49 protein-coding genes and 1 pseudogene (1 of these 50 running past the window's edge) are annotated in these 57,671 nt (G+C 70.7%); 34 read left to right on the top strand and 16 right to left on the bottom strand.

What is annotated here, in order from left to right:
• The 3 genes in view from ACI2LY_RS08505 to ACI2LY_RS08495 are tightly spaced (each overlapping or abutting the next) and all read right to left on the bottom strand, a layout consistent with a single transcriptional unit that may run on beyond the window.
• Positions 1–695 carry the 5' portion of a hypothetical protein gene (locus ACI2LY_RS08505; RefSeq protein WP_404706544.1) on the bottom strand. Its footprint begins 973 nt before the window's first position, so only the first 695 of its 1,668 coding nucleotides appear in the window; the start codon lies at positions 693–695; its stop codon lies off the left edge, out of view.
• Positions 692–2,206: a hypothetical protein gene (locus ACI2LY_RS08500; RefSeq protein WP_404706543.1), complete on the bottom strand. Its 1,515-nt coding sequence runs from the start codon at positions 2,204–2,206 to the stop codon at positions 692–694. The genes ACI2LY_RS08505 and ACI2LY_RS08500 overlap by 4 nt, the downstream gene beginning before the upstream one ends.
• Positions 2,203–2,874, bottom strand: a complete 672-nt coding sequence (locus ACI2LY_RS08495) for a hypothetical protein (RefSeq protein WP_404706542.1) — start codon at positions 2,872–2,874, stop codon at positions 2,203–2,205. The genes ACI2LY_RS08500 and ACI2LY_RS08495 overlap by 4 nt, the downstream gene beginning before the upstream one ends.
• Positions 2,875–3,089: 215 nt before the next feature.
• On the opposite strand from ACI2LY_RS08495, the gene ACI2LY_RS08490 reads away from it, so the two are divergent.
• A complete protein-coding gene (locus tag ACI2LY_RS08490) occupies positions 3,090–4,454 on the top strand; it encodes a transcriptional regulator (protein WP_404706541.1) in 1,365 nt (454 codons plus the stop codon).
• A 387-nt stretch (positions 4,455–4,841) separates the two neighbouring features.
• Here ACI2LY_RS08490 and ACI2LY_RS08485 read toward each other — a convergent pair.
• A pseudogene (locus ACI2LY_RS08485) lies at positions 4,842–4,907 on the bottom strand (ATP-binding protein); the annotation flags it as partial.
• A 168-nt stretch (positions 4,908–5,075) separates the two neighbouring features.
• Here ACI2LY_RS08485 and ACI2LY_RS08480 point away from each other — a divergent pair.
• The 5 genes from ACI2LY_RS08480 to ACI2LY_RS08460 all read left to right on the top strand — a co-directional run bounded on the left by ACI2LY_RS08480 (position 5,076) and on the right by ACI2LY_RS08460 (position 9,379).
• Positions 5,076–5,906 (top strand): helix-turn-helix transcriptional regulator, encoded by an 831-nt coding sequence (locus ACI2LY_RS08480; RefSeq protein WP_404706540.1) that lies wholly within the window; start codon positions 5,076–5,078, stop codon positions 5,904–5,906.
• Positions 5,903–6,100, top strand: a complete 198-nt coding sequence (locus tag ACI2LY_RS08475; protein WP_404706539.1) for a DUF397 domain-containing protein — start codon at positions 5,903–5,905, stop codon at positions 6,098–6,100. The genes ACI2LY_RS08480 and ACI2LY_RS08475 overlap by 4 nt, the downstream gene beginning before the upstream one ends.
• Before the next feature lie 84 nt (positions 6,101–6,184).
• Positions 6,185–7,033 carry a GNAT family N-acetyltransferase gene (locus tag ACI2LY_RS08470; RefSeq protein ID WP_404706538.1) on the top strand — a complete coding sequence of 283 codons (849 nt, stop codon included), beginning with the start codon at positions 6,185–6,187 and terminating at the stop codon, positions 7,031–7,033.
• 36 nt (positions 7,034–7,069) lie between these two features.
• On the top strand, positions 7,070–7,600 hold the full coding sequence (locus tag ACI2LY_RS08465; protein WP_404706537.1) for a GNAT family N-acetyltransferase: 531 nt from the start codon (positions 7,070–7,072) through the stop codon (positions 7,598–7,600).
• A 75-nt stretch (positions 7,601–7,675) separates the two neighbouring features.
• Entirely contained in the window at positions 7,676–9,379 is a 1,704-nt protein-coding gene (locus ACI2LY_RS08460; protein WP_404706536.1) for a proline--tRNA ligase, read from the top strand.
• A gap of 51 nt (positions 9,380–9,430) precedes the next feature.
• Here ACI2LY_RS08460 and ACI2LY_RS08455 read toward each other — a convergent pair whose 3' ends face one another.
• From ACI2LY_RS08455 to ACI2LY_RS08445, 3 genes are all read right to left on the bottom strand, one after another.
• A complete protein-coding gene (locus tag ACI2LY_RS08455) occupies positions 9,431–10,348 on the bottom strand; it encodes an aminoglycoside phosphotransferase family protein (protein ID WP_404706535.1) in 918 nt (305 codons plus the stop codon).
• A 97-nt stretch (positions 10,349–10,445) separates the two neighbouring features.
• Complete coding sequence (locus tag ACI2LY_RS08450; protein WP_404706534.1) at positions 10,446–10,955, bottom strand: ferritin-like domain-containing protein; 510 nt, start codon at positions 10,953–10,955, stop codon at positions 10,446–10,448.
• The gene (locus ACI2LY_RS08445) at positions 10,952–11,470 is read right to left on the bottom strand and encodes a hypothetical protein (RefSeq protein ID WP_404706533.1); all 519 of its coding nucleotides are present in this window, start codon (positions 11,468–11,470) and stop codon (positions 10,952–10,954) included. The genes ACI2LY_RS08450 and ACI2LY_RS08445 overlap by 4 nt, the downstream gene beginning before the upstream one ends.
• Positions 11,471–11,745: 275 nt before the next feature.
• On the opposite strand from ACI2LY_RS08445, the gene rimP reads away from it, so the two are divergent.
• The 9 genes from rimP to ACI2LY_RS08400 all read left to right on the top strand — a co-directional run bounded on the left by rimP (position 11,746) and on the right by ACI2LY_RS08400 (position 23,592).
• Positions 11,746–12,264: a ribosome maturation factor RimP gene (rimP, locus tag ACI2LY_RS08440; RefSeq protein ID WP_404706532.1), complete on the top strand. Its 519-nt coding sequence runs from the start codon at positions 11,746–11,748 to the stop codon at positions 12,262–12,264.
• A gap of 2 nt (positions 12,265–12,266) precedes the next feature.
• Positions 12,267–13,253: a transcription termination factor NusA gene (nusA, locus tag ACI2LY_RS08435; protein ID WP_404706531.1), complete on the top strand. Its 987-nt coding sequence runs from the start codon at positions 12,267–12,269 to the stop codon at positions 13,251–13,253.
• Between the two features lie 84 nt (positions 13,254–13,337).
• A complete protein-coding gene (locus tag ACI2LY_RS08430) occupies positions 13,338–13,634 on the top strand; it encodes a YlxR family protein (RefSeq protein ID WP_404706530.1) in 297 nt (98 codons plus the stop codon).
• A gap of 145 nt (positions 13,635–13,779) precedes the next feature.
• Positions 13,780–16,887, top strand: coding sequence for a translation initiation factor IF-2 (infB, locus tag ACI2LY_RS08425; RefSeq protein ID WP_404706529.1), 3,108 nt, complete (start codon positions 13,780–13,782; stop codon positions 16,885–16,887).
• 270 nt (positions 16,888–17,157) lie between these two features.
• A complete protein-coding gene (locus ACI2LY_RS08420) occupies positions 17,158–17,451 on the top strand; it encodes a DUF503 domain-containing protein (RefSeq protein WP_030817206.1) in 294 nt (97 codons plus the stop codon).
• Between the two features lie 52 nt (positions 17,452–17,503).
• Positions 17,504–17,956, top strand: a complete 453-nt coding sequence (gene rbfA, locus ACI2LY_RS08415) for a 30S ribosome-binding factor RbfA (protein WP_361652229.1) — start codon at positions 17,504–17,506, stop codon at positions 17,954–17,956.
• Positions 17,953–18,858, top strand: a complete 906-nt coding sequence (gene truB, locus ACI2LY_RS08410; protein ID WP_404706528.1) for a tRNA pseudouridine(55) synthase TruB — start codon at positions 17,953–17,955, stop codon at positions 18,856–18,858. Before rbfA ends, truB begins: the two co-directional genes overlap by 4 nt.
• Positions 18,859–19,103: 245 nt before the next feature.
• Complete coding sequence (locus tag ACI2LY_RS08405; protein WP_404706527.1) at positions 19,104–22,520, top strand: trypsin-like peptidase domain-containing protein; 3,417 nt, start codon at positions 19,104–19,106, stop codon at positions 22,518–22,520.
• Positions 22,521–22,644: 124 nt separating this feature from the next.
• Positions 22,645–23,592, top strand: coding sequence for a bifunctional riboflavin kinase/FAD synthetase (locus tag ACI2LY_RS08400; RefSeq protein WP_404706526.1), 948 nt, complete (start codon positions 22,645–22,647; stop codon positions 23,590–23,592).
• Positions 23,593–23,656: 64 nt separating this feature from the next.
• Here the strand turns inward: ACI2LY_RS08400 and ACI2LY_RS08395 are convergent, their stop codons facing one another.
• The 3 genes from ACI2LY_RS08395 to eccE all read right to left on the bottom strand — a co-directional run bounded on the left by ACI2LY_RS08395 (position 23,657) and on the right by eccE (position 28,833).
• Positions 23,657–26,494: an SCO5717 family growth-regulating ATPase gene (locus tag ACI2LY_RS08395; RefSeq protein WP_404706525.1), complete on the bottom strand. Its 2,838-nt coding sequence runs from the start codon at positions 26,492–26,494 to the stop codon at positions 23,657–23,659.
• 216 nt (positions 26,495–26,710) lie between these two features.
• The gene (locus ACI2LY_RS08390) at positions 26,711–27,475 is read right to left on the bottom strand and encodes a hypothetical protein (protein ID WP_404706524.1); all 765 of its coding nucleotides are present in this window, start codon (positions 27,473–27,475) and stop codon (positions 26,711–26,713) included.
• Positions 27,475–28,833, bottom strand: coding sequence for a type VII secretion protein EccE (gene eccE / locus ACI2LY_RS08385; protein WP_404706523.1), 1,359 nt, complete (start codon positions 28,831–28,833; stop codon positions 27,475–27,477). The genes ACI2LY_RS08390 and eccE overlap by 1 nt, the downstream gene beginning before the upstream one ends.
• Before the next feature lie 207 nt (positions 28,834–29,040).
• On the opposite strand from eccE, the gene eccB reads away from it, so the two are divergent.
• Both eccB and mycP read left to right on the top strand, forming a co-directional pair.
• Positions 29,041–30,564: a type VII secretion protein EccB gene (gene eccB / locus ACI2LY_RS08380; RefSeq protein WP_404706522.1), complete on the top strand. Its 1,524-nt coding sequence runs from the start codon at positions 29,041–29,043 to the stop codon at positions 30,562–30,564.
• A gap of 45 nt (positions 30,565–30,609) precedes the next feature.
• Complete coding sequence (gene mycP / locus ACI2LY_RS08375) at positions 30,610–31,842, top strand: type VII secretion-associated serine protease mycosin (RefSeq protein ID WP_404707286.1); 1,233 nt, start codon at positions 30,610–30,612, stop codon at positions 31,840–31,842.
• Between the two features lie 23 nt (positions 31,843–31,865).
• Here the strand turns inward: mycP and ACI2LY_RS08370 are convergent, their stop codons facing one another.
• Positions 31,866–32,225, bottom strand: a complete 360-nt coding sequence (locus ACI2LY_RS08370; protein WP_404706521.1) for a DUF4333 domain-containing protein — start codon at positions 32,223–32,225, stop codon at positions 31,866–31,868.
• A 256-nt stretch (positions 32,226–32,481) separates the two neighbouring features.
• On the opposite strand from ACI2LY_RS08370, the gene ACI2LY_RS08365 reads away from it, so the two are divergent.
• Genes ACI2LY_RS08365 through ACI2LY_RS08355 form a run of 3 tightly spaced genes read left to right on the top strand, consistent with a single transcriptional unit; the run spans position 32,482 to position 34,630 of the window.
• The gene (locus ACI2LY_RS08365; protein WP_404706520.1) at positions 32,482–32,787 is read left to right on the top strand and encodes a hypothetical protein; all 306 of its coding nucleotides are present in this window, start codon (positions 32,482–32,484) and stop codon (positions 32,785–32,787) included.
• Positions 32,788–32,816: 29 nt separating this feature from the next.
• Positions 32,817–34,079, top strand: coding sequence for a putative T7SS-secreted protein (locus tag ACI2LY_RS08360; protein WP_404706519.1), 1,263 nt, complete (start codon positions 32,817–32,819; stop codon positions 34,077–34,079).
• Between the two features lie 35 nt (positions 34,080–34,114).
• A complete protein-coding gene (locus ACI2LY_RS08355) occupies positions 34,115–34,630 on the top strand; it encodes a hypothetical protein (RefSeq protein WP_404706518.1) in 516 nt (171 codons plus the stop codon).
• Positions 34,631–34,708: 78 nt separating this feature from the next.
• On the opposite strand, the gene ACI2LY_RS08350 is transcribed toward ACI2LY_RS08355, so the two are convergent.
• Positions 34,709–35,419 (bottom strand): hypothetical protein, encoded by a 711-nt coding sequence (locus ACI2LY_RS08350; protein ID WP_404706517.1) that lies wholly within the window; start codon positions 35,417–35,419, stop codon positions 34,709–34,711.
• 497 nt (positions 35,420–35,916) lie between these two features.
• On the opposite strand from ACI2LY_RS08350, the gene ACI2LY_RS08345 reads away from it, so the two are divergent.
• The 5 genes from ACI2LY_RS08345 to ACI2LY_RS08325 all read left to right on the top strand — a co-directional run bounded on the left by ACI2LY_RS08345 (position 35,917) and on the right by ACI2LY_RS08325 (position 40,292).
• On the top strand, positions 35,917–36,366 hold the full coding sequence (locus tag ACI2LY_RS08345) for a hypothetical protein (protein WP_404706516.1): 450 nt from the start codon (positions 35,917–35,919) through the stop codon (positions 36,364–36,366).
• Between the two features lie 2 nt (positions 36,367–36,368).
• Positions 36,369–38,132 carry a hypothetical protein gene (locus tag ACI2LY_RS08340; RefSeq protein WP_404706515.1) on the top strand — a complete coding sequence of 588 codons (1,764 nt, stop codon included), beginning with the start codon at positions 36,369–36,371 and terminating at the stop codon, positions 38,130–38,132.
• Positions 38,133–38,222: 90 nt separating this feature from the next.
• On the top strand, positions 38,223–39,446 hold the full coding sequence (locus ACI2LY_RS08335; RefSeq protein WP_404706514.1) for a S8 family serine peptidase: 1,224 nt from the start codon (positions 38,223–38,225) through the stop codon (positions 39,444–39,446).
• Positions 39,447–39,581: 135 nt separating this feature from the next.
• Complete coding sequence (locus ACI2LY_RS08330; protein ID WP_404706513.1) at positions 39,582–39,929, top strand: WXG100 family type VII secretion target; 348 nt, start codon at positions 39,582–39,584, stop codon at positions 39,927–39,929.
• A 63-nt stretch (positions 39,930–39,992) separates the two neighbouring features.
• Positions 39,993–40,292, top strand: a complete 300-nt coding sequence (locus ACI2LY_RS08325) for a WXG100 family type VII secretion target (RefSeq protein WP_404706512.1) — start codon at positions 39,993–39,995, stop codon at positions 40,290–40,292.
• Between the two features lie 103 nt (positions 40,293–40,395).
• On the opposite strand, the gene eccCa is transcribed toward ACI2LY_RS08325, so the two are convergent.
• Positions 40,396–44,361, bottom strand: coding sequence for a type VII secretion protein EccCa (gene eccCa, locus ACI2LY_RS08320; protein WP_404706511.1), 3,966 nt, complete (start codon positions 44,359–44,361; stop codon positions 40,396–40,398).
• 194 nt (positions 44,362–44,555) lie between these two features.
• Between eccCa and eccD the strand changes: the two genes are divergently transcribed.
• Positions 44,556–46,058, top strand: coding sequence for a type VII secretion integral membrane protein EccD (gene eccD, locus ACI2LY_RS08315; RefSeq protein ID WP_404706510.1), 1,503 nt, complete (start codon positions 44,556–44,558; stop codon positions 46,056–46,058).
• A gap of 74 nt (positions 46,059–46,132) precedes the next feature.
• Here eccD and ACI2LY_RS08310 read toward each other — a convergent pair whose 3' ends face one another.
• Positions 46,133–46,429: a DUF397 domain-containing protein gene (locus tag ACI2LY_RS08310; protein ID WP_404706509.1), complete on the bottom strand. Its 297-nt coding sequence runs from the start codon at positions 46,427–46,429 to the stop codon at positions 46,133–46,135.
• A 294-nt stretch (positions 46,430–46,723) separates the two neighbouring features.
• Between ACI2LY_RS08310 and rpsO the strand changes: the two genes are divergently transcribed.
• The 5 genes from rpsO (at position 46,724) to ACI2LY_RS08285 (ending at position 52,183) form a co-directional block, all read left to right on the top strand.
• Positions 46,724–47,011 (top strand): 30S ribosomal protein S15, encoded by a 288-nt coding sequence (rpsO, locus tag ACI2LY_RS08305; protein WP_030816847.1) that lies wholly within the window; start codon positions 46,724–46,726, stop codon positions 47,009–47,011.
• A 319-nt stretch (positions 47,012–47,330) separates the two neighbouring features.
• Positions 47,331–49,550, top strand: coding sequence for a polyribonucleotide nucleotidyltransferase (locus ACI2LY_RS08300; protein WP_388994561.1), 2,220 nt, complete (start codon positions 47,331–47,333; stop codon positions 49,548–49,550).
• Positions 49,547–50,926 carry a M16 family metallopeptidase gene (locus ACI2LY_RS08295; RefSeq protein ID WP_404706508.1) on the top strand — a complete coding sequence of 460 codons (1,380 nt, stop codon included), beginning with the start codon at positions 49,547–49,549 and terminating at the stop codon, positions 50,924–50,926. Before ACI2LY_RS08300 ends, ACI2LY_RS08295 begins: the two co-directional genes overlap by 4 nt.
• Before the next feature lie 38 nt (positions 50,927–50,964).
• Positions 50,965–51,717 (top strand): 4-hydroxy-tetrahydrodipicolinate reductase, encoded by a 753-nt coding sequence (dapB, locus tag ACI2LY_RS08290; RefSeq protein WP_404706507.1) that lies wholly within the window; start codon positions 50,965–50,967, stop codon positions 51,715–51,717.
• A gap of 13 nt (positions 51,718–51,730) precedes the next feature.
• On the top strand, positions 51,731–52,183 hold the full coding sequence (locus ACI2LY_RS08285) for a hypothetical protein (protein ID WP_404706506.1): 453 nt from the start codon (positions 51,731–51,733) through the stop codon (positions 52,181–52,183).
• Positions 52,184–52,250: 67 nt separating this feature from the next.
• Here ACI2LY_RS08285 and ACI2LY_RS08280 read toward each other — a convergent pair whose 3' ends face one another.
• Both ACI2LY_RS08280 and ACI2LY_RS08275 read right to left on the bottom strand, forming a co-directional pair.
• On the bottom strand, positions 52,251–52,805 hold the full coding sequence (locus tag ACI2LY_RS08280) for a hypothetical protein (RefSeq protein ID WP_404706505.1): 555 nt from the start codon (positions 52,803–52,805) through the stop codon (positions 52,251–52,253).
• 103 nt (positions 52,806–52,908) lie between these two features.
• Complete coding sequence (locus ACI2LY_RS08275; protein WP_404706504.1) at positions 52,909–53,145, bottom strand: hypothetical protein; 237 nt, start codon at positions 53,143–53,145, stop codon at positions 52,909–52,911.
• A 179-nt stretch (positions 53,146–53,324) separates the two neighbouring features.
• On the opposite strand from ACI2LY_RS08275, the gene thyX reads away from it, so the two are divergent.
• The 3 genes from thyX (at position 53,325) to ACI2LY_RS08260 (ending at position 57,025) form a co-directional block, all read left to right on the top strand.
• Entirely contained in the window at positions 53,325–54,053 is a 729-nt protein-coding gene (gene thyX, locus ACI2LY_RS08270; protein WP_388994544.1) for an FAD-dependent thymidylate synthase, read from the top strand.
• A 231-nt stretch (positions 54,054–54,284) separates the two neighbouring features.
• The gene (gene dapA / locus ACI2LY_RS08265) at positions 54,285–55,184 is read left to right on the top strand and encodes a 4-hydroxy-tetrahydrodipicolinate synthase (RefSeq protein ID WP_404706503.1); all 900 of its coding nucleotides are present in this window, start codon (positions 54,285–54,287) and stop codon (positions 55,182–55,184) included.
• 155 nt (positions 55,185–55,339) lie between these two features.
• Positions 55,340–57,025, top strand: coding sequence for a ribonuclease J (locus tag ACI2LY_RS08260; protein WP_404706502.1), 1,686 nt, complete (start codon positions 55,340–55,342; stop codon positions 57,023–57,025).
• The last annotated feature ends 646 nt before the right edge of the window (positions 57,026–57,671 follow it).

The raw sequence follows: 57,671 nt of genomic DNA, 5'->3' as shown, positions 1-57,671 counted from the left end.
CGGTCGCGGGAGATGAGCAGGTGGGGGCCGGATACGAGGACGTGGTGGCCGTCGACGCGGATGTCGGTCAGCTCGCCGAGGCCGACGAGCGGGGCGAAGCGCAGCTCGCACGCGGCGGTGGCGGCGCCGTGCCCGAGCGCCTCCAGCAGCGGCCGGTAGGTGCGCAGGGCGGCGGCCAGGTCCTCGACGTACTCGCGTCGTTCGGTGCCGGAGCGGCCGGTGAAGCCCAGGGTGTAGGGGGTGACGGAGAAGCGGACGCCGTCGAAGACGTCGGTGAACTCGTCCACCAGGTGCTGGTGCATGCCGGTCAACGGTGCGGAGTGGCGGGAGTAGCCGACGGTGGAGACCCGCAGCTTCACGCCGAGGACGTCGCGGGCGAGCTGGGCGTACAGGTCGAGGTGCGGGTAGGAGCCGATGTCGTTGTCCAGGTAGGGGAAGAGGACGCCGGGGCGGTGGATGCGGCCCGAGGCCAGCGTCAGGCCGCGCTCGGCGGCGACCTGGGCGATGGCGGTGAACAGCCCGCTCATTCCTTCCTCGGTCAGGCCCCAGGTGTCGCGGCCGGCGCCCTGGGAGCACATGGCGCAGCCCTGGAAGCAGCCGACCTGCGGCGCCAGATACTGCACGCGGGTGAAGGCGTCGTCGGGCAGCGTCCGTAACTGCTCCAGCAGCCCGGGCGCGGTGTCGGTGGTGGTCATGGGCGGGTCACCTCGCGGGGTGTGGGAGTGGCGGGGGTCAGGTGGTTGGTGAGGGCGTCCAGCACGCTGGTGCCGAAGGCGGACAGCCGGTGCGGGGCGGCGAACGGCCCGGGACCGGTGGTGACCGCTTCGGCGGTGCCGAGTTCGGCGCCGGGCAGGCACACCACCTCCTCGGCGGGGAGGCTGGCCAGCAGCACCTCGCCGAGGTCGGCGTCGGCGTGGCCCGGATGGGTGCCGGGCCTCACCCAGGCAAGGCGCCCGGCAGGGTCGGGCCGGTAGACGCCGGGGCCGCGCAGCCCGGACAGGCGCACCGGCCCGTCGCCGCGGTGGCGGAGCTTGAGGTAGAACGGCCCGCCCGCACGGCCGCAGCTTGGGGCGGTTCCGCCCGAAGCGGCTTGGACGGTGGCGTGGTTGAAGGTGTCGGCCTCCGGGAGCCAGCGGGGTTCGCCGCCGAGCAGCACGGTCAGGTGGGCGGCGAGGAACGGCGGCAGTCCGCGGAGCTGCTGATTGACCCCCGAGACCTCGGTGGTGCCCTGGTTGCGGACGTTGATCTCGTTGAACAGCGGCTGCCCGTCGGGGGTGAGGATCGCGTCCAGCCCGAACAGCCCGGCCAGGCGGCGGGTGCGCCACAGGTGGACGCCTATCCGGACGGCGGCGTCGACCAGCTCGGCGGCGGCCTGGCGGGGCCACGGCCGCGACCAGTCGTTGCCCGCGCTCTTGCCCGGCCCGATCCCCGCCTCGGCCACACCGACCGCCTTGTGCGAGGGACGGTCCACGTACACCGCGACCGAGCCGTCCCCGCACGGCACCGACAGCACGGTGCAGTTGGAGGACCAGCCGGGGATGAACGCGCCGACCTTGTACGGGCCGTTCATGGCGGCCGCTCGCTCAAGGTCGGCGGGGGTGTCCACGAAATGGGTGCCGCGGCCGCCGGAGTCCGTCCCGGCCTGCACGACCAGCCTGCGCGCCCCGACGTGCCGCTGAAGGTCGGCCAGGCCCGGTAGGCGGCCCTCGACGCGGATGCACGGGATGCGCATCCGGTCCGGCACCCCGGCCGCGCGGAGCAGGGCGTCGAAGCTTGCCTTGTCCTCGATGTCGGCGCGCAGGCGGCCGTCGATCGCGGCGACCGTGCCGCCGGGCCCGGCCCAGCGGCGCAGCCTGGCGGTGGTGTACCAGGCGGCGATCACCGGCGGGTGCGGCAGCGCGGCCAGCGCCCGGGCGGCCTCCGCGTCCACGGCGTCGGCCCAGGCGTGGCGCTGCGCGGACCCGCGCACACCGGTACGGTCCTCGGCCGCCAGCACCGCCCGTGCGACGGCCTCGCCCCATCCGGGGTAGCAGCCGACCGCCAGCGCGGGCCGGGCGGCCGCGAGCGGGGCGGGCCCGGTGTACAGGGTGCGCATCGAGGCGCCGAACCGCTCCACAGAGACCAGCGGCCGCCCGTCGAGCGCCGCGGCCAGCTCCCGGCTCGCCTCTTCGGCCAGCGCGGCGTCGGGCATGGTCAGGGCGCTCATGCCACCCGCTCCAGCCTGCCGGAGCCGCCCGTCGTGGCCGGAGCCGGGACCGGGGCGGGGGTGAGGAGGGTGTCGGCGATGGCGGCCGCCATCGCCTCGGGGCGGTGCTGGGAGGTGTCGAAGACGAGCAGCCGGTCGTGGCGGCGGCCCATCCCCCGGATGAGCATCGCGGTGAAGGTGTCCGCGAACGCCGGGTCCCGCACGCCGCGGATGTCCACGGCGTCGGGCATCTGCCGCCGTCCCAGGCGAGCGGCACGGGCGTCGGTGGGGGCGTGGAGGTAGACGGCGACGTCGAACGGGGCGAACACGCGCGGGCAGCGCAGCGCCAGCACGGCCGCCAGGTAGGGGCCGCCGGCCATGCCGAAGGCGGTCGTGCGGTCGACGTAGCCGTCCTGGATGAGCACGGTGCCCGGCGGCGTCGGCGGGGCGAGGCGCACCAGCAGCGAGTCCACGAGGTACCCGGCGCTCAGGTAGGCGGTGGTCACCAGTGTGCTGTCGGGCTGCCGTACGAGCGGCAGCTTCTTCAGCAGCCGACGGAACGGGTGGCGGGTCGCGAGGAACCCGCGGTGGGGCAGCGCGGCCTGGCCGCGGCGCTCCAGTTCGGCCTTCAGGGCGTGGGTGAGGGTGGTCTTGCCGGACAGGTCCAGGCCGTCGATGGGGACGCGCATCCCGTACCTCCGAGAATCCGAGGGGGTGTGCCCGCCACTGGCCGGGCGGGCACCGCCTACCGTCGGCCCGCCGCACCACCCTGGTGAAGACGCCGCCCGTTGCCGCGCATTGCCGCCCGGTTGCCGCCCGTTGCTTCCCACCGCCGCCCTCTTCCCGCAGGACGGGCCGGGCCCGGAGACTGAAGGGATCTGGACTGGGGGAGGTCGAGTCACCTGTGATCACCGGCACCGCCATGCACACCCATCCGCTCACGACGCTGATAGCCCGCAGCGGCCTCACCGCGGCCGGCTACCTCAAGCGCGTCGCGGACCGGCACAAGGCCCTCGGCTACGGCGCGATGGCCCACCGCAAGGAGAAGGCCACCCGGTGGACCCGCGAGGGCGTCACCCCCGAACGGACCGCGCTCCTGGCCATCGCCAGCCTCCACGGCCTCAGCGCGGCCGACGTCGACCGCCACGGCTGGCCCGGCTTCCTGCTGCTGGCCCTCGATGACGACCAGGCCGTACTGGAGTCGCCCTGGACGGCGGCGGGTACGGTGAACTCACTGACGCACGTGGGAGGTCCCGTGGACCGTGACCGTCGCGGCTTTCTCATCGCTTCCACCAGCACGCTGGCCGCGGCCGTCGCGCAGTGGATGACCGCCGAGCCCGCCCTCGCGGTCACCGACACCGGCCGGAGGATCGGCGCCGAAGCCGCCGACCTCTTCGACGTCCGCCTGGACGCCCTGCGCCACCTCGACGACACCGTGGGCGCCGGGCAGGTCTACGACGCGGCCATCGTGGAACTGCGCCTGATCACCGCCCTGCTCAAGGACGGCTCCTACAGCCAGCTCACCGGCCGCCGCCTGTTCGCCGCCGCCGCCGAAGCCTCCCGACTGGCCAGCTGGTGCTCCTACGACGAGGGACGCCTCGCCGCCGCCGAGAGGCACTTCGTGACCTCCCTGCGCGCCGCCGCCTCCGCGCATGACCCCACCCTCGGCGCGGTCACCCTCGCTTTCTGGGCCAACCTCCGCTACAGCTCGGGCGATCCCCACGGCGCCCTTCACCTCACCGACGGAGCCCTCGCCGACCGCCGAAAGATCTCCTCCCCCCGCGTGCTGGCCATGCTCCACGCCCGCGCCGCCCGCGCCCACTCCAAGGCCGGTGAGTCCGCAGCCGCCTGGCGGCAGATCGACGCCGCCTTCGACGCCTACGCCACCGCCGACGTGCCCGAGGCCGACCTGACCGCGATGTACTGGATCAACCACGGCGAACTCCACCAGGTCGCCGCCAGCTCCGCCCTGACACTGGGCGAACCCAAACGCGCCCTCGAACACTTCGCCGCCGCCGTGGACCACACCGACCCCTACGACACCGACCGGGAAGTCCGTGGCGCCGTCATCTACCAGGCCCGCCAGGCCGAAGCCCACGTCGCCCTCGGCGACATCGACGCCGCCCTCGGCATCGGCCACGACGTCATCACCGCCATGGGCGGCGTCGACTCCGCCCGCACCACCACCACGCTCACCGAACTGCGCGGCCACCTCGCCGACCACCGCCACATCCCCGCCGTGGCCGACTTCCTCGACTACGCCGCCTGACCCACGACGAAGCAGGGGCCTTCCCAACCGGGACGGCCCCTGCTCTGTTCCAGCACTACTTCCGCTTGCCGCGCTCCGGCGCCGGAGCGGGCTCCCGATGTGCGGCGACGCCGCCCCCGGCGGGCGCCCCGGTCTTGGCCGCGGCCGCCTTAGTAGGGTCCACGCTCGGTGACGTCGACCGGGCCGACGCCACATTCACCGCCGTCCTCACCGGCGCCCCTACCGGGCGGCTCAACGCGTCACCGGTCGCCTGCACCAGGCACGTCCCCAGCGGACCTGGACACCAGCAGGCCCGCCTCCCGATCACGGCCGGGCAGCGCCTCGCGCACCCACCGCACGTATCGCTCGTTGTCATGCGGTGAGATCGCCAACTGCAGCGACACCACCATCCAGCCGGAGCGGGACCAGCCGCCGGGCGAGCCTTGCGCCACGCGGGGTGGAGGTGAAGCGCATGGCGAATTCCTGGGTGGAAGTTTCTGATTTCACGCCGTTACGGTCCCGCACGCTCAGTAGCGTTGAACAGCGGCCGCACCCGGACCACCAGGCGTTGTACAAGGGCAGGGTGCCGCTGTACACGAGCGCCCCGTGACCGAGGGTGGCGCGCGGGCATTGGGGGTAGGCATGAGCGAGGAATCAGAGGAAGGCCAGGAAACGCCGGGCGCGGGGATTCCGCTCGTCTTCGGACGGTTGCTGAAGCGGCTGCGCGTCCAAGCGGGCGTCGATCGGGCCGAGTTGGGGCGTCGTACCGGTTACTCGGCTGCCACCATCGCGTCGTACGAGGTCGGCAGGCGCATCCCCAACGCGAAGTTCATCCGGCAGGCGGATGGGGTGCTGGACGTGGGCGGGATGCTGGTCGACTTCATCGAGGACATGGAGAGGGCGCAGTATCCGGCGTTCTTCCAGGACGCGGCGAGGCTGGAGAGGGAGGCAGTCGGGTGGCATGTGTACGACGCGCTCGTGGTCAACGGCCTTTTACAGACGGAGGAGTACGCGCGGGCCGTCTTCACGATGTGGCGACCTCCGCTGGACGACGAGACCATTGAGCAGCGGGTCGTCGCGCGACTGGCCCGACAGGAGGTCTTCGAGCGGAAACCTGCGCCCACCATCAGCTTCGTGATGGAGGAAGCGCTTCTACGTAAGGGCTGGGGCGGATCAACGGTAATGCGTGGCCAGTTGGAGCAGATCCTGCTCATCGGGCAGCGGCGTAATGTGGAGATCCAAGTCATGCCGAACGAGTGCGAAGAACACGCCGGGCTCGGAGGTACGTTCACCTTGATCAACACGGCCAAGGGGCGCAGGATCGGCTACGGTGACGCGCACAAGGGCAGCCGCCTCTACACCGACGACCAGACGGTCAGGGAGATGGAGGAGCGCTACGGCATCCTGCGTGCTCAGGCCCTGACACCGCGCAAGTCGCTGGAACTCGTAGAGAAGTTGCTGGGAGAGACATGAACGTCGAAATGCCGTCCGACCTGACGTGGTTCAAGAGCAGCTACAGCAGCGGCGACGGCGGCCAGTGCGTCGAGGTGGCCACCTGCCCCTCGACCATCCACGTCCGTGACTCCAAGCAGACCCCCACCACCGCCCCCACCCTCTCCGTGCCCACCACCGCGTGGCACGCGTTTCTGGGGCTTGTGCGGGGGTGAGAGGGGTACGGCGGGCAAGCCCCCGGAGGGACGCGCGGTTATAGTGCCAGGACCAGCGCAGACCCCAGGGTGAGGCCCCCGCACGTGTTGACCCAGACCACCTCACGGGTGCTCGAACCGAGCGACCTCGACGCGGCGCTCGCGGTTCTCGACCGCGAGCCCGTCGCCAACGCCTTCGTCGCCGCCCGCGTCCAGGTGGCGGGCCTCGATCCCTGGCGTCTCGGCGGCGAGATGTGGGGCTGGTACGAGGACGGCATGCTCACGTCGCTGTGCTACGCGGGCGCCAACCTCGTCCCCGTCTGCGCCACCCCCCGTGCCGTGCGCGCCTTCGCCGACCGGGCCCGCCGGGGCGGCCGTCGCTGCTCCTCGATCGTCGGCTCCGCCGAGGCCACCGCGCAGCTGTGGCGCCTGCTGGAACCGCACTGGGGGCCCGCCCGCGAGGTCCGTGCCCACCAGCCGCTCATGGTCACCGACCACATGCCCGCCGACATCACCCCGGACCCCTACGTCCGGCGCGTCCGCAAGGACGAGATGGACACGATCATGCCCGCGTGCGTGGCGATGTTCACCGAGGAGGTCGGCGTCTCCCCGATGGCGGGCGACGGCGGGCTCCTCTACCAGGCGCGGGTCGCCGAGCTGGTCGGCGCGGGCCGCTCCTTCGCCCGCATCGACGGTCACGGCAATGTCGTCTTCAAGGCCGAGATCGGCGCCGCCACCGCCCAGGCGTGCCAGATCCAGGGCGTCTGGGTCGCCCCCGAGTACCGGGGCAAGGGCCTCGCCGCCCCCGGCATGGCCGCCGTACTGCGCTACGCCCTCGCCGACATCGCCCCCGTGGCCAGCCTCTACGTCAACGACTTCAACACCGCCGCGCGTGCCACGTACCGCAGGGTGGGGTTCCAGGAGGTCGGCCAGTTCATGAGCATTCTCTTCTGAAGCGGACCCGCCGAGCGTGCCCTGTACGCTCCCCGCATGGACCTCGTGATCGGCACCCTGGACCTCGAAGCGCACGTCGACGAGGCCCTCGCGGTGCAGGCCCTGGCCTTCGGGCTCGGTCCGGACGAGGTCGCCGTACGCCGTCAGATCGTCCAGCGCCACATGCGCATGCCCGGCGCCCGCGCCCTCGGCGCCACCAGCCGGGGTGCGCTGATCGGCTTCGTGTACGGCATGCCCAACTCCCGCGCCCACTGGTGGTCCACCATCGTGGAGCCCTACCTCCGCGCCCAGGGCAACGACGGCTGGCTCGACGACTCCTTCGTCATCACCGAGCTGCACGTCCACCCCGGCCACCAGAACCGGGGCATCGGCCGCCGCCTGATCACCCGCATCACCGACAGCGCCGCCGAACCCCGCTCGATCCTCTCCGCCATCGACGTCGACAGCCCCGCGCGCGGCCTCTACCACGCCCTCGGCTACACCGACCTCGCCCGCCAGGTCCACTTCCCGAGCGCCCCCAAGCCGTACGCCGTGATGGGCGCCCCGCTCCCGCTGCGCCGCCGATAACCGATTTCCGCCCGCGCCCGAGCCCCGGCTAACCTCCTAGCCATCACCTACATTTCCGGCAGGAGTACGAGAACAATGGCGAACGTACCGGTCCAGCGCATGTCCAAGTTGTTGGCGAAGACGCTGCGCGACGACCCGGCCGACGCCGAGGTCCTCAGCCACAAGCTCCTCGTCCGCGCCGGTTACGTCCGCCGCACCGCCGCCGGTATCTGGTCCTGGCTGCCGCTGGGCACCAAGGTCCTCGCCAACGTCGAGCGGATCGTGCGCGAGGAGATGGACGCCATCGGCGCCCAGGAGGTCGTCCTCCCCGTCCTGCTGCCCCGCGAGCCCTACGAGGCCACCGGCCGCTGGGACGAGTACGGCGCCGAGCTGTTCCGCCTCCAGGACCGCAAGGGCGGCGACTACCTCCTCGGCCCCACCCACGAGGAGATCTTCACCCTGCTGGTGAAGGACCAGGCGTCCTCCTACAAGGACCTGCCGGTGATCCTGTACCAGATCCAGTCCAAGTTCCGGGACGAGGCGCGCCCCCGCGCGGGCATCCTGCGCGGCCGCGAGTTCCTCATGAAGGACTCGTACTCCTTCGACACCGAGAACGAGGGCCTGGCCTCCTCCTACGCCCTGCACCGCGCCGCCTACCAGCGGATCTACGAGCGCCTCGGCCTCGACTACCGCATCGTCGCGGCCACCGCCGGCGCCATGGGCGGCTCCCAGTCCGAGGAGTTCCTCGCCCCCGCCGAGGCCGGTGAGGACACCTTCGCCGACTGCCCCAACTGCGACTTTGCCGCCAACACCGAGGCCGTCTACTACGAGGCCGTTCCCGTCGACGGCTCGGCCGTGCCCGCGCTGGAGGAGATCCCCACCCCGGACACCCCGACCATCGAGACCCTCGCCGCCTCCCTCGGCGTCCCCGCCTCCGCCACCCTGAAGAACCTGCTGGTCAAGGTGGACGGCGAGATCGTCGCCGTGGGCGTCCCCGGTGACCGCGAGGTCGACCTGGGCAAGGTCGAGGAGCACTTCGCCCCGGCCGCCGTCGAGCTGGTCACCGCCGAGGACTTCGTCGGCCGCCCCGACCTGGTGCGCGGCTACGTCGGCCCGCAGGGCCTGGGCGAGAAGGTCAAGTACATCGCCGACCCCCGCGTGGCCCCCGGCACCGACTGGATCACCGGCGCCAACAAGGAGCACACGCACGCCAAGAACGTCGTCGCGGGCCGTGACTTCGAGGTCGACGAGTACGTCGACGTCGTCGTGGTCCAGGACGGCGACCCGTGCCCCAAGTGCGGTGCCGGGCTGAAGCTGGACCGCGCCATCGAGATCGGCCACATCTTCCAGCTCGGCCGCAAGTACGCCGACGCCCTCAAGCTCGACGTGCTCGGCCAGAACGGCAAGCCCGTCCGCGTCACCATGGGCTCCTACGGCATCGGCGTCTCCCGCGCCGTCGCCGCCCTCGCCGAGCAGACCGCCGACGAGCACGGCCTGTGCTGGCCCAAGGAGATCGCCCCGGCCGACGTCCACGTGGTCGCCGCGGGCAAGGCGCTCCAGACCGAGCTGGCCCTGGACGTCGCCGAGAAGCTGTCCGCCGCGGGCGTCCGCGTCCTGGTCGACGACCGGGCCGGGGTGTCGCCGGGCGTGAAGTTCACCGACGCCGAGCTGATCGGTGTCCCGCAGATCCTGGTCGCCGGACGCCGCTCCGCCGACGGTGTGCTGGAGCTGAAGGACCGCAAGACCGGTGAGCGCGAGGAGCTGACGGTCGAGGAGGCCATCGCCCGCCTCACCGCCTGAGTGGATACATAAGAAGGCCCGGCCGCCCGGCCGGGCCTTCTTCCATGTCCGCTACAGCCAGGTGGCGAACTCCAGCAGCAGATCCGCGTCCTGCTCCCGGCCCACGCGGCGGGCCCGTACCCCGGACTCCACCGCCCGGAACAGCGTCCAGCCGCGCAGCCGCTCCTGGTCCACCTCCAGCGACTCCGCGAGCCGCTTGATCCGGCGCCGGGTCACCGAGGCACCGGACGGCACCGCGATCAGGTCCTCCACCCGGTCCCGGACCAGCCGCGCCAGATCGAAGGCGGACTCACCGACCACCGGGTCCGGGCCCACCGCCAGCCACGGCAGCCGCTCCCCGCCGAGCACCTTGCTCTGCCGGAACGTGCCGTGCAGCAGCCAGTGGTCCGGCGCGTCGGCCAGCAGTTCCTCGCGCACCGCCAGCGCCGCGTCCACCAGGGGCGCCGACTCGGGGTCCTTCAGGGCACTCGCGGCCATCGCCTCGGCCTGCCGCCCGGTGCGCTCCGCGACCGTCTCGAACCGGTGCGCGCCCTCGCCCGTCGGCGGCTCCACCCACAGGCGGCGCAGGGTCCCGGCCGCCTCCAGCAGTGCCTTGGCCTCCGGCAGCGAGCGCACCGACACGTCCGGCTGCAGCCGCTCCAGCAGCAGCGCGCCCTCCGCCACGTCCTCGGGCCCGCCGTCCAGCAGCTGTACGGCACCCAGGCCGCCCCAGTGCGCCAGCGCCGCCCGCTCGCTCTCCGGCCGAGCCCGCGCGGGCGCCAGCTTCAGCACGGCCGGGCCGCCGTCCGCGCGCCGCACCAGCAGCACCAGACTGCTCCGGCCGCCCGGCACCTGCACCCGGTCCACGGTCAACTCGCGTGCCGAGACAGCCCGTTCGGCCGCCTCGGGCAGCCTGGCCAGCCAGTCGTCACCGGGCGGCGCGGTCTCCCGGCTCGCCCGGACCAGTCGCCGAGGCGGTTCGAAAGCCATGCGCGAGTCGGTCCCCTTCTCCTGTGTCCGCCTGTTGTTCCCTACGCACCCCCACAACCGAAGGCCCAGGGAAGGCTACGCCTTCCACGTACCCGGTTCAGGCCGTCGGAGACGCGGAAGGGGCGGAGTCCGACGCTCCCGCGCGGCCCGTCGTGTCGTCGGTGCGTTCCGCGAGGCCGGGGAAGGCAGGGGACTGGCCGCTCCAGCGGACCGCGCGCACCGCCGCCTCGCGCAGGGCGACGGTCGCCGTGGTGCGGCGGTGGCCGGTGGAGGCGCGCACCAGGTCGGCGTAGACACCGGCGAGACGTTCCTCCAGCTCGGCGGCGAGACGCAGCGCGGCGGGGGAGTCCGCCACCGTGAACGGCAGCGCGTACGCCGGGCTCGCCGCCACCGGCTCACCGCCCAGGTCCCGGACCGACCGGGCCAGGGTGTCGCGAGCCGCGCGGTGGGCGTCGTACGCGGAACGCGCCTCGCCCTGCCGGGGCGTGCCGATCCGGCCGCCGACGACCCCGTAGCCGTACACCGCCGCGTGCTCCGCCGCCAACGCGGCCTGCAGAGCCGTCAGTTCGGCCTGCTTGGTCTTGTCCGTCGTGTTGCCGTCGCTCACTTCGCCGCCTCCGTCAGCAGATACGCGTGCGCGGACCCGGCCGCCGACACCGACGCCAGCAGCCGTGCCAGCTCGCCCGGCACCTCCAGCAGTGCTCCCGCACGCCGGTCCGCCACGGTCCGCTCGGCGGACGCCAGCGAGGTCAGCGCCTCCTTCTGGTCGGCGGGGGCGGTGGGGGCCGGGGAGGGCGACGGCTTCGCCTTCTTACCGTTCTTCGCCTTGCTGTCGTCCGTGCCGCCGAAGGCGTCCCGGTGCGCGGCCACCGCCGACCGCAGCGGAGCGAGCCGGTCAGCGAGCGCCGGATGCGCGTCGAGCACCGCGTCGTAGCGCGCGAGCAGGTCAGCGCTGTCCCGCGCCGCACGCGCGCGTGCGCGGGTGGCGGCCGACGCCGCGCGCTCGGCGGGACCGGAGCCGGACGAGCAGCCCGCCAGCAGAGCGCCGAAACCGGCGAGCGAGGCGAGCAGGGTTCTTCTTCGCGGCCCCGAACGGGCGCGCGGCGGTGGGGAGTACGGCACGGCAGACGTCCTCGGGGACTCGTACGGGGAGGGGCGGGAAGGGGCACCGGAAAGCGACGCCCGTTCGAACGGACGGCACGCCCGTGATCACCGTACCCGCGCACCCCGCCCGCACCGCTCACCGGCACCGCCCCACACCCCCGGGCGGCCACCGGAAGGACGCGGTCGGCCCAGGGCCGCCCAGGGTGGACGGCAACACCCATTGCGACCGGATACCCTTTGACCAGACACGCGACCCATCCCACAACAGCACACGCGGCCGAGGAGTCACCCGGATGAGCACCACCCAGAGCGAGAGGCTGCGAGAGCTGCTCGAACCTCTCGTCACCTCCCAGGGGCTGGATCTCGAGGAGATCGCCATCGACTCCGTCGGACGCAAGCGGGTGCTGCGCGTGGTCGTCGACTCCGACACCGGAGCGGACCTGGACCAGATCGCCGATGTGAGCCGCGCGCTCTCGGCGAAGCTCGACGACACCGACGCGATGGGCGACCAGACGTACGACCTGGAGGTCGGCACCCCCGGCGCCGAGCGCCTCCTCACCGAACCCCGTCACTACCGGCGCGCCGTGGACCGGCTGGTCAAGTTCCAGCTGGCCGACGGCGAGGAGCTGGTCGCGCGCATCCTGGGCGTCGACGACGAGGGTCTGGACCTGGAGGTCCCCGGGGTGAAGGGCCGCAAGGCCAAGGACCGCCGCCTCGGTTTCCCGGAGATCGCCAAGGCGCGGGTGCAGGTCGAGTTCAACCGCAAAGACAAGACGGATAAGACGGACATGAAGGAAGAGGAGGAGGCGTAGCCGTGGATATCGACATGAGCGCCCTGCGGGGCTTGGTCAGGGAGAAGGAGATCTCCTTCGACCTGCTGGTCGAGGCGATCGAGTCGGCCCTCCTCATCGCGTACCACCGCACCGAGGGCAGCCGCCGCCACGCGCGCGTGGAGCTGAACCGCCAGAGCGGTCACGTGACCGTGTGGGCGAAGGAGGACCCGGAGGACGTCGAGGAGGGGCAGGAGCGCCGCGAGTTCGACGACACCCCCTCCGGCTTCGGCCGGATCGCCGCCACCACCGCCAAGCAGGTCATCCTGCAGCGGCTGCGCGACGCCGAGGACGACGCCACGCTCGGCGAGTACGCCGGACGCGAGGGCGACATCGTCACCGGCGTGGTCCAGCAGGGCCGCGACCCGAAGAACGTGCTCGTCGACATCGGCAAGCTGGAGGCCATCCTGCCGGTGCAGGAACAGGTCCCCGGCGAGACCTACCAGCACGGCATGCGGCTGCGTTCCTACGTGGTCCGCGTCGCCAAGGGCGTGCGCGGCCCCTCGGTCACCCTGTCCCGCACCCACCCCAGCCTGGTGAAGAAGCTCTTCGCCCTGGAGGTGCCGGAGATCGCGGACGGCTCGGTCGAGATCGCCGCCATCGCCCGCGAGGCCGGCCACCGCACCAAGATCGCCGTACGGTCCACCCGTTCGGGCCTGAACGCCAAGGGCGCCTGCATCGGCCCGATGGGCGGCCGGGTGCGCAACGTGATGGGCGAGCTGAACGGCGAGAAGATCGACATCGTCGACTGGTCGGACGACCCGGCCGAGATGGTGGCGAACGCCCTGTCACCCGCTCGGGTGAGCAAGGTCGAGGTCGTCGACCTCGCCGCCCGCTCCGCCCGGGTCACCGTGCCGGACTACCAGCTGTCGCTGGCGATCGGCAAGGAAGGGCAGAACGCCCGGCTCGCGGCCCGGCTCACCGGCTGGCGTATCGACATCCGCCCGGACACCGAGCAGGTCGCCGACTAGCTCACCGGACCCCCTTCACCACACTGCAACTGTCCGGCCTCTACCCCGACGGGGTGAGGCCGGTACGGGGAGGTAGACTTAACCGTGTCTGGCCGGACGCACACCCGAGCATGCCCTGAACGCACCTGTGTGGGGTGTCGGAAGCGGGCGGCCAAGAACGATCTACTGCGGATCGTGATGATCGAGGACGCCTGCGTCCCCGATCCTCGCGGTACGCTGCCCGGCCGGGGTGCTTATGTACACCCGGCGCTGGTCTGTCTGGACCAGGCGCTTCGCCGCCGGGCGTTCACGCGGGCACTGCGCGCCCCGCGAACGCTCGACACAAACGCGTTGCGCCGACACGTCGAGCAGACAACAGTTGCCGAGCAGGCAACACCGTAAGAAGTGCCGTCCGGAACACCGTGGCGGCCTGGTACCTCGCGAGTCGAAAGCAGGTCGAGATTGCGATGAGCACTCGATGAGTACGCGATGAGTACGCCCATGAACTAGCGACGGTCCGGCATCACCCGGACCTCAAAGGAGCGAAGTGGCTAAGGTCCGGGTATACGAACTCGCCAAGGAGTTCGGTGTCGAGAGCAAGGTCGTCATGGCCAAGCTCCAAGAACTCGGTGAATTCGTCCGTTCGGCGTCTTCGACGATCGAAGCGCCTGTCGTACGCAAGCTGACCGACGCCTTCCAGGGTGGTGGCAACGGCAAGTCCGCCGGTAAGCCCGCCCCGCGCAAGGCATCCCCCAAGCCCGCCGCGCCCTCTCCGGCGCAGGCTGGCCCCTCTCAGGCCGCCAAGGCCGGGGACGGCTCGTCCGCCCCGAAGCCGGGCGCCCCCAAGCCCGCCGCGCAGCAGCCCGCTGCCCCGGCGGCTTCCTCGGCTCCCGCGCCGGCCACTCCCGGCCCGCGTCCGGTGCCGGGTCCCAAGCCCGCGCCGCGCCCGGCCCCGGCCGCCCCGGAGTTCACCGCTCCGCCCGCCGCCCAGGCTCCGCAGGCTCCCGCCGCGCAGCAGGGTCCGCGTGCCGGTGGCGCCCGCCCCGGTGCTCCCAAGCCCGGTGCCGCCCGTCCGGCCGCTCCCGGCCAGGGTGGCCAGGGTGGTCAGGGCCAGTCGGGCCGTCCCGGCCAGGGCGCTCCGCGCTCCGGTGGCCAGGCCCCGCGTCCCGGCGGTCGTCCGGCCGGTCCCCGTCCGGGTAACAACCCCTTCACCTCCGGTGGCTCCACCGGCATGGCGCGCCCGCAGGCGCCCCGTCCGCAGGGCGGTCCCCGTCCGGCAGGCGGTCCCGGTGCCCCCGGCGCCGGTCCCCGTCCGCAGGGCCCGGGTGCCCAGGGTGGCGGCCCGCGTCCGCAGGGTCCCGGCGGTCCCCGTCCGGCGCCCTCCGGCATGCCCCGTCCGCAGGGTGGCCCGCGTCCCGGCCCGGCCGGTCCGCGTCCCAACCCCGGCATGATGCCGCAGCGTCCCGCCGCGGGCCCGCGTCCCGGCGGCGGTGGCCCCGGTGGCCGCGGTCCCGGTGCCGGTGGTCGTCCCGGTGGCGGCGGCGGTCGTCCGGGTGGCGGCGGCGGCTTCGCCGGTCGTCCCGGTGGCGGTGGCGGCGGCTTCGCCGGTCGTCCGGGTGGTCCCGGTGCCGGTGGCGGTGGCGGCGGCTTCGCCGGTCGTCCCGGTGGTGGCGGCGGTGGCCGTCCCGGCTTCGGTGGTCGCCCGGGTGGTCCCGGTGGCCGCGGTGGCACGCAGGGTGCGTTCGGTCGTCCCGGTGGTCCCGCGCGTCGTGGTCGCAAGTCGAAGCGGCAGAGGCGCCAGGAGTACGAGGCCATGCAGGCCCCGTCGGTCGGCGGCGTGATGCTGCCTCGCGGCAACGGACAGTCCGTCCGTCTGTCCCGTGGCGCGTCCCTCACCGACTTCGCGGAGAAGATCGGCGCCAACCCGGCGTCGCTCGTCGGCGTGATGATGAACCTCGGCGAGATGGTCACTGCCACGCAGTCCGTCTCCGACGAGACGCTGAAGCTCCTCGCGGACGAGATGAACTTCGTCCTCGAGATCGTCAGCCCCGAGGAGGAGGACCGCGAGCTGCTCGAGTCCTTCGACATCGAGTTCGGCGAGGACGAGGGTGGCGAGGAGTTCCTCGTCGCGCGTCCGCCGGTCGTGACCGTCATGGGTCACGTCGACCACGGTAAGACCCGACTGCTCGACACCATCCGCAAGACGAACGTCGTCGCGGGCGAGGCCGGCGGTATCACGCAGCACATCGGTGCGTACCAGGTCACGACCGAGGTCAACGACGAAGAGCGCAAGATCACCTTCATCGACACCCCGGGTCACGAGGCGTTCACCGCCATGCGTGCCCGTGGTGCGAAGTCGACCGACATCGCGATCCTGGTCGTCGCGGCCAACGACGGCGTCATGCCGCAGACGGTCGAGGCGCTCAACCACGCCAAGGCGGCCGAGGTGCCGATCGTGGTCGCGGTCAACAAGATCGACGTCGAGGGTGCCGACCCGACCAAGGTGCGCGGTCAGCTGACCGAGTACGGCCTGGTGGCCGAGGAGTACGGCGGCGACACCATGTTCGTCGACATCTCCGCCAAGCAGGGCCTCAACATCGAGAGCCTGCTGGAGGCCGTGGTCCTCACCGCGGACGCCTCGCTCGACCTGCGGGCCAACCCGGAGCAGGACGCGCAGGGCATCGCGATCGAGTCCCACCTCGACCGCGGCCGCGGCGCCGTCGCGACCGTCCTGGTCCAGCGAGGCACCCTGCGGGTCGGCGACACCATGGTGGTCGGCGACGCGTACGGCCGTGTCCGCGCGATGCTCGACGACAAGGGCGAGAACGTGGAAGAGGCGGGTCCCTCGACCCCGGTCCTCGTCCTCGGTCTCACCAACGTCCCGGGCGCCGGCGACAACTTCCTGGTCGTCGACGAGGACCGCACGGCCCGGCAGATCGCCGAGAAGCGGGCGGCGCGCGAGCGCAACGCCAACTTCGCCCGCCGTGGTGTCCGGTTCTCCCTGGAGAACCTGGACGAGGCCCTCAAGGCCGGTCTGGTGCAGGAACTCAACCTCATCATCAAGGGCGACGCGTCCGGTTCGGTGGAGGCCCTCGAGTCCTCGCTGCTCCAGCTCGACGTCGGTGAAGAGGTCGACATCCGTGTCCTGCACCGCGGTGTGGGTGCGGTCACCGAGTCCGACATCAACCTGGCGACCGGCTCCGACGCCATCGTCATCGGCTTCAACGTCCGCGCTGCGGGCCGCGCGGCGCAGATGGCGGAGCGCGAGGGCGTCGACGTCCGGTACTACTCGGTGATCTACCAGGCCATCGAGGAGATCGAGGCGGCCCTCAAGGGCATGCTCAAGCCGGAGTACGAGGAGGTCGAGCTCGGCACGGCGGAGATCCGCGAGGTCTTCAAGTCGTCCAAGCTCGGCAACATCGCCGGTGTCCTGGTCCGCTCGGGCGAGGTCAAGCGCAACACCAAGGCGCGTCTCCTCCGCGACGGCAAGGTCATCGCGGAGAGCCTCAACATCTCCGGTCTGCGTCGCTTCAAGGACGACGTCACCGAGATCCGCGAAGGCTTCGAGGGTGGTATCAACCTCGGAAACTTCAACGACATCAAGGTCGACGACGTCATCGCGACGTACGAGATGCGCGAGAAGCCGCGCGCGTAACGCTGCGCTGTGCGTCGGCCGAGGGGACCTTCCGGGTTCCGTCGGCCGACGCGCCGTCCCTGGGGGCTCCGCCCCCAGACCCCCCTTTGCCCACCCACCCACCCGTCTCGGTCGGCTTCATGGCCAACAGTTTCGGGTGGTGGGTGGGCATAGGCCGGGGGTCTGGGGGCGGAGCCCCCAGGCGGCACGGAAACCCTGTCGAGCGAGAAGCTCGTACGCGGTACCGTGCAAGAACCACCGATCCCGAGCCGGCGGGTCAACCGGTTGCACATGTACGTGGGGACTCTGTCCTTCGACCTCCTCCTCGGCGACGTCCACTCGCTGAAGGAGAAGCGCTCCGTCGTCCGCCCGATCGTCGCCGAACTCCAGCGGAAGTACTCCGTGAGCGCGGCCGAGGTGGACCATATGGACCTGCACCGGCGAGCGCTCATCGGCCTCGCCACGGTCTCCGGCGACGCGGCGCACCTCACCGACGTACTGGACCAGTGCGAACGGCTGGTCGCCGCCCGCCCCGAAGTGGAGCTGCTGTCCGTACGACGGCGCTTCCACGGCGACGACGACTGACCGAAGCAACGCGAAGAAACGCGAAGAAGAAGAAAGAACGGGAGACGGACCAGTGGCCGACAACGCTCGGGCGAAAAGGCTGGCGGACCTCATCCGCGAGGTGGTGGCCCAGAAGCTGCAGCGGGGGATCAAGGACCCGCGGCTCGGCTCGCACGTCACCATCACGGACACGCGGGTCACGGGTGACCTGCGGGAGGCGACCGTCTTCTACACGGTCTACGGCGACGACGAGGAGCGGGCGGCCGTGGCCGCGGGCCTGGAGAGCGCCAAGGGCATCCTGCGCTCCGAGGTCGGCCGCGCGGCCGGGGTGAAGTTCACGCCGACCCTGACCTTCGTCGCGGACGCCCTGCCGGACACCGCCCGCAACATCGAGGACCTCCTCGACCGGGCCCGGCAGTCCGACGCCCAGGTGCGCGAGGCGTCCTCGGGCGCCGCGTACGCCGGTGGCGCGGACCCGTACCGCAAGCCGGAGTCCGACGACGAGACGGACGACAGCACCGAATGACAGCCAAGCCCACCCCGCCCGACGGCCTTGTCATCGTCGACAAGCCGTCGGGCTTCACCTCGCACGACGTGGTCGCCAAGATGCGCGGGATCGCCCGGACCCGCCGCGTCGGCCACGCCGGCACCCTCGACCCGATGGCCACCGGTGTCCTCGTCCTCGGTCTGGAGCGCGCCACCAAGCTCCTCGGGCACCTCGCCCTGACCGAGAAGGAGTACCTGGGCACCATCCGGCTCGGCCAGAACACCCTCACCGACGACGCCGAGGGGGAGATCAGCTCCTCCGCCGACGCCTCCCGGGTGACCCGCGAGGCGATCGACGCCGGTGTCGCCAAGCTCAGCGGCGACATCATGCAGGTGCCGTCCAAGGTCAGCGCCATCAAGATCGACGGCGTGCGCTCCTACAAGCGGGCCCGCGAGGGCGAGGACTTCGAGATCCCGGCCCGCCCGGTGACCGTCTCCTCCTTCACGGTGTACGACGTCCGGGACGCCGTCGCCGAGGACGGCACCCCCGTGCTCGACCTGGTCGTCTCGGTGGTCTGCTCCTCCGGCACCTACATCCGCGCCCTCGCCCGCGACCTGGGCGCCGACCTGGGCGTCGGCGGCCACCTCACGGCGCTGCGCAGGACGCGGGTCGGCCCGTACAAGCTGGACTCCGCCCGGACCCTGGACCAGCTCCAGGAGGAGCTGACCGTGATGCCGGTCGCGGAGGCCGCCTCGGCCGCCTTCCCGCGCTGGGACGTGGACGCCAAGCGCGGCAGGCTGCTGCTCAACGGCGTCCGGCTGGAGATGCCCGACGTGTACGCGGGCGCCGGTCCGGTCGCGGTCTTCGACCCCGAGGGCCGGTTCCTCGCGCTCGTCGAGGAGCAGAAGGGCAAGGCCAAGAGCCTCGCCGTCTTCGGCTGAGCGGGTCTTGTGCCCGTGGAGCGGCGGTCACGGGGTACTGCCACACCCGCCGCTCCACGGTCCCCCCTCGGTTCCCCCACCCTGACCTCTATCCACTCCGCACCGCGTATTCACCCGTCCGGCCGGGCGCTCGGAGTGAACCGGGGGAGCGGAAGGGGGCGCTTTCTTGCCGTGCCCTGTTCCGGTGATCATCGCGCGCCTACCGTCGAGGTGAGACGCGGGTGCACGGCTGGGGAGGCAGGACCATGGCGGGAGAGGGGCCGCGAGGGGGCAGCGGCAGCGTGGGGGACCGCGCGGACGCTCTGGTGCGGATCTGCGACCTCTCCGGACGGCCGCGCGGCATCGGCTTCCTCGCCGACCACCACGGCACCCTGCTCACCAGCCACGAGGCCGTCGAGGGCCTGACCCAGCTGGTGCTGCGCGCGGCGGACGACCGCCCCCGCGTGATCGACGCCGAGGCCGTGGTCCCACTGCCCCGGCACGGGCTCGCGCTCGTCCGTACCGAGAACCTGGGCGTGGCCCCGCTGCCGCTGACCGCGCGCGAGCGGATCGAGGCGGGCACCTACGTACAGATCGCGGCCGGGGGCTGGCGCGCGGCGCGGGTGCTCACCGCCGGACCCGCGTCCTACCCCGCCGAAGGCCGCAGCCTGGTCCTCGCCGACGCGCTGGAACTCGCGCTCGGCACCGCCGCCCGCGACACGCTCCGCCCCGGCGGCGGCACGACCGGCGGCCCCGTCCTGGACGCCCGCACCGGCGCCGTCCTCGGCGTGCTCGGCGCCACCCTGCACTCCGCCGTACGGGACTCCGGCTTCGCCGCCCCCGTACGCCCGCCCGGTGCGGCGGACCCTGCGCTCACCGCGCTGCTCGCCCGCAACGCGGCCACCGTCCCGGCCTACGGCGCCGACCTCAACCTCGCCGGAGTCCTCCAGCTGTGCGCCGCCTCCGTCAGCCAGGACGGCCCGCCCGGCACCCTCACCGGGCTGGCGGGCATCGTCGAACGGGCGGCGGTGGAGCGGGAGTTGGTCGACTTCATGGCGGGCCCACACCCCGTGCTCGCCCTCACCGGCGACCCGGGCAGCGGCCGTACGACCGTACTGGCGGCGCTCGCCGCCCGGCGCCGACGCGGTGATGCCCCGGCGCCCACCCTGTGGCTGCGCGGAGCCGACCTCCGGGACGCCGACGACTCCGTGGCCGACGCCGTGCGCCGGGCGCTGGAGCGGGCCGCGCCCGTCGCCGCCGCCTCCGGTCCCGGCCGCCCGGCCGGTCTCGGCGACGACCTCGACCCCGAGCGGGCGGCCACGCTCGCCGCGCGGGAGGGGCGCCCACTCCTGCTGTGCCTGGACGCCCCCGAGGAGATGCCCGCCGCCCTGCTGCCCGTGTGGGCCGAGGAGACCGACGCGTGGCTGCGCGCCAACGGGGCCCGCCTGGTGCTCGCCTGCCGCGACGAGTTCTGGGAGAGCGCCGCCGAAGCCTTCCCCGCGCGCCTGCGCCTGACGGGCCTCACCCGGCAGGAGGCCCGCGCGGCCCGCTCCCGGCACGGCATCCCCGACGGCGCCCTCCCCGACGCCGACGCCCGGCACCCGCTCGCCCTGCGCCTGCTGTCCGAGGTGCGGGCCGCGCTCCCGGCCGACGCGCCCCTGGGCCCGCTGGACCGGCATGACGTCTTCGCCGCCCACCTCGACCTGGTGTGCCTGCGCGTCGCCGAGCGGCTCGCGGCCGCGGGCGGCCTCGCCGACACCGCCGTACGCCGCCTCGCCACCAGGGTCGCCGGTCAGGTGCACGAGGCCGCCCGGCGGGCCCTCGGGCACGGGCAGGGCGCGCTGGACCGGGAGACCTTCGAGGCCGTCTTCCCGCACGGCCGCGCCCCGGCCCGGCTCGGCGGCGCCACCGGGTGGGCGTCCGCCGTCCTCGCCGAGGGGCTGCTGATCCGCTCCGGGAGCGGCTACCGCTTCGCGCACGAGGAGTTCGCCGACTGGGTCCAGGGCACGCATCTCGACCTGGACGAGGCGCTGCACGTCCTGGTCCACCGCCCCTGCGCCGAGCGCCCGCCCGGTGTGCTGCCGGTGCCGCACCACCGGATCGGGCCCGTCGTCCAGGCCCTGCTGCTCCTCGGCCGCCGCCGCGGACCCCGTCAACTCGCCTTCCGGCTGCGGGAGCTGGCCGACGCCCTCGATCGGGACCCGGGCTCCTGGTGGGCCGCCCGGCTGCTCACCCGGACCCTGCTGCGCACCCCGGACGCCCTGCCGTACCGCGAGGTGCTGCGCTTCCTCGCCGACCGCGTCGTGGCCTGGCGGCGCGCGGGCCAGAGCGTGCCCGCGGAGTTCGGGCCCGCCTTCTGGACCGCGCTCGTCCTCCCCGCCGCCGAGCGGTACGCCCTGCTGCGGCGGCTGGTGCTGGCCGACCCGGCCGTGCCCGAGGGCGCGGGGGAGCGGTATCTGGACGCGGTGGCCCGGCTGCTCGCCGTGGACCCGGCCGCGGGCCAGCCGCACCTCACCCGCTGGTTCGAGGACGAGTGCCCGCTGCCCGCCACCCCGCACGCCACCGTGGCCACCGCCGCCCAGGCCCTGCTGCACACCCACCGCCACGGCGCGCTCGACCACCTCACCGAGGCCCTGATCGACAGCGGCCACCGCAGAGCCGTCGAACTGCTCGCCGTCCTCGCCGAGGACGAGCCCTCCGCCGCCTGCCGTGCCGTCGGCCGCTGGGCCCGCTACGAGGAGCCCGACCACCGGGCCACCGCCCTGGTCCTCGCCCGCCGCACCGCACCCCACGCCGCGACCCCCGCCGACCACACCCTGCTGCGCCGCGCCGCCCAGGCCCTGCTGGCCCGTCCCGCCGACCGCGCCCTGCACGGCGGCGCCCTCGCCCTGCTGGCCGTCGACCCGGTCAGCCGCGACCAGCACCTGCCGCGGGCGCTGCGCCACTTCGCGGCGGGCGACAGCGGGCTGCCGCCGACCGCCCTCCTCCCTGCCCTGGCCACCCACCCCGACACGGTGCTCGACGCCTTCCGGGCCCGGTTGCGCCGCGGCCCGGACCCGGCCGGCGCCCTGCGCGCGCTGGCCGACGTCACCGATCCGGCGGTCGCCCGCCGCGTCGCCGCCCTGGTCCGGGAGACGCTCGCGTCCCGCCCGGAGACCGCGCCCCTGGTCGCCGAGTACGTCGACCGCCGCCTCGGGCACGGCCCCACCGCGCGCGCCGAGCTGCTGCCCCTGCTCACCGGGCTGCTCGGCAAGGGCTTCGAACCGGTCCGCGCCGCCCTGGCCGCCGTCCTCGTCGCCCCCGGCACCCCCGCCACGACCCCGCTGCGCCGCGAACTGCTGGACCTGCTGCTCGCCCACGAACGCGACCCGGACGTCCTGGTCGCCGTGGTGCGCGCGGCCGCCACGATGCTCGACGGGGACGGGGACGGGGACGGGGAGGGCGACGGCGCGGGCCCGGTGCAGGAGGAGGCCCGAGGGCTCGTCCACCGCACCGCCCGGCTCCTCGGACGTACCCCCGAGGGCGCCGACCCCTGTCTGACCGGGCTCGTCCGCGAGCTGCCCGGCTTCGCCGCCCGGCTCGCCCGCTGGCTGACGGACGCCCCGGACGACTGGACCACCGTCGTCGGCCCCGGCGCCCGGCGCGCGATCGAGGAGCCCGCCGGGACGCCCGTACCGGCGTGAGCAGGGGTTTTCGGCGTGCGCCCGGTCACAGGGGGCGTACCGATGCGGAGCCCGGTGACCCGGCATGGCACTCTTGGACCTGCACAAGAGTCAGACACGGACACGGGTTCGAGGAGCGGTCACAGTGCAGCGCTGGCGTGGCTTGGAGGACATCCCTCAGGACTGGGGGCGCAGCGTCGTCACCATCGGGTCCTACGACGGTGTCCACCGCGGCCACCAGTTGATCATCGAGCACGCCGTCGACCGCGCCCGCAAGCTGGGCGTCCCGGCCGTCGTGGTCACCTTCGACCCGCACCCCAGCGAGGTCGTGCGCCCCGGCAGCCACCCCCCGCTGCTCGCCCCGCACCCGCGCCGCTGCGAACTGATGGCGGACCTCGGGGTGGACGCGGTGCTCGTACTGCCCTTCACCACCGAGTTCTCGCAGCTGTCCCCGGCCGACTTCGTCGTCAAGGTCCTGGTCGACAAGCTGCACGCCAAGGCCGTCGTGGAGGGCCCGAACTTCCGCTTCGGGCACCGCGCGGCAGGCACCGTGGACTTCCTCGCCGAGCAGGGCCGGGTCTACGACTTCGAGGTGGAGATCGTCGACCTGTACGTCACCGGTGAGGCGGGCGGCGGCAAGCCGTTCTCGTCCACGCTGACCCGCAACCTGATCGCCGAGGGCGATGTCGCCGGGGCCCGCGAGATCCTGGGCCGCCCGCACCGGGTGGAGGGCGTGGTGGTCCGGGGCGCCCAGCGCGGCCGCGAGCTCGGCTTCCCCACGGCCAACGTGGAGACCCTGCCGCACACCGCCATCCCCGCCGACGGCGTCTACGCCGGGTATCTGCGCGCCCAGGGCGAGGTGATGCCCGCCGCGATCTCGGTCGGTACCAACCCGCAGTTCGACGGCACCGAGCGCACGGTGGAGGCGTACGCCATCGACCGCGTCGGCCTCGACCTGTACGGGCTGCACGTCGCCGTCGAGTTCCTCGCCTATGTGCGCGGCCAGGCGAAGTTCGACTCGCTGGAGGGCCTGCTGGAGCAGATGGGCGCGGATGTGGAGCGGTGCCGGGAGATCGTGGCCGCGGACGCGTAGTTCCTTGGTTTACGTGAAAGGGCGGCCGGTGCACTGAGCACCGGCCGCCCTTCGCTGTCTGCCGCTACTGCTGCGGGGGAGCCTGCGGCGGTCCCGGGTACGGCGGGTACTGCTGGGGGTGGCCGGGCTGCTGCGGGTACGGCTGGCCCTGAGGGTGCTGCTGCGGATACGGCTGCTGGGGCGGGTACTGCTGCTGCCCCGGTACGAACGGCTGGCCGGGCTGCTGCGGAGGTGCCTGCGGCGGGTACGGCTGCCCCACACCCTGCTGCCCCGGCATCGGCGGCGCCGCGACCGGCGGCGGGTTCCCGTCCCTGGTCCACAGCCCGTGCGCCTGCTGATGCCGTACGAAGTCCTCGGCCACCATCGCCGCGAGCGTGAAGTACGCGTCCCGCACCTTCGGGCGCATCATGTCGAGGTTCACCTCGGCACCGGCCGACAGATGCTCGTCGAACGGCACCACGACCACACCCCGGCACCGCTGCTCGAAGTGCGACACGATGTCATCGACCTTGATCATCTTGCCGGTCTCGCGGACCCCGGAGATGACCGTGATCGACCGGGAGACCAGGTCGGCGTAGCCGTGCGCGGACAGCCAGTCCAGCGTGGTGCTGGCGCTGCTCGCGCCGTCGACCGAGGGGGTGGAGATGATGATCAGCTGGTCGGCGAGGTCCAGCACCCCGCGCATCGCGCTGTACAGCAGACCGGTGCCGGAGTCGGTCAGGATGACCGGGTACTGCCTGCCGAGCACGTCGATCGCGCGCCGGTAGTCCTCGTCGTTGAACGTGGTCGAGACGGCCGGGTCGACGTCGTTGGCGATGATCTCCAGACCGGAGGGCGCCTGCGAGGTGAACCGCCGGATGTCCATGTACGAGTTCAGATGCGGGATCGCCTGCACCAGGTCCCGGATGGTCGCGCCGGTCTCCCGGCGCACCCGGCGGCCGAGGGTGCCCGCGTCCGGGTTGGCGTCGATGGCGAGGATCTTGTCCTGCCGCTCGGAGGCCAGGGTGGAACCCAGCGCGGTGGTCGTGGTCGTCTTGCCGACCCCGCCCTTGAGGCTGATCACCGCTATCCGGTAGCAGGACAGCACCGGGGTGCGGATCAGCTCCAGCTTGCGCTGCCGCTCCGCCTCCTCCTTCTTGCCGCCCAGCTTGAACCGGGCCGCGGCCGCCGCGGGGCGTCCGCTGCGCGTCTTCTGCCGCTTGTTGTTCAGCAGCCGGTCGGAGGACAGCTCCACGGCCGCCGTGTAGCCCAGCGGGGCGGCACCGGGATGCGTCTGCTGCCGCTGGTCGTGCTGCAACGGCTGCGGCCACGCGGCACCGGCCCGCGGGTCGGGCGCCTGCCCCTCCGGCCCCTGCGGGAAGCCGTAACCGGTCGGCGCGGCCGGGGGGTTGGGCGGCTGCGGGGAGTCGGTCTGCTGCTGGGGGAAGCCGTAGCCCGGGGGCGGGGTGGGGCCTGCCGGGGGCTGCTGAGGTGCGCCCTGCTGGGGCGGGAAGCCGTAGCCCGGCGGCGGGGTGGGCCCGGCCGGGGGCTGTTGGGGCGCGCCCTGCTGCCGCGGGAAACCGTACGAGGGCGGCTGGGCCGGGTCCGCCGGGGGCTGCGGGGAGGTGGTCTGCTGCTGCGGGAAGGCGTAGCCGGGGGGCGGGGTGGGTCCTGCCGGGGGCTGCTGAGGTGCGCCCTGCTGGGGTGGGAAGCCGTAACCGGGCTGCTGGGTGGGCGGGTTGGGCTGGGCCTGGTTCGGGAAGCCGTAGCCCGGCGCCTGGGCGGGCGGGGGCGGCTGCTGGGCGCTCTGCTGGGGCGGGAAACCGTAACCGGGCGGGGGAGCCGGCGGGTTGGCGCCCGTGGGCTGCGCGGGAGTGCCGGACTGGTCCCAGGCGGCGGGTGCGGGCTGGGGCGGGTGCGGCGGCTGCTGCGGGGGCACCGGTGCCTGGCCCTGCGCGGGCGCGTGCGGCGGCTGACCCGGCATGGGACCGGCCTGCGCGGGCCACTGCGCCGCCGGGGCGGGCGCGGCGGGCTGGTACGACGGGGGCAGCGGGGGGACGCCCTGCTGCGGGACGGGCGGGGGAGTCCAGGCGGCGGGCGCTTCGGCGGCGGGAGCCTCGGCGGAGGCGGGCTCGGCGGCCGGGGCCTCCGGGGCGTCCTCGCGCTCAGCGTCGGCCTCCGGGGCCTCGGCCTCCTGCTCGGGGGAGGACTCGGGGGCGTCCTGCTCGGCGTCGTCCTCGGAGTGCTCGTCCTGGGCGGACTCCGCCTCGGCCGCGCTCTCCTCGTCCTCGGTCTCGGCGGCGGCGCTCGGCTCGTCGTCACTGTCCTCGGCAGAGGTAGCGGCAGCGGCAGGGACTGCGTCAGAGTCCGCGCCGGGCGCACTCTCGCCGTCCTCGTCCCCGCTGTCCGCCGTCCCGTCCTCGGCCGCCTCGCGCTCCGCGATCTCCCGCTTCAGCGCGGCGGCGGAGAAGCGCATGGTGGCGCCGGACTCCAAGTCCCCGTTCTCCGGCTCCGGTTCCGGAGCGGCCGCCGGGGCGCCCTCGGCCCGCTGCGCCTCGAACCCCGTAGGAAGCTGCGGCACCGGCGCCGGGTTGCCGACCGGCGCGGAGGGCACGGACGGGGCGTACGGCGCACCGGGACCACCCACCGGGGGAGGCGGGGTGAACGGCGCACCGGGCGCGGGCGGCGCCGTGGGGAACGGCGGCACCGGTGCCGCGGCGGGCTCACCGGAACCGTGCGTACCGTCACCCGCGGAACCGCCGGAGGCACCCGCGCCGGACGACGACGCGTTCTGCGTGTACCAGGCGGGCGGCGCGTAGTCGATGGTGAACTCGCCCGTGTTCTCGACGGCCGACTCCGCGTCGGGCTGGTCGTCGTCGGGTGTGGCCCAGCCCCCGCGCATACCGTCCCGATCGCTGCTCACAGTTCCTCCTGGTGTGGTCGAGCACTTTCATCGCGTGCCGGGGCGACCGGGTAGAACGACAGCCCGGCCCACCGGTCCTCCCCCAGGGACGGCGCCCGTCCACAGGTTTCGGCAACGCGCCCGCTCCCAGCCTAATCACCACGAGCCCCACCCCGGCAGGCCCGGTTCGTCCTCGGAACGCCCAAAAAGCGAACAAAGCGGGCGGGAAAGGTCGGTTCAGTCCATCCGGCGCGGGTTGCCCAGCAATCCGATCTCGGCGTCGGTGGGCTGGGTGAGCACATACTGCCGGTCCCGGTCGGTGCACCACAGGGTGACGCCGTCGGGCAGCCCCGGCAGCGACTCCACCTCGGCCCGCGACAGCCCCACCGTGCGCCCCAACTCGGCCGCCTCGTCCGGCGAGACCCGCTGGATGCCGGTGAGCCGCGCCTGCCGCAGCAACCGGGGCGCGACCGGGGAGAGATACGGCAGCAGCGTCACCACCGACTGCCAGGGCCCCGTCGCCACCCGCCCGCGCGGCGGCCGCATCCCGCAGTCCCGCACCACCAGCACCGGCGTGCCCGCGGACGCGCCCTGCGGCGGCACCCGGCCCACGTCGTACACCGAGAGCCCGTTCTGCCCGCCGCCCATGGCATGCACCATCTGCATCCACGCCTGCGGCCGACCGGTCTCCACCGCGACCCGCGCGCCCGTCGCCGCCGTGCGCAGCGCCAGCACCTGGGCCGTCCACAGCCCGCCGATCAGCACCACGTCGTACGGAGTGGGCCGGTTGACGCCCAACACCGCAGGCCGCCCCTCGGTGTCCACCCCGGCCACCACCCCGTCGTCCCCGATGGGAAGGGTCAGGGTGTCCGCGTACTCCACCGGCAGGGCGTGACGCGGATGGCGGGGGCCCAGCAGGCCGAAGCCGGTGCGCAGCTTCGCGCCGAACCGGGGCGCGGAGGCGGTGTCGTCCAGCGTGCCGGACGCGTTCGGATCGGTCATCAGCGAGCACCCCCGAGCGGCAGAGTGGCCAGGACCCCGGCCAGTTGTTCCCGGTCCAGACGGGCGAGGCCGACCCGCGCGGTGCGGGCGATCCGCTCCACGTCGCGCCGCGCGTCGGTCAGTTCCTGCTTGCTGCGCCCGGTGATCCGGATATGCCCCGTGATGCTCACGTCCTGCTGGGAGCCCGTGGCGAGGGTGAGGCTGAAGGTCGTCGCCAGGGCGGGCACCGCCGTCAGCTGGGCCACCAGTCGGGCCAGCGAGCCGTCACGATCGCCGAGTTGCGGCCACCGGCGCACCCAGTAGGAGGTGTGCCGACGGTTGTCGCAGCGCCAACTGCGGCTCGACTCCTCGGTACGGCGCACGGGCGTCTCGTCCCGGCCGGCCTGAGCCGCCTGGGCCGTCACGATCGGGTTGGCGCACGCGGAGGTGGCGATGGCGGCCGTCAACTCCTCCTCGGTGAGCACGGTCGCGCGGAGCCCGGCACCCGTCAGCCGGCTCGACAGGTGCTGGGCCGAACGCGTCAGGCACTTCTGCGCGCCCAGCAGTCCGCCCCCGCGTGCGGCGACCGCCTCCGGGCACAGCTCCGGGTCGAGCTTCAGAGCGATCCAGGTGATGCGTACCGCGGGTGAACCGGTCTGAGCCTGCAACGGCGCGTAGTTCGTCACGACCACCGACTGCTGGGGGAGGTGGAGAGCGGGCGCGGGCTGGGTGTGCACGACGACCTGGGCGGACTCCAGCACGATGCCGTCGACGTCGAGGACATCGCGCAGCAGGGCGACTGGCAGAGACGCGCCGCTGTGCTCGGCGCGCAGTGAGTCCGAGTCCGACTCCACCTGGAGCAGGGCGGTGAGGAACCCGCCGTCGCCCACCATGCCGATCGGTCGCTGGTCGCGGTCATCACCACGGCTGTAGCTGTAGGTGCGCAGGGCCGGTGCGCACTCCACGGCGGGGGCGAGGGAGGAGTCGGTCCCCGGTGGCACCGGCGTGTTCGCGCCGCGTCGGGTGCGTGCCCGCAGAGCCAGCACGCTGCCCAGCCACTCCGGAAGCGAACGTCCCCTGCGCCGAACGACGGCCAGCAGTACCGCGACCGTGGCGAGCACCGCGGCAACGATGAGCGCGACCGTCCCCAGGAGCCAGCCGCAGACCAGGAGCGCACCCGCGATCTCCAGCAGCACCAGCCGTCGCACCGCGAACGAACCGCCACGCCCCGAACCCGACCGCTGGTACGGGGTGAAGACCCCATGACGGGCGGTGGCATCCCGCCGGGGCGAGGGAGTCTCCCGGACACCCGGACCGCCGACCACATCAGATCGTGACCCCGATTGCGATCGCGACCGGCCGCGCGTTGCGGAAGCCATCACTTCAAAACCCCCGAACCTTCCCGAAAACCATGCGCTCCGGTGTCCTCGAGCCCAGAGCACCCTACCCGTGCCACGAGCAGGTCCACGCAACAGGCATAGTAGGGGCGGAGTCTGACAGCCGGGACACCGAAGGCAACGAGGTCGGGGGCCGGATCTTCACAGGTCCCCCATCATGGCTCCGCAACGGGGAGAGAGCGGACACAGATGGCATCACAGCGGGATCAACTCAACGCCTACACCTTCGCGAAGCGTCGCACCCTCGCGTCCTTCCTGCGGCCGTCTCCCTCAGGTTCCGAGGAGGAAGCGCCCAAGCCGATGGGCGCGTTGGTGCCCGGGCTCGTGGTCGGCGTGGTGATCCTGGCGGTGTTCGGTGCCGTCGGGTTGTTCAGTCCGACGGCACCGAAGGGGTGGGACACCGCGGAGGAGCACGTCATCGTCGCGAGTGATTCGACGACCCGGTACGTGGTCCTCAAGACCGGCAGCCAGAAGCAGCTCCATCCGGTCCTCAACATGGCCTCGGCCAAGCTCCTTCTGGACCCCGGTAAGGGCGACGTCATCACCGTGGACGAGAAGGTCCTCGACAGTGGCAAGCCTCCCCACGGCGCCACCATCGGCATCCCCTACGCTCCCGACAGACTGCCCTCCCCGGGCGACGCCGAAGCCGCCAAGCGCTGGCTGGTCTGCGAGCGGCCGGGTCAGGGGGGACGAGCCATCCAGAAGGCGGCGTTCGTCCTCGCCAAGAAGGAGTGGGCCAGGACCGAGGGCGCCGAGCGGCTGGCGCGTGGCGACCTGATGTACGTCGTCGGCCCGGACGGCAGGACGCCGTACATCGTCGACGCCGGCGGCACCGCGTACCAGATCGCCGACCCGGGCGACGCCGAGCTGCTCAAGGCGCTCGACACGCATGGACGGGCGCCGCAGCGCGTCTCCCAGGAGTGGCTGGCCACCTTCCACAAGGGTGACCCGATCGCCGTTCCCAAGATCCCCGGCACACCGGGCGCGAAGGCCAACGCCTCCGACCTGCTCGAGCAGTACGACAAGGTCGGCGAGGTCATCAAGGCGTACGACGGCCGGGCGATGCAGTACTACGTCGTACTGCCGGGGAAGGTCGCCCGCATCTCCGAGTTCACCGCCACGCTCCTGCTCAACAGCGGCGAACTCGTGCGCGTCGGCCAGGCGGGTGAGGCACAGCAGGTGAGCCCCGGCGCGGTGGCCGACAGCAGCACGTTCGACAGCGACCGGAACTGGCCCGCGTACAAGCCGAAGACGGTGAACGACGGCTCGAGCGCCACCAGCGGCCGCAGCACCCTCTGCAACGTGCTGCGTTCGGTCGACGGCGACGGCAGGACCTCCCTCTCGACCATGGCGGGCAACGACTTCCCGGTGCAGTTGCCCACCGGCTCCTCCAGCGGATACGTGACCCCGGGCTCCGGGCAGCTCTACCGGCAGTATCAGGGCACCGAGACCGAGGTCGGCGGGGCCTTCCTCGTCACCGACACCGGCCTGCGCTACGCCCTCCAGTCCAACAACGACAGCACTACAGACGACCAGGGCATCGGAACCTCCGCCGAGCAGCGCAAGGAGCAGATGAACGAGGCGAAGATCGCCCAGAAGCGCCTCGGTTACGAGGACGTCAAGCTCGCGCCCATCCCCGTGGAGTGGTCGACGTTCCTGCCGACGGGCCCGCGCCTGTCGGAGGCGGCGGCACGCCAGCCCCAGGGCTCGTGAGCGCGGGCGTAGGAGAACGGACCGATGTTGAAGGCCAGGAACCACATGACCCGCGTCGCGTCATCCGCCGTCCGGGCGCCCACGGCCCTCGCCGGAGCGCTGCTCACCGTGGCGGCCACGGTCGTCCTCCCGACTCCCCTCGCCCACGCCGACGACGGGCAGTGCACGTTTCCGTCGAAGAAGTACGCGGAGCGGCCGTGGTCGCTCCAGCGTGTGAACCTCGACGCGCTCTGGGCGCAGTCCACGGGCAAGGGTGTGCGGGTCGCCGTGATCGACACTGGCGTCGACGTCAAGAACCCCCAGCTCACCGGCGCGGTGGACGTGGCCCGGGGCAAGAACACGCTGCCCGCCAAGGACGCCAAGGGTGAGGCGGTGGACCGGGGTAACAGCTCGGGCACCACCGACACGGTCGGACACGGAACACGCGTTGCGGGCATCATCGCGGCGCGCCCGGCCAAGGGCACCGGCTTCGTGGGGCTGGCCCCGGACGCGACGATCATTCCCATCAAGCAGAACGACGCCGAAGGCGTCGGCACGACGCTCACGCTGGCCTCGGCGATCCGCTACGCGGTCGGGGCAGGCGCGGATGTCATCAACATCTCCCAGGACACGAGTAACGCGGTCACGGGCGGCCCCGCCCTGAAGACCGCCGTCGACTACGCCCTTGCCCACGACGTGGTGGTCGTGGCCTCGGCCGGCAACGACGGCCTCGGCGGCAACGTCAAGGTGACCTACCCCGCCTCGTATCCGGGCGTTCTGGCGGTGGCCGCGTCCGATCGCAACAACGAACGGGCGACCTTCTCCCAGGCGGGCTACTTCGTGGGCGTTGCCGCCCCGGGTGTCGACATGATCTCGACGGTCCCGGGCGGCGGTCACTGCTCGGACAACGGCACGAGCTTCTCCGCGCCGTACGTCGCGGGCGTCGCCGCCCTGCTGAAGGCCAAGTACCCCCACTGGACGGCCCAGCAGATCGTGGCCCAGATCGAACAGTCCGCGGAGCGCTCGATTCCGGGGTACGACCGGCTCGTGGGGTGGGGTGTGGTGGACCCCGTGAAGGCGCTCACGGACGTGGACCCGGCGCACCCCGTCCAGTCACCTCGGCCGGAGCACGGAGTCACCAGGGGAGAGGCGCCGTCGGTCTCGCCCGTGCGCTTCGGTGAGACGACCGAGGAGCGGAACACCCGCATGGCGACGTACACCCTGGTCGCCGGCCTGCTCGTGGTGGCCGCGCTGAGCGGCGGAGCGAAGGCCGTGCGGGACGCGAGGCGCCGGCGTTGACACCACCACCCACGTCACCGCGTCTACTGGGGAGCCGGGCTCACCTTGTCGTCGGCCTTGATGCCGAAGCCGATCTGGCTGTCCTTGACCGAGGTGACGGTCACGGTGACCCCGACGGTGCTCTTGTCGCTCGCGGTGAGCACACAGCGGGTCTTGGTGCCGACCTTGCCGACCAGGTCCTCGGGGCAGGAGACATCCGGCTTGGGCTGCCCCGTCTGCGCGGCCAGCCGCTCGGCGACGGTGTCGGCCAGCTTGCCCGAGGAAATCTTCGGCTCCTCACTCGTCTTCCCCGCGTGAACGGAGGCCGAGCAACCGGTGAGCAGCGCGCCGACGGTAAGGGCGGAAAGGCTCCACACTGCCAGAGCTGGGCGGGCTGTGAACATGCTTGACTCCGTTTGGGTCGAGACCTGGGATGGGCGAAGCATAACGGCAACACCGGTCTGGCCAGATGGTGGGAGTTGTCCGCCGAGTTGAGCTCAGAGACCCAGCCCTCTCGGTCCAATCAATCCCATGAGTCCTTCACCTCCCGCACGGATAATCCTCACAAAGCTCATGACCTGACTTGGTGTTAGCCTGAGCGGCCTCGATGCCAAGGTGCGTTATCGCAAGCCGTGTTGGACCAAAGGGGGCGATCTTCGCGTGTCGGTCGATCTAGGCGTTGCGCCAGGGGTTCTGAAAAAGGGCGCGGGGGACATCCTCGGATCCCTCGAAGTGGTCAAAGACTTGAAGCTGAAGGACTTGGCGGAAGAGGGGGAGGCGCTCGGAGACGAGGAAGCTGCATCCGCCCTGGTCACGTTCACTGCCACTTGGGAGCTCGGCGCCAAGACCCTCACCGAGTGTGCGCTGGATTTGGCGGATGGACTGAACTCCGCCGACAGCGATTATCAGGCGACGGATCAGCGGATCCGCGAGGCCGTTGACTCGGTGAAGTCAGAGTTGCGTTAGAGGCTGTGTAGAGACGGGGAACCGCATCAATGGGAACCACGCTGGGGTGGACTGACGACCCCAAGAAGCTCGTGCCGGGCGACACCGGAAAGTTGCACGAGCTTGCCACCAGCCTCACTGGTTGGTCGAAGAAGTTTGACAAACTCGGCGATGACTTGCGCGAGTTCAAGATCCCGGGGTGGACCGGTCAGGCCAGTGCGGCTTTCTGGCCCGTCCTGTCCAAAGAGAAGACCAACTGGTATCTCGCATCTGACGCCATGTCGGGAGCCTCGCAAGCGGTCACGTCGTATGCCGCGACACTGGACTGGGCGCAGAAGCAGGCTGCGACGGCTATCCATCAATGGAATGCTGGTGATCACGACGCCGCTGAGGCAACCCTCTCGCATGCCCAGAAGCAACTCAAGCCCGAGACGGAGAAGCTGACCAAGAAACTCGAGGAGTTGGCCGGGGGTTCCTCTCATGCTCCGGGTTGGCTGACCGATGCCAGGCAACGGACTGACGCGTGGCAGTCCGCCAAAGAGCACGGTATGGGCAAGACCGCCCATACCCGGTGGCAGCACGAAACGACGAACTGGGTCACGGAGGGGAGGGCCGGCAGGAAAGAAAAAGAGTGGGGCAAGGACGAGAACGGCAACTGGTTCGTCCGGGACAAGCCGGCCAGCGCCGGTGAGCCGGATCCCGCTGCTGACGGTAGAAAGACCAATACCAACGTCAAGATCGCCGAGTGGACCGGCAAGGCCGATGTCTGGTCCGATGAAGTCAAGCGCGACGCAAAGTGGGGGGACGCCAAGGCCAAGGGCCAGCTGGGCGGATCTCTGCTGGGGGTAGACGGGACCGCGGGAGCCAGTTACACCAACGGACGTCTGCAGGCGGGTGCTTCGGGAACCGCCTATTTGGCCCAAGCCTCGGCAAGTGGCGGTGTCGAGTACGGGCCCGCGGCTGTCCAAGCCGAAGGAAAGGCATTTGCGGGCGCCGAAGCCTCGGCGAACGTCGGCGTCGGCAAGGACGGGGTGCACGCGGGCGGGGAAGCCTTCGCGGGTGCCAAGGCATCCGGTTCTGTCGGCGCCGATGTCGGTGGCCTGGGTGCCGGCGTCAACGGGGAGGCATGGGCGGGAGCAGGTGCCAGTGCGAATCTGGACGCGGGAATGAAGGACGGCAAGTTCACCATCGGCGGCGATCTCGGGGTGGGCCTGGGTATCGGAGGCAAGGTGGGGTTCGATGTCACGATCGACGCCGGCAAGGTCGGCGACACGATCGGAGACGCTGCCGACTGGGTAACCGACTGGGGCTAGAGCCAGTCGGTGTTCATCAAGGAAATGGATTTGCCATGACGGCCGAGTTGCCGGTCAAGATCTCGTTCTCGCTGCCCGAGGGGTGGCAGCCTGCCCCACCGGATGAGGTGGGTGCGCCTGGTGTCGCTTTCGTGGCGCTCCACCCCACTTCGGTGGATCAGGGCTTCACCGCGAACATCACCATCTCCGGGGAGATGAGGAATGATGCCGCCACCATGTGGCAGATCGCGGAGGAGTCGGTACACCGGCTCGGACAGGCGGGGACCGTCGAGGTCGTGAAAAAGCACGAGGCGGGAACAGCGGACATCCCTGGTCTGACCGACTCTCCGGGTGTGGTCCAGAACCTGCGTCTGCACACCACGCTGAAGGGACGACCTCTGGAGTTGTGCCAGAGTCAGGTCTATCTAGGCATGGAGGACATCAGGAACCCGGCCAAGCGGGCGGTCATCGAGCTCGTCCTCACCGCTACGTCGGCTCAACTGGGCCACGTGGTAGAAGACTTTCAGTCATTCCTGCGGACGGTACGGCCGGCCGAGGCGGACTCTGCCTGATCGGCCGGATCCCCCTTCGGGCCTGGTGAGTCCTTCACCAGGCCCGAAGCCATTGCCCATAGGTGAGAGTCGCCTCTCTCAGGGGGAACTCCAGACATGCGCCGGGATACGATCCAGGACGTCACACAGGTATGACAGTTTCTCATCCATCATCTGAGGTGTCAGCGGGCCCGTGTACCAGGTGAACAATTCGCCGTCGTGAAGCTGAAGCGATGTCTTGTCCGCCAAGGGCTCTGTCAGCAGGTACGGCATCAAGCCATGGCGAAGGGCATTCTGAGTGAATGCTTCATCATCGGTGATGACACGAAAACTCTTGTCGAATGCCGGCTCGCCTAGCAGGGTGCGCTCTCGTCGATCGAACAGGCGGTCCAGCATGTTGGGTCGAAGTATCTGCGTGAAGGCACCTGGGCCGGGTGCTTCGACGATGAAGACGGACCTGAGCTGTGGCTGGCGGTTGGCGTCGGTGCCGGACGTGGCGCTCATGAAGCGGTACTCGAAGCACTTGAACGCGCGACCACGAAACAACCCTGTGGTGTAGTGGCAGGCCGTCAAGTTCAAGCCCGAGGCGGGGAACGGTCGCAACCCGGAATATCCGTCGATCCGGCCCCTGGTGCGTGCTTCGTAGGTCCACCCGCGCTCTGCGGCATCGCGAGCGAGTTGTACGTACCCTTGTCCGGTTTGGCGATCTTTCCTGCGTCCGCGGCTGGACACAGTGAAGACGAGAGTGAAGATACCTGCGACAAGGATGAACATCACCACCGCCGGCAGTGCATGAACCAATTTCTCCATGGTTCCAGACTATGGCCGACGCAAGGGCTGCCGACAGCGGGCGCATCGCGGACTCGGAGTTGGGGCAGTGTGCCTGCGTCTCACCGACAAGGTGAATGTCTGGTGAAGAGGTTGGCGTGCGGGAGGTCACGTGCCAACGGCTCAGGTCGGTCGTCCCTCGTGACTCCAGGCATTGAGAGCCTGCACGTCACGGGTGAGCGGCCTGCGGTCATCGCTGCTCCTACGCTCGATAGAGTGATCATGGATGTCAGGATGATTCGGGTCTTTGAGTCCGGCAGTTGCGAGCCAGTGCGGCAAACCGGGCAGTATCGACACGGCTGGACCTTGTGCCGTAACTGAATTAACACACAGCGGGACTAGCCGCGTTGTAGTGGGTGACTAGAGTGGTAAACGCGTTGTGAGGCGCGGGCTCGCTTTGCGATCGTACGGTGAGTGGATGGCCAGCCCTGGGACCTGGTACGGGCCGAGGGGTGAACGGGGAAACGGGGAGGGACGTCGTGCTTCCGGCAGACATGGTGGGGGGCGTGTCGGCCGCCAGGGCAGCGAACCTGGAGGCCAGTGGCGAGGCGCTGGACAAGTTCGTGAAGCGGGTCGACGCCGTGCTCCGTGATCTTGAGGGGTCCGCGGGCGCCCCCGCGAAGGTCGGCGCCCAGACGATCAAGTCCTCCTCTCTCACATCGGGCGGCGAGAGCGCCTTTCCCGAGGCCCATGGTCTGTACCGGCAGTACCACCGCGTCCACGCGGAACTCACGTCCCTGTCCAAGAGTCTCCACCTGCAGATCGAGGCCGTAGGCATCGCGGTCCAAGGCGCGCACCGCGGCTTCGACAACCTCGAAGAGGAGCAGCGGCAGCGGTTCTGGGCGATTCAGACGCAGATCGGCGAGGCCCAGGACAAGAAGAACGGCCAGCAGCACGCCAACGGTCAGAACACCGGCGCGAGGTACTGACGATGACCGACAAGCAGCACAAGGACGACCTGGGCCGCGTCTCTCAGCAGAACTCCGCCACGGACATGGTCCGCGGGGTCGAGGACGGCCCGGGAGGCGGATTCCTCGACGGTCTGGTCAAGGCGGCGTTCGGCGCCACTCCCTTCGGCCGCGCGGTCTCCGGCCGGACCGACTTCGACAAGCGCGATCTCGACCTCAACAAGATGATCGACCTGGTCGAGGAGACCGATCCGGCGGACCTCGAATCCTCCGGCAAGGCCCTGTGGGACGCGCGTGACGCGGTCAAGGCCGCGGCGGACGAGCTCGACGGCCACATCGACCAGGTGCACTGGGTCGGTGAGTCGGGAGACGCGTTCCGGAAGTGGGGGGCCAAGCTCGTCACCAACACGCACCACCTGAGCGACTTCGCCGGTGCTGCGGGAGACCAGATCACGGCCGCCGCGGTGGGCCTGTCCTCAGTCCGCGGCGCCATGCCGGCCCGTGACACCCAGGCCGGCCGCAAACGTCCGGAGCACTTCACGGCTGCGGAGAAGACAGCCGACAAGGACGGGTACGAAGCCGCCGTCAAGGTGGAGAAGAACCGCCAAGAGGCCATCAACCAGATGAACCGTCTGGCCTCCTACTACGCGGTCTCCGAAGAGGTACTGGCGTCCTTGCCCGCCGAGGACAAGATGCCGGAGTTCACATCGATGCCGGATGTGGGGGTGCCGCAGCCTCGGCGGCAGTTCGCTCCCGACCCCGTCGCACCCGTCACCGGATCGGGTGGAGGGAATGGCGACGGCCAGACCTCGGGTACTGCCCACCGCTCGGCAGCGGTCGGCCACATCACCGGGCACGTGTCCGATGCGAGCCCGACACCGCACACGGCTGCGAGCCACCACATCTCGCCTGCTGATGTGCCTGTCGGGACGAACATCGACAGCGTCGGAACACTGCCTCCGCCCGCTACAGCTTCCGCCCCTCATGCCCCGTCTGTCACGAGTGCGAATCCGGCAGGTGACGGGCAGCCCATGACGGGCAGTGGTTTCGGCCTCCCGACGCCAGGTCGCGGAACGGTCCGCGGAACCAACGGAGACACTGGACCACGCGACTCTCGGGCCTTCCAGCGGCGTAGCGGGACCTCCAACGCTCTCGGTAATGGTTCCGCACGCCCCGGCGTACAAGGCCCCGCCAACCAGATGGGCCGAGCCAAGACGAGCGGACAATCCGGGCCCAACAGCGGTATGAAGTCGCCCATGACAGGGCGGGCAGCCGCCAGCGGCACGTCACAGGCGCCCGGCTCGCCGACCGGACGCCCGAACGCTATGCCGAACACTGGAGCAGCGCGGTCCAACGGTGTGGTCGGGGGGCGTCCCACGCAGAGTGGAGCAGGTGCGTCGAAGAGCGGGCCGAGGATTCCACGGGGAACGGTGGTCGGCGCCGAGGGAGCGAGGAATCCTCGCGCAGCGACCAATGGTCTGGGGCAGCGCGGTTCCTTCGGCGCGCTCGAATCCGCCTCGAAGCCGGGATCACGGGCGACGGGTTCCCGGTCCCGCTCCGGTTCCCCGGAAGCCGTCACTGGCCGCCCCGGTGCCCGTGTTTCCACTGCGGCCGCGGAGCGCAACGGCATGACGCAGGGCGGTACCGGACTGGTGGGCCGCAATCGTAAGAAAAAGTCCGGTGATGATGAGACGCAGGAAGCGTCCCGGCCGGACTACCTGATCGAAGACGACGAGACACATCTGTCGGAGAAGCACCGGCGCGGTATGCCGCCGGTGGTCGACTGAGCGCGAGCGAGGACAGCGAACACGATGAAGTCAGGCAGTGGCCGACGAGCCGAGCGGATAGCGATCGAGAGACCGCGTCGCGGTGAGCGAGTGCGCGCCGTCAGTACGGTCGCAAGCGTGCTGGCTGTCGCGGCCGTGGGCTTCGCTCCGAGCGCCGCCGCTGCTGATGTGCAGTCGAAGCAGTGGTACCTCAAGCCCATGCAGGCCGAGCAGATGTGGAAGACCAGCACCGGCAAAGGCGTGAAGATCGCCGTCATCGACACGGGAGTGAACGCTGACACCCCTTCACTCAAAGGTCAGGTCCTGGCCGATGAAGTACCCAAGTCGGTCGCCTACCGTGTCACGGCTGACTACAGCGGTCACGGAACGACCATGGCGGAGCTGATCGCGGGAACCGGTTCACAGGGCGGCTTGCAGGGCCTGGCTCCCGGGGCGAAGATCGTTCCTTTTCGGATCAGGCTGGAAGGCATGAAGGACGGAGCAGCGGACGAGCGGAAGACTCCTGAGTCCGAAACTGCGATTCGTGCCGCTGCTGACACCGACGTGAAGATCATCAACATGTCCTTCGGTGCGTTGGGGCCGAGCTCCAAGGAGGAAGAGGCAATCAAATACGCTGCCTCCAAGGGCAAGATGCTGATAGCCGCCGTAGGTAATGACGGAGAGAAGTCGGGCGACACCATCGGATACCCGGCCGCCTTCCCCTACGTCGTCGGAGTCAGTTCGTCCGACGAGGCAGGCTCGGTCTCGAAGTTCTCCTCCTCCGGGGGCTACGTGGACTTCGCGGCGCCCGGTCAGGATTTCCCGGGCTGGTGCGACGAGACTTTCAAGGCGTACTGCGACGACGTGCACGGTACGAGCCCGGCAGCCGCCATCACCTCCGCCTCCGCCGCCCTCATCTGGTCCGCCCACCCCGACTGGACCGTGAACCAGGTCACCCGTGCCCTCATCGACACGGCCGGCCGGAGTTGGCCGAAGAAGGATCCGAGCACGTACCTCGGCTACGGCGCGGTACGCCCGCGGCTCGTGCTGGCGAACAGGAACTACGACCCCGGTCCCGCGGCCGTCGACCCCCTCGCCAAGGAGAACGGCGGAGACGTGCTGGCCAAGTCGGCCTCCACCCCGACTTCCTCCAGCCCGACTTCCTCCACCCCCTCCCAGTCGCAGCCCCCGAAAGGCACCTCCGCCGCGGTACCCGGCGTGGAATCGTCGAGCGGCAGCGGCAACACCCTCTGGATCGCCCTCGGTGCCGTCGCCGCGGTCCTGGTGATCGGCGGCGCGGCCGCGGCGTTCACGCGGGCCCGGCGGGCCCGGTGACTTCGGCGGTCGTCCGCCGCCCTGTGCGGTGCGACCAGAGCGTTCAGAGCGTGGTCATCGTCGCGCGGTACGCCGTACCGGACGACGGTGGGCAGGGACACATGGCCCCGAGAGACACACAGCGAAAGGACTGACATGGCTGACAAGCAGCGGCTTGAAGACGCAGCGGTAGTCGACCTGCAGAAGAAGATGTACGAGAAGTTCGAGGGCATCCGCAAGCGCGTGCACTCGCTTCAGGGCGTGATCGACGGCCTCGAGGGGCAGTGGCAGGGCATCGGCCGTGCCGCCTTCGACAAGAAGCAGGCCGAGATCAACCAGTCGTTGCAGAACATCGGCAATATCCTCGGTGACGTCGTCGACGCCATGACCACGACGCGGCAGATCAAGGACAGCAAGGAGGACGAGGTGCGCGCGTCCGTCAACAAGATCGACATCCAGGACGGCGCGCCCACGGTCCCGTCGTCCGCCCTCAGCTCCTACTGAGCGAACCGGGGAAACCCGGCAGTACGCCCATAGGCACGCACCAGCGAGAAGAGGCAATTGAGCATGGCCAACAACAACGAGGGTCTGTCGGTAACTTATGACGGGCTCGACTTCGCCGCTACCAAGATCGGAAACGAGGCGCAGCAGCTCGAGACCGATCTGAGTGAACTCAGGGCCATGGTGGCGAGCAGCCTCCAGTACTGGGAGGGCCAGGCCCAGGGCACCTTCAACGACAAGCTGCACCGTTGGGACAAGGAAGCCAAGGACATCCACCAGGCCCTGACCGGCATCGGCCACGTCGTCGGCGAGTCGGGCGGTACGTACATGGGAGGCGACAAGAAGGCATCCTCCTACTTCCTGTAGGGAGAGACTCGCCGCAGTACAGGCACAGGGTGGGCGCGCACGGGAGGCGCCCACCCTGTTGCCGTTCCGGGCCCTGGGCCGTTTCGGCGGCCCAGGGCGGCGGCTACTGCTCTTCCAGGCCGATCTGGACCATCGGCTTGCCCTGCTTGCGCGACACGAAGGTGCCCCGGCCCGCTGGCATCGGCCGCGGCCGCACACCACCCAGCAGGTCACCCTCGCCGGAATCGCCCGCGAGGACCACGCCCTGGGCACCGAGCTCCTTGATGCGCTGCATGAAGGACTCGTAACCGGCCCGCCCGGCGCCCGCGGTGGACCGCGCGATGATGAAGCGGACGCCGACATCGCGTGCGAACGGCAGGAGTTCAGTCAGCCCCGCCAGCGGGTTGCCGCTCGATGTGGACACGAGGTCGTAGTCGTCGATGACGACGTACACCGTGGGGCCCCGCCACCAACTCCGTTCCCGCAACTGCTCGGCAGTCACGTCGGCCGTCGGGGTGCGGCGCTGCATCAGGTCGGCCAGGGCATCCATGTGGTGCTGCATCTGGTTCGACATGGGGATGTACTCCGCCAGGTGGGACGGCGGGGTCACCCCGAGCAGCGAGCGGCGGTTGTCGACCACGAACAGCTTGCAGCTCTTGCCGTCATAGCGCTCCGTGATCCGCTTGATCAGGAGCTTCAGCAGGTTCGACTTGCCCGACTCGCTCTCGCCGAACACCAGGAAGAACGGGTCCTGTTCGAAGTCCACGAAGACCGGCTCGAGATTATTCTCGTCCAGGGCGAAGGAGACGCCCTGCGCCGGGAACCGGTCGCCTGACGGCAGGTGAGCCGCGGGGAACTCGCGGGGCAACAGGCGCACTTCCGGAGCGCCGGGCTCCTGCCAGTGTCGGCTGACCTCCGTCGCGAGCGCGGTCGTGGCCTCCGCCAGGTCGGTGTCCGAGGACAGTCCGTCGATCCGGGGAACAGCGGCCATGAAGTGCTGCTTCTGCGGTGTCTGACCGCGACCGGGCACACCCGTGGGGACGTTGGCCGCGATCTTGCGGTCGATCTCGGAGTCCATGGGGTCGCCGAGCCGCAGTTCGAGGCGGTTCATCAGATGGTCCTTGAGGTTCGCGCGGACCTCCATGGACCGGGAGGCTGTGAGGATCAAGTGGATGCCGAATCCCAGACCGCGGGCCGCGATGTCCAGGATCAGATGCTCCAAGTTCTCGTAGTCCGAGCGGAAGTTGCCCCAGCCGTCGATCACCAGGAACACGTCGCCCCAGGGCTGGTCGGCCACCGAGATGTCACCGCGCGCGCGGCGGGACCTGAACTCCGCGATGGACGAGATCCCGGCGGACCGGAAGTACTCCTCGCGCCGGCTCATGACGCCGTACACCTCGGCCGCCGTGCGCCGGACCTTCTCGGGGTCCAGTCGCGAGGCCACGCCGCCCACATGGGGGAGACCGGCCAGGGAGGCCATACCGCCGCCACCGAAGTCGAGCCCGTAGAACTGCACTTCGGTGGGTGTGTGGGTGAGCGCGAACGAGGCGATGATCGAACGCAGCAGCGTCGACTTGCCGGACTGCGGACCGCCGATGATCTGCATATGGCCGGCCGCGCCGCCGAAATCGACCCAGAGCGGATCACGGCGCTGCTCGTACGGCTTGTCGATGAGCCCGGCGGGGATGACGAGCCGGCCCGCTCCCTCGTACCCCGGCTGCGTCATGCCGCGGCCCGGCACCGGGGCGAGACCGGGGAGCAGGGTGTCCAGCGAGGGCGGGCTGTCCAGCGGGGGCAGCCACACCTGGTGTGCGGAGGGGCCCTGAGCCTCGAGCCGCCGCACGATCACGTCGAGCACGGTGTCGGCGAGGGCGTCGTCCTTCTTCTCCTCCGGCTCCTCCTCGCGCTGCCGCGGCACCGGCGCGTACCGCACCGGCACCGGGGACGCCGTGAAGAGGACCGGCCTGCGGTCCACGGGCAGAGCGCCACCGATGGCCGCGGCGTGCTGCGAACTCGACTGGTACGCACCGGAGACGTACGCCGCCTTGAACCGCAGCATCTCGTCGGTGCCGAACTTCAGGAAGCCGGAACCCGGGACGTTCGGCAGCTCGTAGGCGTCGGGAACGCCCAGCGCGGCACGCGACTCGGCAGCGGAGAACGTCCGCAGACCGATCCGGTACGACAGATAGGTCTCCAGTCCGCGGAGGCGGCCCTCTTCCAATCGCTGCGAGGCCAGCAGTAGATGTACACCGAGCGACCGGCCGATGCGGCCGATCTGTACGAACATCTCGATGAAGTCCGGCTTCGCGGTGAGCAGTTCGCTGAACTCGTCGATGACCAGCACGAGGGAGGGGATTGGCTGGAGCGCCGCGCCCGCCGCGCGTGCCTTCTCGTAGTCGTGGATGTTCGCGTAGTTGCCCGCGTCGCGGAGCATCTCTTGGCGGCGGTTGAGCTCGCCCCGGATCGAGTCGCCCATCCGGTCGACGAGGGTCAGATCGTCCGCGAGGTTGGTGATCACGGCCGCCACGTGCGGCATCTGGGCCATGCCCGCGAACGTGGCGCCGCCCTTGAAGTCGGCGAGGACGAAGTTCAGCGTCTCGGAGGAGTGGGTGACGGCCAGACCGAGCACCAGCGTGCGCAGCAGCTCGGACTTGCCGGAGCCGGTCGCGCCGACGCACAGTCCGTGCGGGCCCATGCCTTCCTGCGCCGCCTCCTTGAGGTCGAGCATCACCGGACGGCCGTCCTCGCCGAGTCCGATCGGCACCCGCAGCCGCTCCGACTGCGAGCGCGGGCGCCAGGTCCGCTTCGGGTCCACGGACGCCGCGTCGCCCAGGTTCAGCAGATCGGTGAACTCCAGGTTGGCAAGCAGCGGCTGGTCGTCGTCCCCACCCGAAGCCATCCGCAGCGGTGCCATCTGGCGGGCCAGCGCCTCCGCTGCCTCGTACGACAGCGTGTCCGGCTTCCCTTCGTAGACCATCCCCTGCGCCGACTCAAGGCTGAGCTCCCCCTTCTGTACGACCACGGACAGTTCGCCACGGCCTGCGGTGAGGTCACCGGGCACGACCTCCAGGACCGTCACGCCCTGCATGCCTTCGGGGCTGGCGAGCAACGAGGAGGGGGGCAGGGACACCCCGTCGAGCACGACGACCACGTGCGGCTGGTCGGGGACCGGCGGACCGCCGGGATGGAAGCGCGGCCGACCCTGGAGCCGGCCGGCGAGCCTGTCCTCCAGCTCGATCGGGTCGGTGGTGAGCAGGCGCACGCTGCCCGCGCCGTCGGAGACGCTCATGTCCTGTGCGTGGGGCAGCCACTTGACCCACTCCCACTCGGGTGCCGAGGCACGGCCGGTGACGACCGCGATGACCATGTCGTCGGGCGAGTGCAACGCGGCGAGCGAGGCGGTGAGGGCCCGCGCGGTGCCCCGCATCGCGGCCGGGTCTCCGCTGATGGTCACGTGGTAGAAGGCACGCAGCGACAAGGCCATCGGCAGGTCGTCCAGCGTGCTGTGCGTGGCCAGGAACCGCTGCATGGCACCCGCCGTCAGGGGCTCCAGTTCGTCGACCGGGGCTGTCTGCGGCGGATACAGCGGAGTCGCGAGGGCCTGCACGCCGAGACCCACGCGGATCTGCCCGAAATCCTCGTCGGATGTGCGGCGTTCCCACACCCGACTGCCCTCCGCGACCAGCGCCCACAGTTGCTCCGGCGAAGGGTGCAGGTAGTACTGCGCGTCGCGCTGGGCACGAGCCGTCTCCAGGGCGGCGCGGCGGGTCTGCGACAGGTATCGCAGATAGTCCCGGCGCATGTCGGCCACTTGGCCCTGGCTGCCCCTGCGATAGCGGACCAGCATCGCGATGCCCATGGCGACGGTGGACGCGACCATGACCATGCCCATGATCTTCATGAAGGGCTGGGCCTGCGGGTTGAAGAAGAACACCACCGATCCGCCCATGCCCAGCATGGGCAGGAGCTGCATCATGGCGCTTTCCTGCTGACCCCGCGGCAGTTCCGGCGGAGCCTCGAGCAGAACCTCGTCCGTGGGCACTTCCTTCGGCAGTGCCCGCGGCGGGCGCTTGACGACGATGTGGCTCACTACGCACCAATTCCCTTGCCGGACCGAGATTTTTCGTTCGCCGCCCCGTGCCAGGCGAACGTCGATCGCGAAGCGCGATCCTACTGACAACCGCGCCTGACGCTGCGCGGTAGGGTGCCGTTGAGACGCGTGAGCAGTTGCGAATCGCTCCGGGAAAACCGGGCAATTCGCAGGGGTAACAGGGGGACGAGAAGGTGAGCGTGACAGTCGGCACGACGGGCGGACCGGGTGCCGGGACCCTCTCCGGCGCGGGTACCGGTTTCGGCTTCTGCCGCGTCACCATCGTGGCGCCCGACAGCCGTATCGACGTGGCCCTGCCGGACGACGTGCCGGTCGCCGACCTGTATCCCGAGATACTGCGACTCTCCCGGCAGAGTCCCGCCGAGGGCGCCCCGGTCGGCTACCACCTCGTCCGCAGGGACGGCACCGTCCTCGACGGAGCGCGGTCCTTCGCGGCGCAGCGCATACTCGACGGCGAACTCCTCACCCTGCGCCCGTTCGCCGAGTCGCTGCCGCCGGCCGTCCTCGACGACGTCTCCGAGGCGGTGGCCGCGGCCGTCACCCGCGACCGCACCCTGTGGAGCGGCGACCTGACGCGCTCGGCCGGTCTCGTGGCGGGCGGCATCCTGCCCGCGCTGCTCGCCTTCGTGGCCTGGACCTCCCAGATCCGCCACGACATGCACAGCCTCCAGGGCGTTATCGCCGCCGTCGCCGCCGTGCTGCTCACCACCGTCGCCTGCGTGCGCGCCCGGGTCTACGACGACCGGGGCTCCACGGTGTCCCTCGGACTGGGGGCGCTGCCGAACGTGGCCGTCGCCGGGTCCGGACTGCTGCCACTGTCCGAAGGACAGGGCATCGGGCGGCTCCAGTTCCTGCTCGCCTGCGCGACGGTCCTCGTCGCGTCCGTGGTGCTGACCCTGATCTCACCGAGCGGGGACAGTCCCTTCGTCGCCCTGGTCTTCGCCTCCGCGACCGGCCTGGCCACCACCTTCATCGCGATTCTCGCCGACCTGAGGCCGATCGAGACGGCCGCCGTCTGCGCGCCGCTGTCGGTCGTGGCCCTGGCCTTCCTGCCGGGGCTCTCGATGCGTTTCGCACGGCTGCCCATCGGGTTCGAACCGCCGAACCCGTCCCGTGGCTCGTACAACACCGGTGAAACCGCGCCGAAGGAGCCGGTGGACACCGAGCAGATCGCGGCGCGGGCCCGGCGAGGCCACGAACTCCTCGTCGGCCTCGTCGGTGGCTGCGCCCTGCTCGCCGTGGGCGCGTCGATCGTGCTCGGCTTCTCCAGTAACCTCTGGGCGCAGCTGCTGGCCCTCGCAACCGGTGTCGCGATGCTGATGCGCGCACACCTGTTCCGCTACACGGCCCAGGTGGCCGCCACCCTCGCCGCCGGACTCTCGAGCATCGTCTTCCTCGGTCTCGGGCTCGCGCTGAACCCGCCCCACGCCTACCTGATCGACGCCGCGCAGGGCGACACCGCCGGCCTGGACATCCGCAGCGTCTGGCTCGCCGTGGCGGTCGGCGGAGCGATCGCGCTGGTCACGGCCATCGCCCTGATCATCCCGCGACGAGGTGTCACGCCGTTCTGGGGCCGGTTCCTCGAGATCGCCGAGAGCTTCGTCCTGCTGACGCTGATCCCGCTGGCCCTGGCGGTGTTCGACGTGTACGCGCGGGCGCGGGCGATGACCAGTTGACGGCCCGGCCCGCGGTAGGGCACGGACACGCGGACGGGGCGGCACCTCAGGTGCCGCCCCGTCCGTCGCTCTGATCAGTCGGCCGTCAGGCCCCCGTTGTGCTCCATGGGGCGCAGATCGAACTCCCCGTCCCGGGCACCCAGCACGAAGGCCCGCCACTCGGCCGCCGTGTAGCGCAGCACGGTGTCCGGATCGAGGGAGGAGCGCATCGCCACCGCTCCGTCCGGCAGGTCCGCGATCTCGACCCGCTCCTCGTGCTCCTCGGCACCCGGAGCGCAGCGCCACTCGACGTCCGTGATGTCGAGTGCGTACAGCTCGTCGCGCTCCCGTTCCTTGCGAGCCTTCAGTTCCATGTTGTCGGTGTCGGCCATCGCGGCGTCGTCCTTTCTCCGGCGGGTCCCGCCGGTGAGCTGGGACGCACGATACTGTCCGGGGTTCTGCCTGGTCAGCGATTCGGGACGGAAAGCCGTCCCGCTCCCGGCGCACCGCACCCCGTCCAGTCGATGCCGAGCTGCTGGTACCCTGACTCTTGGCCGTTCGTGTACGCACCCCCCGAGCCCCCGCTCTGGAGGCCGCGCTCAGCGAGTCCCCGCCTCCCGAGTAACGGAAGCTCCCCCGAGATTCAGACCGGGGGCACTCGGCGGCAACCATCATGAGGAGTACGCGTGTCTCTCGACGCCGCTACGAAGAAGCAGATCATCGCCGAGTTCGGCCAGAAGGAGGGCGACACCGGCTCCCCCGAGGTCCAGGTCGCCATGCTGTCGCGCCGGATCTCCGACCTGACCGAGCACCTCAAGGCTCACAAGCACGACCACCACTCCCGCCGTGGTCTGCTCATCCTGGTCGGTCAGCGCCGCCGCCTGCTGCAGTACCTGGCCAAGAAGGACATCCAGCGCTTCCGCGCCCTGGTCGACCGCCTCGGCATCCGCCGCGGTGCGGCCGGCGCCAAGTAAGTCGCCATGAGGGAGCGGTTCCCGATCCGATCGGGAGCCGCTCCTTTTTTGCTGTACGTGCCCGCCTCCCGCACCCGCGGCAGGTACGGAAACATGCGGACTGTCAGTCTCCCTTTGTAGGGTGTTAGCACAACGCATCACGTACGACACAGAACGAGGAGACGCGCACCGCACCGCCGCCGGTCCTCGGTAGTGGCCCCCAGGGCATACGAACCCCCTGGGTGCTTCGATCGAAGACCGGCCCGCACCAGCCGGAGCGCTTCTCCCACTGTCCCCCCGCCACACGGGCGAGCGGGACGAAGACGAGGAGAAAACGCTAGTGGAGAACGAGACCCACTACGCCGAGGCCGTCATCGACAACGGTTCCTTCGGCACCCGCACCATCCGCTTCGAGACGGGCCGCCTGGCCAAGCAGGCCGCCGGTTCCGCCGTGGCGTACCTGGACGACGACACCATGGTGATGTCGGCGACCACCGCCTCCAAGGCCCCCAAGGACCAGCTCGACTTCTTCCCCCTCACGGTGGACGTCGAGGAGCGGATGTACGCCGCGGGCAAGATCCCCGGCAGCTTCTTCCGCCGGGAGGGCCGCCCCTCCGAGGACGCGATCCTCACCTGCCGCCTGATCGACCGCCCGCTGCGCCCCTCCTTCAAGAAGGGCCTGCGCAACGAGATCCAGGTCGTCGCCACGATCATGGCGCTCAACCCCGACCACCTGTACGACGTCGTGGCGATCAACGCCGCGTCCGCGTCGACGCAGCTGGCCGGTCTGCCCTTCTCCGGCCCGATCGGCGGCGTCCGCGTCGCGCTGATCCGCGGCCAGTGGGTCGCGTTCCCGACGCACACCGAGCTCGAGGACGCCGTCTTCGACATGGTGGTCGCCGGTCGCGTCCTGGAGGACGGCGACGTCGCGATCATGATGGTCGAGGCCGAGGCCACCGACCAGACGATCAAGCTGGTCGAGGGCGGCGCCGAGGCGCCGACCGAGGAGGTCGTCGCCGCCGGTCTCGAGGCCGCCAAGCCCTTCATCAAGGTGCTGTGCCGCGCCCAGGCCGACCTCGCCTCCAAGGCCGCGAAGCCCGAGGGCGAGTTCCCGATCTTCCTGGACTACCAGGACGACGTGTACGAGGCGCTGAAGAAGGCCGTCCAGCCGGAGCTGGCCCAGGCCCTCACCATCGCGGGCAAGCAGGAGCGCGAGGCCGAGCTGGACCGCGTCAAGGGTCTGGCCGCCGACAAGCTGCTCCCGAAGTTCGAGGGCCGCGAGAAGGAGATCTCCGCCGCTTACCGTTCGCTGACCAAGCAGCTGGTCCGCGAGCGTGTGATCAAGGAGAAGAAGCGCATCGACGGCCGCGGCGTCACGGACATCCGTACGCTCGCCGCCGAGGTCGAGGCCATCCCGCGCGTGCACGGCTCGGCGCTGTTCGAGCGTGGCGAGACCCAGATCCTGGGCATCACCACCCTGAACATGCTCCGCATGGAGCAGCAGCTGGACACCCTCTCCCCGGTGACCCGCAAGCGCTACATGCACAACTACAACTTCCCGCCGTACTCCGTCGGTGAGACCGGCCGCGTCGGCTCCCCGAAGCGCCGCGAGATCGGCCACGGCGCCCTCGCCGAGCGCGCGCTCGTGCCGGTGCTGCCGACGCGCGAGGAGTTCCCCTACGCGATCCGTCAGGTGTCCGAGGCCCTCGGCTCCAACGGTTCGACGTCCATGGGCTCGGTCTGCGCCTCCACCATGTCGATGCTGAACGCCGGTGTGCCGCTCAAGGCCCCCGTCGCCGGTATCGCCATGGGCCTGATCTCCGAGCAGGCCGACGGCGAGACGCACTACGTCACCCTCACCGACATCCTCGGTGCGGAGGACGCCTTCGGCGACATGGACTTCAAGGTCGCCGGTACGAAGGACTTCGTCACCGCCCTCCAGCTCGACACCAAGCTGGACGGCATCCCGGCCTCCGTCCTGGCCGCGGCCCTCAAGCAGGCCCGCGACGCCCGTCTCCACATCCTCGACGTGATGATGGAGGCCATCGACCGGCCCGACGAGATGTCCCCGAACGCCCCGCGGATCATCACCGTCAAGATCCCGGTCGACAAGATCGGTGAGGTCATCGGCCCCAAGGGCAAGATGATCAACCAGATCCAGGAGGACACGGGCGCCGACATCACGATCGAGGACGACGGCACGATCTACATCGGCGCGGTGGACGGACCGTCCGCCGAGGCCGCCCGCGCCACGATCAACGGCATCGCCAACCCGACGATGCCCGAGGTCGGCGAGCGCTACCTGGGTACGGTCGTGAAGACCACCACCTTCGGTGCGTTCGTCTCCCTGCTCCCCGGCAAGGACGGTCTGCTGCACATCTCGCAGATCCGCAAGCTCGCCGGTGGCAAGCGCGTGGAGAACGTCGAGGACGTCCTCGGTGTGGGCCAGAAGGTCCAGGTCGAGATCGCCGAGATCGACTCCCGCGGCAAGCTCTCCCTGATCCCCGTGGTCGAGGGCGAGGACGGCTCGGACGACAAGAAGGACGACGCCGACCAGTGACGTCCCGTGGCTTCAAGGCGACGGCCCGCACCTCCTCGGAGGCGCGGGCCGTCGCCCGTACCCAAACCCTCATCAAGGGCCGAGACGGCATCGGCACCGTCCGCCGGACCACCCTCCCCGGCGGACTGCGCGTCGTCACCGAGACGCTGCCCTCCGTGCGCTCGGCCACCTTCGGCATCTGGGCGCACGTCGGCTCCCGCGACGAGACCCCGGCGCTGAACGGCGCCACCCACTACCTGGAGCACCTGCTCTTCAAGGGCACCGAGAAGCGCTCCGCCCTCGACATCTCCGCCGCGATCGACGCGGTCGGCGGCGAGATGAACGCGTTCACGGCCAAGGAGTACACGTGCTACTACGCACGCGTGCTCGACACCGATCTGCCGCTCGCCATCGACGTGGTGTGCGACATGCTGACCGGCTCGCTGATCCGCGAGGAGGACGTCGACGTCGAACGCGGCGCGATCCTCGAAGAGATCGCCATGACCGAGGACGACGCCGGTGACTGTGTGCACGACCTGTTCGCGCACACCATGTTCGGCGACAACGCGCTCGGCCGCCCGGTCCTCGGCACGGTCGACACCGTCAACGCCCTCACCGCCGACCGCATCCGCCGCTTCTACAAGAAGCACTACGACCCGACCCACCTCGTGGTCGCGGCCGCGGGCAACATCGACCACGCCAAGGTCGTCCGCCAGGTCCGCGCCGCCTTCGAGAAGTCGGGCGCCCTCCGCGACACCGGCGCCCTGCCCATCGCCCCGCGCGAAGGCAGCCGCACCCTCCGTACCGCGGGTCGTGTCGAACTGGTCGGCCGCAAGACCGAGCAGGCGCACGTCATCCTCGGCATGCCCGGCCTCGCCCGCACCGACGACCGCCGCTGGGCCATGAGCGTGCTGAACACCGCCCTCGGCGGCGGCATGTCCTCCCGGCTCTTCCAGGAGGTCCGGGAGAAGCGCGGCCTGGCCTACAGCGTGTACTCCTACACCTCCGGCTTCGCCGACTGCGGCCTGTTCGGGGTGTACGCGGGCTGCCGCCCGAGCCAGGTCACCGACGTACTGAAGCTCTGCCGGGACGAACTCGACCAGGTCGCCGAGCACGGCCTCACCGACGACGAGGTCACCCGCGCCATCGGCCAGCTCCGGGGCTCCACCGTGCTCGGCCTGGAGGACACCGGCGCGCTGATGAACCGTATCGGCAAGAGCGAGCTGTGCTGGGGCGACCACATGTCGGTGGACGACATGCTGGCCCGGATCGCCGCGGTGACCCCGGACGAGGTCCGCTCCGTCGCCCGCGACATCCTGGGACAGCGCCCGTCGCTGTCGGTCATAGGCCCGCTGAAGGACAAGCAGGCCGCCCGGCTGAACGACGCGGTCGCCTGACCCACCCGGCACCTCAACTGCGGTAAGGAAACGAAGAGATGAGCAAGCTGCGCGTGGCGGTCCTCGGCGGAGGCGGCCGCATCGGGTCCGAGGCGGTACGGGCCGTCGAGGCCGCCGAGGACCTGGAGCTGGTCGCCTCCCTCGGCCGGGGCGACAAGCTGGAGACACTGGTCGACGCCGGTGCCCAGGTCGCCGTCGACCTCACCACCCCCGCCTCGGTCATGGGCAACCTCGACTTCTGCGTGCGCCACGGCATCCACGCGGTCGTCGGCACCACCGGCTGGACCGACGAGCGCCTCGCGCAGCTGCGGGCCTGGCTCGACCAGTCCCCGGAGACGGGCGTCCTCATCGCCCCGAACTTCTCCATCGGCGCCGTCCTCACCATGAAGTTCGCGCAAGTAGCCGCGCCGTACTTCGAGTCCGTCGAGGTCGTCGAGCTGCACCACCCCAACAAGGTGGACGCCCCCTCCGGCACCGCCACCCGCACCGCCCAGCTCATCGCCGAGGCCCGCCGCGAGGCCGGGCTCGCCCCGGCCCCGGACGCCACGGTCACCGCGCTGGACGGGGCGCGCGGCGCCGACGTGGACGGCGTGCCCGTGCACGCGATCCGGCTGCGCGGCCTCCTGGCCCACCAGGAGGTCCTGCTCGGCGGCGAGGGCGAGACCCTCACCCTGCGCCACGACTCGCTGCACCACAGCAGCTTCATGCCGGGCATCCTGCTCGGTGTGCGCCGCGTGGGGTCCGCTCCGGGCCTCACCTTCGGCCTCGAACACTTCCTCGACCTGGGCTGAGTACCCCTATCTCATGCGCGCGAAGATCACTTACCTCGTCACGGCCGCCGTCCTGGTCTTCTACTTCGTCCTGGTCGGCAGCCGGGGCGTGATGCTCATCCAGTCCGGCACGCTCCTCACCGTCACCTTCGGCGTGGCCGTGCTGATCCTGCCGGTCATCGGCGTCTGGTTCCTCTGGAAGAACACCCAGTTCGTCCGCCGGGCCAACCAGCTCGCCGCGGAGCTGGAGGCCGAGGGCGGCCTGCCCGTCGACGAACTGCGCCGCACCCCGGACGGCCGGATCGACCGCGACTCGGCCGACGAGGTGTTCGCCCGCCGCAAGGCCGAGACCGAGGCCGCCCCCGACGACTGGCGCAGCTGGTTCCGGCTCGCCGTCGCCTACCACGACGCCCGCGACACCCCGCGCGCCCGCAAGACGATGCAGCGCGCCATCGCCCTGCACGACGGCCGCCACCTCCCCGTCTGACCCCGCGTACGCCGAAGGGGCCGCCCCGCGACAGCGCGGGCGGCCCCTTCGGCGTACGCGTACGTCCTCAGCCGCGCCGGTACTCCGCGGCCCACGCCTCGATCGTGTCCGAGGCCAGGTCGAACCCGGCGGGACGGTTCAGGAAGTCCAGGGTGTGCGTGGTCAGGAGCGGGGGAGTGTCGTCCGGGGCGATGTCGTCGCGGACCAGCGTCAACGCCTGCCCCTGCACGGTGCGGGGCAGCCCCAGCCAGCGCACCGGCTGCTGCGCCGTCCGCAGCGAGACGACCCGCTGCCAGGGCACCGTACGCGTCACCAGGAAGCCGACCTGGCGCAGACCGCGCGGGCTCACCCAGACGCCCATGCGCAGCACCCGCAGCGCGCCGAGGACGATCGCCGCGGCGAGCACGAAGGTGACCCCGGCGGAGGTGGTGGTACCGGTCAGGGCGGTGAGCACGGCCCCGAACAGCACGAACGAGGAGAACAGCAGCCCCAGCGCCGCCCCGCCCACCCGCCACGGGCCGGGGCGGTACGGGCGCCGCCAGCGGTCCCGGTCGTCATACGGCAGCGAGCTCTCGTCGGCCGCCTCGAAAGTGCGGTCGGCCGTCAGGAAGGGCAGGGGCACGGCTGTTCCTCGCAAGGTCCTCGCACGGGCTTGTGCCCGGTGAGGCTATCCGCCTGTGGCGGGGCTCACCAGCCGTGGGCGGCCACAAGGGTCACCACGAGAGTCAGTGCCCCTGCGCCGCCTGCGACTGACCGGCAGGCGGCGCGGACGGAGTGGACAGCGCGGGCATGCCGACCATCAGCGCGCCCACTATCCCGGCGACCAGGGTCAGCATGAGCAGCGAACGCCCGGCCCGCTCGGCGCGGGACGCGCGCTCACGGGGCGGGGGAGTGACATTGCCGCGGAACCTGTCGGCCTCGGCGATGAAGGCGAAGGGTACGGGCTCACGACGACGGAACATCTGGGGTGGGTCTCCTTCCGGGGGTCTACCGACCTCACCCCTTCAGACGACGGAGTGACCCAAAAGGTGCCCATGTCCGGAAAACCGCTGGATGCGATCTTTGAGGTGAGGTGTTGCTCTGACCGGTGCGCGTGCCCCGTATGGTGGCTGCAAACCGCAGAAGTGATGGAAGGACCCTTGTGACCACCCCCGAGCCGCTCACGCTCCGTAGCGATGTCACCGTCGAACTGGTGAAATCCAGCGCGTCGGACAGCGATGTCCTCTTCGCCGCCCGAGTCTCCACCGTGGGCGAGCAGTCCCTGGACGAGCTGCAGAAGGACCCCGAGCGCTCCAAGGGCCTCATCAACTACCTGGTGCGGGACCGGCACGGCAGCCCGTTCGAGCACAACTCGATGACCTTCCTCATCAGCGCCCCGATCTTCGTCTTCCGCGAGTTCATGCGGCACCGCGTCGGCTGGTCCTACAACGAGGAATCGGGCCGCTACCGGGAGCTCCAGCCGGTCTTCTACGTCCCCGACACCTCCCGCAAGCTGGTCCAGGAGGGCCGTCCGGGCAAGTACGTCTTCGTCGAGGGCAGCCCCGCCCAGTACGACGCGGTGCGCGACACCCTGACGGAGTCCTACGAGCAGGCGTACGCCGCCTACCAGAAGCTGCTCGCCGAGGGCGTCGCCCGCGAGGTCGCCCGCGCGGCCCTCCCGGTCGGCCTCTACTCCTCGATGTACGCCACCTGCAACGCCCGCTCCCTGATGCACTTCCTGGGCCTGCGCACCCAGCACGAGCTGGCCAAGGTGCCGTCCTTCCCGCAGCGGGAGATCGAGATGGTGGGCGAGAAGCTGGAGGCCGAGTGGGCCCGGCTGATGCCGCTCACGCACGCCGCCTTCAACGCCAACGGCCGGGTGGCCCCGTAGCGAAGCCCTGTTCCCCGCGCGGAACGGATGTACGGATCACCCTCCCGAAGTGTCCGTATTGCGGCATTTAGAGAAGTTCATCTAGCCTGATCAAACGGACCCGGCACTGCTTGAACCCCCGAGCAGGCAGTGCCGGGCTCCTTGTACACCGCGGGTCACCGCGACTTTGTCCTGACTTTCCCGCCACCCCACGGGCAGACCATGGATCGAGTACCGAGTAGCGTGTCACCCATGGCTCCGACCTCGACTCCGCAGACCCCCTTCGGGCGGGTCCTCACCGCCATGGTCACGCCCTTCACGGCGGACGGCGCACTCGACCTCGACGGCGCGCAGCGGCTCGCCGCCCACCTGGTGGACGCAGGCAACGACGGCCTGATCGTCAACGGCACCACCGGCGAGTCACCCACCACCAGCGACGCGGAGAAATCGGACCTCGTACGAGCCGTCGTGGAAGCGGTCGGAGACCGCGCCCGCGTCGTGGCCGGAGTCGGCACCAACGACACCCACCACACCCTCGAACTGGCCCGCCAGGCCGAACGCGACGGCGCACACGGCCTCCTCGTCGTCACGCCGTACTACAACAAGCCCCCGCAGGAGGGCCTGTACCGCCACTTCACGGCCGTCGCCGACACCACCGGCCTCCCGGTGATGCTCTACGACATCCCCGGCCGCAGCGGCGTCCCGATCAGCACCGAGACCCTGGTCCGCCTCGCGGAGCACCCCCGGATCGTCGCTAACAAGGACGCCAAGGGCGACCTCGGCCGCGCCAGCTGGGCCATCGCCCGCTCCGGCCTCGCCTGGTACTCCGGCGACGACATGCTGAACCTCCCCCTGCTCTCCGTCGGCGCCGTCGGCTTCGTCTCCGTCGTCGGCCACCTCGTCGCCCCCGACCTGCGCGCCCTCGTGGACGCCTACACCTCGGGCGACGTCGTCAAGGCCGCCGAGATCCACCAGAAGCTGCTCCCGGTCTACACCGGCGTCTTCCGCACCCAGGGCGTCATGACCACCAAGGCCGCGCTCGCCCTCCAGGGCCTGCCCGCGGGCCCCCTGCGCGCCCCCATGGTCGAGTGCTCCCCGGAGGAGATCGCCCAGCTCAAGATCGATCTTGCTGCCGGCGGGGTACAGCTCTGACAACAGACTTCAGCACCATCCGAGCCACACAACTGAATCCCACAACAGCACAGCGGGCCACATGTGCCCGCACCCCATAACGACAACCGCACGCACCGAACGTCATACGCGCCACGTGCCTCCGGGTAGGTGGCGCGTCTGGTCAGGAGAGTCTTTTGAGTCATCCGCACCCTGAACTGGCCCCCCCGCCGCCGCTCGCCAAGGGCGCCATGCGGGTCACCCCCCTCGGCGGTCTCGGCGAGATCGGCCGCAACATGACGGTCTTCGAGTACGACGGCCGTCTGCTGATCGTCGACTGTGGCGTGCTCTTCCCCGAGGAGGAGCAGCCCGGCGTCGACCTGATCCTGCCGGACTTCTCGTCCATCCGGGACCGCCTCGACGACATCGACGGCATCGTCCTCACGCACGGCCACGAGGACCACATCGGCGCGGTCCCCTACCTGCTGCGCGAGAAGCCGGACATCCCGCTGATCGGCTCCAAGCTGACCCTCGCGCTGATCGAGGCCAAGCTCCAGGAGCACCGCATCCGGCCGTACACCCTGGAGGTGGAGGCGGGCGACCGTGAGCGGATCGGCCCCTTCGATCTCGAGTTCGTCGCGGTCAACCACTCCATTCCGGACGCCCTCGCGGTCGCCATCCGCACCCCGGCCGGCATGGTCGTGCACACCGGCGACTTCAAGATGGACCAGCTCCCGCTGGACGGCCGTCTCACCGACCTGCACGCCTTCGCGCGGCTGAGCGAGGAGGGCATCGACCTCCTCCTCTCGGACTCCACGAACGCCGAGGTACCCGGCTTCGTCCCGCCCGAGCGCGACATCTCCAACGTGCTGGACAACGTCTTCGCCGGTGCGCACAGCCGCATCATCGTGGCGAGCTTCGCCAGCCATGTGCACCGCATCCAGCAGATCCTGGACACCGCCCAGAAGTACAGCCGTAAGGTCGCCTTCGTCGGCCGCTCCATGGTCCGCAACATGGGCATCGCGCGGGACCTCGGCTATCTGAAGGTCCCGCCGGGCCTGGTCGTCGACGTCAAGCAGCTCGACGACCTCCCGGCCGACAAGGTCGTCCTGGTCTGCACGGGTTCCCAGGGCGAGCCGATGGCGGCGCTGTCCCGCATGGCCAACCGGGACCACCAGATCCGCATCGTCGAGGGCGACACGGTCATCCTGGCCTCGTCCCTCATCCCGGGCAACGAGAACGCGGTCTACCGCGTGATCAACGGCCTGACCCGCTGGGGCGCCAACGTCGTCCACAAGGGCAACGCCAAGGTGCACGTCTCGGGCCACGCGTCCGCGGGCGAGCTGCTGTACTTCTACAACATCTGCCGCCCCAAGAACCTCATGCCGGTCCACGGCGAATGGCGCCATCTGCGCGCCAACGCCGAGCTGGGCGCCGCGACCGGCGTCCCGCACGACCGGATCGTCATCGCCGAGGACGGCGTCGTCGTCGACCTGGTCGAGGGCAAGGCGAAGATCGCGGGCAAGGTCCAGGCCGGTTACGTCTACGTCGACGGCCTCTCGGTCGGCGACGTGCGCGAGCCCGCGCTGAAGGACCGCAAGATCCTCGGCGACGAGGGCATCATCTCGGTCTTCGTCGTGATGGACGCGTCCACCGGCAAGATCACGGGCGGCCCGCACATCCAGGCCCGCGGCTCCGGTATCGAGGACGCCGCGTTCTCGGAGGTCCTCCCGAAGATCACGGAATCGCTGGAGCGGTCGGCCCAGGACGGCGTCGTGGAGCCCCACCAGATGCAGCAGCTGATCCGCCGGACGCTCGGCAAGTGGGTCTCGGACACCTACCGCAGGCGCCCGATGATCCTCCCGGTCGTCGTCGAGGTCTGATCCGCGACGCTCTGACCTGCACTGGGGCCCCTCGACACCGGTCGAGGGGCCCCAGTGCGTCGCCGGGGGGAACACCCGCTCGAAAAAATCTTGACAGCACGGGTTGACACCCCCATGGCCGATCCGTAGAGTCCTTGGTCTGCCCCGGAGCCGTAACGGTTCTGTGGGTGGCACCTCCGTCGCGAAAGCGGCACTCAACCACCAGCTCGGCTCCCGCTCGGGATTGCTTTCGGCACGTCCGAATTCAATTCGAATGGGGCTCGGCAGCCCGATTAGGAACTGCCGGGGTTGATCGGCTAGAGTTTGAGACGTCGGAACGGCCCAGCGGGCCGGGAAGACAACCCCCTCTGACTGGGAATCAGACGCCGAAAGGATCTGATAGAGTCGGAACCGCCGGAAAGGGAAACGCGAAAGCGAAGAACTGGAAAGCACCGAGGAAATCGGATCGGAAAACGATCTGATAGAGTCGGAAACACCGAAGGGAAGCCCGGAGGAAAGCCCGAGAGGGTGAGTACAAAGGAAGCGACCGTTCCTTGAGAACTCAACAGCGTGCCAAAAATCAACGCCAGATTTAGTTGATACCCCGTCTCCAGCATCTGCTGGGACGAGGTTCCTTTGAAAAAACACAGCGAGGACGCTGTGAACC

The sequence above is a fragment of the Streptomyces sp. NPDC002176 genome, assembly GCF_044903645.1.
Lineage (GTDB): Bacteria > Actinomycetota > Actinomycetes > Streptomycetales > Streptomycetaceae > Streptomyces.
This window is presented reverse-complemented; position numbering and strand designations above follow the sequence as displayed.

What these genes read in the sequence shown, in the direction of transcription:
- ACI2LY_RS08500 (WP_404706543.1), bottom strand. Translation starts at nt 2,206, where the DNA reads ATGAGCGCCCTGACCATGCCCGACGCCGCGCTGGCCGAAGAGGCGAGC.
- ACI2LY_RS08495 (WP_404706542.1), bottom strand. Translation starts at nt 2,874, where the DNA reads ATGCGCGTCCCCATCGACGGCCTGGACCTGTCCGGCAAGACCACCCTC.
- ACI2LY_RS08480 (WP_404706540.1), top strand. Translation starts at nt 5,076, where the DNA reads ATGAGCGAGGAATCAGAGGAAGGCCAGGAAACGCCGGGCGCGGGGATT.
- ACI2LY_RS08475 (WP_404706539.1), top strand. Translation starts at nt 5,903, where the DNA reads ATGAACGTCGAAATGCCGTCCGACCTGACGTGGTTCAAGAGCAGCTAC.
- ACI2LY_RS08465 (WP_404706537.1), top strand. Translation starts at nt 7,070, where the DNA reads ATGGACCTCGTGATCGGCACCCTGGACCTCGAAGCGCACGTCGACGAG.
- ACI2LY_RS08460 (WP_404706536.1), top strand. Translation starts at nt 7,676, where the DNA reads ATGGCGAACGTACCGGTCCAGCGCATGTCCAAGTTGTTGGCGAAGACG.
- ACI2LY_RS08455 (WP_404706535.1), bottom strand. Translation starts at nt 10,348, where the DNA reads ATGGCTTTCGAACCGCCTCGGCGACTGGTCCGGGCGAGCCGGGAGACC.
- rimP (WP_404706532.1), top strand. Translation starts at nt 11,746, where the DNA reads ATGAGCACCACCCAGAGCGAGAGGCTGCGAGAGCTGCTCGAACCTCTC.
- ACI2LY_RS08420 (WP_030817206.1), top strand. Translation starts at nt 17,158, where the DNA reads ATGTACGTGGGGACTCTGTCCTTCGACCTCCTCCTCGGCGACGTCCAC.
- truB (WP_404706528.1), top strand. Translation starts at nt 17,953, where the DNA reads ATGACAGCCAAGCCCACCCCGCCCGACGGCCTTGTCATCGTCGACAAG.
- ACI2LY_RS08405 (WP_404706527.1), top strand. Translation starts at nt 19,104, where the DNA reads ATGGCGGGAGAGGGGCCGCGAGGGGGCAGCGGCAGCGTGGGGGACCGC.
- ACI2LY_RS08390 (WP_404706524.1), bottom strand. Translation starts at nt 27,475, where the DNA reads ATGACCGATCCGAACGCGTCCGGCACGCTGGACGACACCGCCTCCGCG.
- eccE (WP_404706523.1), bottom strand. Translation starts at nt 28,833, where the DNA reads ATGGCTTCCGCAACGCGCGGCCGGTCGCGATCGCAATCGGGGTCACGA.
- eccB (WP_404706522.1), top strand. Translation starts at nt 29,041, where the DNA reads ATGGCATCACAGCGGGATCAACTCAACGCCTACACCTTCGCGAAGCGT.
- mycP (WP_404707286.1), top strand. Translation starts at nt 30,610, where the DNA reads ATGACCCGCGTCGCGTCATCCGCCGTCCGGGCGCCCACGGCCCTCGCC.
- ACI2LY_RS08370 (WP_404706521.1), bottom strand. Translation starts at nt 32,225, where the DNA reads ATGTTCACAGCCCGCCCAGCTCTGGCAGTGTGGAGCCTTTCCGCCCTT.
- ACI2LY_RS08360 (WP_404706519.1), top strand. Translation starts at nt 32,817, where the DNA reads ATGGGAACCACGCTGGGGTGGACTGACGACCCCAAGAAGCTCGTGCCG.
- ACI2LY_RS08355 (WP_404706518.1), top strand. Translation starts at nt 34,115, where the DNA reads ATGACGGCCGAGTTGCCGGTCAAGATCTCGTTCTCGCTGCCCGAGGGG.
- ACI2LY_RS08350 (WP_404706517.1), bottom strand. Translation starts at nt 35,419, where the DNA reads ATGGAGAAATTGGTTCATGCACTGCCGGCGGTGGTGATGTTCATCCTT.
- ACI2LY_RS08340 (WP_404706515.1), top strand. Translation starts at nt 36,369, where the DNA reads ATGACCGACAAGCAGCACAAGGACGACCTGGGCCGCGTCTCTCAGCAG.
- ACI2LY_RS08330 (WP_404706513.1), top strand. Translation starts at nt 39,582, where the DNA reads ATGGCTGACAAGCAGCGGCTTGAAGACGCAGCGGTAGTCGACCTGCAG.
- ACI2LY_RS08325 (WP_404706512.1), top strand. Translation starts at nt 39,993, where the DNA reads ATGGCCAACAACAACGAGGGTCTGTCGGTAACTTATGACGGGCTCGAC.
- ACI2LY_RS08310 (WP_404706509.1), bottom strand. Translation starts at nt 46,429, where the DNA reads ATGGCCGACACCGACAACATGGAACTGAAGGCTCGCAAGGAACGGGAG.
- dapB (WP_404706507.1), top strand. Translation starts at nt 50,965, where the DNA reads ATGAGCAAGCTGCGCGTGGCGGTCCTCGGCGGAGGCGGCCGCATCGGG.
- ACI2LY_RS08285 (WP_404706506.1), top strand. Translation starts at nt 51,731, where the DNA reads ATGCGCGCGAAGATCACTTACCTCGTCACGGCCGCCGTCCTGGTCTTC.
- ACI2LY_RS08275 (WP_404706504.1), bottom strand. Translation starts at nt 53,145, where the DNA reads ATGTTCCGTCGTCGTGAGCCCGTACCCTTCGCCTTCATCGCCGAGGCC.
- dapA (WP_404706503.1), top strand. Translation starts at nt 54,285, where the DNA reads ATGGCTCCGACCTCGACTCCGCAGACCCCCTTCGGGCGGGTCCTCACC.